The sequence below is a fragment of the Acinetobacter sp. CAU_H_78 genome, from assembly GCF_058599365.1.
Genome location: NZ_CM178652.1, coordinates 2,071,505 through 2,129,175 on the forward strand (window position 1 = coordinate 2,071,505; position 57,671 = coordinate 2,129,175).

General features: G+C 42.6%; 52 protein-coding genes, 5 tRNA genes, 1 other RNA gene and 1 pseudogene (2 of these 59 running past the window's edge). 34 read left to right on the forward strand and 25 right to left on the reverse strand.

Translation table 11 applies throughout. The features are described 5' to 3' along the window. Positions 1-653, reverse strand: partial view of a GGDEF domain-containing protein gene (locus AC4MCD_RS09925; protein ID WP_491876001.1) — the 5' portion only. The gene continues 619 nt to the left of window position 1, outside the view; 653 of the gene's 1,272 nt are visible here — the first part of the coding sequence; its start codon is at positions 651-653; its stop codon lies off the left edge, out of view. A gap of 152 nt (positions 654-805) precedes the next feature. On the opposite strand from AC4MCD_RS09925, the gene pyrC reads away from it, so the two are divergent. The 13 genes from pyrC to AC4MCD_RS09990 all read left to right on the forward strand — a co-directional run bounded on the left by pyrC (position 806) and on the right by AC4MCD_RS09990 (position 10,559). Next, a complete protein-coding gene (pyrC, locus tag AC4MCD_RS09930; RefSeq protein WP_491876002.1) occupies positions 806-1,840 on the forward strand; it encodes a dihydroorotase in 1,035 nt (344 codons plus the stop codon). Next, on the forward strand, positions 1,825-2,484 hold the full coding sequence (gene rnt / locus AC4MCD_RS09935; RefSeq protein ID WP_034704922.1) for a ribonuclease T: 660 nt from the start codon (positions 1,825-1,827) through the stop codon (positions 2,482-2,484). The genes pyrC and rnt overlap by 16 nt, the downstream gene beginning before the upstream one ends. A 20-nt stretch (positions 2,485-2,504) precedes the next feature. Next, positions 2,505-2,580: transfer RNA gene (locus tag AC4MCD_RS09940), tRNA-Glu, on the forward strand. Between the two features lie 161 nt (positions 2,581-2,741). Continuing rightward, on the forward strand, positions 2,742-2,897 hold the full coding sequence (locus tag AC4MCD_RS09945) for a hypothetical protein (protein ID WP_419363387.1): 156 nt from the start codon (positions 2,742-2,744) through the stop codon (positions 2,895-2,897). A 132-nt stretch (positions 2,898-3,029) separates the two neighbouring features. Further along, positions 3,030-4,460, forward strand: coding sequence for an amino acid permease (locus tag AC4MCD_RS09950; RefSeq protein ID WP_491876003.1), 1,431 nt, complete (start codon positions 3,030-3,032; stop codon positions 4,458-4,460). A gap of 210 nt (positions 4,461-4,670) precedes the next feature. Then, positions 4,671-4,746: transfer RNA gene (locus AC4MCD_RS09955), tRNA-Glu, on the forward strand. A gap of 110 nt (positions 4,747-4,856) precedes the next feature. Beyond that, positions 4,857-6,269 (forward strand): amino acid permease, encoded by a 1,413-nt coding sequence (locus tag AC4MCD_RS09960; RefSeq protein ID WP_125278932.1) that lies wholly within the window; start codon positions 4,857-4,859, stop codon positions 6,267-6,269. Positions 6,270-6,353: 84 nt separating this feature from the next. After that, positions 6,354-7,247, forward strand: a complete 894-nt coding sequence (locus AC4MCD_RS09965; RefSeq protein WP_491876004.1) for an alpha/beta fold hydrolase — start codon at positions 6,354-6,356, stop codon at positions 7,245-7,247. 248 nt (positions 7,248-7,495) lie between these two features. Beyond that, complete coding sequence (locus tag AC4MCD_RS09970; protein ID WP_491876005.1) at positions 7,496-8,407, forward strand: alpha/beta hydrolase; 912 nt, start codon at positions 7,496-7,498, stop codon at positions 8,405-8,407. Between the two features lie 131 nt (positions 8,408-8,538). Continuing rightward, positions 8,539-8,614: transfer RNA gene (locus AC4MCD_RS09975), tRNA-Glu, on the forward strand. Between the two features lie 24 nt (positions 8,615-8,638). Continuing rightward, positions 8,639-8,714 (forward strand) — tRNA-Glu (locus AC4MCD_RS09980). A 45-nt stretch (positions 8,715-8,759) separates the two neighbouring features. Then, positions 8,760-8,835: transfer RNA gene (locus tag AC4MCD_RS09985), tRNA-Glu, on the forward strand. Between the two features lie 302 nt (positions 8,836-9,137). Beyond that, positions 9,138-10,559 (forward strand): iron-containing redox enzyme family protein, encoded by a 1,422-nt coding sequence (locus tag AC4MCD_RS09990; protein WP_491876006.1) that lies wholly within the window; start codon positions 9,138-9,140, stop codon positions 10,557-10,559. 65 nt (positions 10,560-10,624) lie between these two features. Here the strand turns inward: AC4MCD_RS09990 and AC4MCD_RS09995 are convergent, their stop codons facing one another. From AC4MCD_RS09995 to AC4MCD_RS10015, 5 genes are all read right to left on the reverse strand, one after another. After that, a complete protein-coding gene (locus AC4MCD_RS09995; RefSeq protein WP_419374404.1) occupies positions 10,625-11,869 on the reverse strand; it encodes an NADH:flavin oxidoreductase/NADH oxidase family protein in 1,245 nt (414 codons plus the stop codon). 127 nt (positions 11,870-11,996) lie between these two features. Further along, entirely contained in the window at positions 11,997-13,007 is a 1,011-nt protein-coding gene (locus tag AC4MCD_RS10000; RefSeq protein WP_491876007.1) for an ABC transporter permease, read from the reverse strand. Then, a complete protein-coding gene (locus tag AC4MCD_RS10005) occupies positions 13,007-14,050 on the reverse strand; it encodes an ABC transporter permease subunit (protein ID WP_491876008.1) in 1,044 nt (347 codons plus the stop codon). The genes AC4MCD_RS10000 and AC4MCD_RS10005 overlap by 1 nt, the downstream gene beginning before the upstream one ends. Before the next feature lie 22 nt (positions 14,051-14,072). Further along, entirely contained in the window at positions 14,073-15,905 is a 1,833-nt protein-coding gene (locus AC4MCD_RS10010) for an extracellular solute-binding protein (protein WP_491876009.1), read from the reverse strand. Between the two features lie 16 nt (positions 15,906-15,921). After that, positions 15,922-19,224, reverse strand: coding sequence for a lytic transglycosylase (locus AC4MCD_RS10015; protein ID WP_491876010.1), 3,303 nt, complete (start codon positions 19,222-19,224; stop codon positions 15,922-15,924). Positions 19,225-19,432: 208 nt separating this feature from the next. On the opposite strand from AC4MCD_RS10015, the gene dnaQ reads away from it, so the two are divergent. The 3 genes from dnaQ (at position 19,433) to nudC (ending at position 23,355) form a co-directional block, all read left to right on the forward strand. Then, positions 19,433-20,806 (forward strand): DNA polymerase III subunit epsilon, encoded by a 1,374-nt coding sequence (gene dnaQ, locus AC4MCD_RS10020; RefSeq protein ID WP_491876011.1) that lies wholly within the window; start codon positions 19,433-19,435, stop codon positions 20,804-20,806. Between the two features lie 126 nt (positions 20,807-20,932). Next, the gene (locus AC4MCD_RS10025) at positions 20,933-22,576 is read left to right on the forward strand and encodes a chemotaxis protein (protein WP_491876012.1); all 1,644 of its coding nucleotides are present in this window, start codon (positions 20,933-20,935) and stop codon (positions 22,574-22,576) included. After that, entirely contained in the window at positions 22,576-23,355 is a 780-nt protein-coding gene (nudC, locus tag AC4MCD_RS10030) for an NAD(+) diphosphatase (protein ID WP_491876013.1), read from the forward strand. Before AC4MCD_RS10025 ends, nudC begins: the two co-directional genes overlap by 1 nt. A 69-nt stretch (positions 23,356-23,424) precedes the next feature. On the opposite strand, the gene AC4MCD_RS10035 is transcribed toward nudC, so the two are convergent. The 4 genes from AC4MCD_RS10035 to AC4MCD_RS10050 all read right to left on the reverse strand — a co-directional run bounded on the left by AC4MCD_RS10035 (position 23,425) and on the right by AC4MCD_RS10050 (position 26,504). Next, a complete protein-coding gene (locus tag AC4MCD_RS10035) occupies positions 23,425-24,303 on the reverse strand; it encodes an alpha/beta hydrolase (RefSeq protein WP_491876014.1) in 879 nt (292 codons plus the stop codon). Beyond that, positions 24,293-24,985 (reverse strand): BON domain-containing protein, encoded by a 693-nt coding sequence (locus tag AC4MCD_RS10040; protein WP_419363359.1) that lies wholly within the window; start codon positions 24,983-24,985, stop codon positions 24,293-24,295. The genes AC4MCD_RS10035 and AC4MCD_RS10040 overlap by 11 nt, the downstream gene beginning before the upstream one ends. Before the next feature lie 136 nt (positions 24,986-25,121). Next, positions 25,122-25,535: a YraN family protein gene (locus AC4MCD_RS10045; protein WP_491876015.1), complete on the reverse strand. Its 414-nt coding sequence runs from the start codon at positions 25,533-25,535 to the stop codon at positions 25,122-25,124. Between the two features lie 9 nt (positions 25,536-25,544). Next, entirely contained in the window at positions 25,545-26,504 is a 960-nt protein-coding gene (locus AC4MCD_RS10050; protein ID WP_491876016.1) for a penicillin-binding protein activator, read from the reverse strand. A gap of 10 nt (positions 26,505-26,514) precedes the next feature. Here AC4MCD_RS10050 and rsmI point away from each other — a divergent pair, with 10 nt between their 5' ends. After that, positions 26,515-27,357, forward strand: coding sequence for a 16S rRNA (cytidine(1402)-2'-O)-methyltransferase (gene rsmI, locus AC4MCD_RS10055; protein WP_125278947.1), 843 nt, complete (start codon positions 26,515-26,517; stop codon positions 27,355-27,357). Positions 27,358-27,425: 68 nt separating this feature from the next. Here rsmI and AC4MCD_RS10060 read toward each other — a convergent pair whose 3' ends face one another. From AC4MCD_RS10060 to AC4MCD_RS10075, 4 genes are all read right to left on the reverse strand, one after another. Beyond that, complete coding sequence (locus AC4MCD_RS10060; RefSeq protein ID WP_004782870.1) at positions 27,426-27,677, reverse strand: hypothetical protein; 252 nt, start codon at positions 27,675-27,677, stop codon at positions 27,426-27,428. Between the two features lie 174 nt (positions 27,678-27,851). Then, positions 27,852-29,099 (reverse strand): FAD-dependent monooxygenase, encoded by a 1,248-nt coding sequence (locus AC4MCD_RS10065; protein ID WP_491876017.1) that lies wholly within the window; start codon positions 29,097-29,099, stop codon positions 27,852-27,854. Further along, a complete protein-coding gene (gene ubiH / locus AC4MCD_RS10070) occupies positions 29,096-30,304 on the reverse strand; it encodes a 2-octaprenyl-6-methoxyphenyl hydroxylase (RefSeq protein ID WP_034703738.1) in 1,209 nt (402 codons plus the stop codon). Before ubiH ends, AC4MCD_RS10065 begins: the two co-directional genes overlap by 4 nt. A gap of 410 nt (positions 30,305-30,714) precedes the next feature. After that, positions 30,715-31,155: a BLUF domain-containing protein gene (locus AC4MCD_RS10075; RefSeq protein WP_004782875.1), complete on the reverse strand. Its 441-nt coding sequence runs from the start codon at positions 31,153-31,155 to the stop codon at positions 30,715-30,717. Positions 31,156-32,395: 1,240 nt separating this feature from the next. Between AC4MCD_RS10075 and AC4MCD_RS10080 the strand changes: the two genes are divergently transcribed. Beyond that, a complete protein-coding gene (locus tag AC4MCD_RS10080; protein WP_491876018.1) occupies positions 32,396-33,397 on the forward strand; it encodes an acyltransferase family protein in 1,002 nt (333 codons plus the stop codon). Between the two features lie 191 nt (positions 33,398-33,588). On the opposite strand, the pseudogene AC4MCD_RS10085 reads toward AC4MCD_RS10080, so the two are convergent. From AC4MCD_RS10085 to AC4MCD_RS10095, 3 genes and pseudogenes are all read right to left on the reverse strand, one after another. Then, positions 33,589-33,832: pseudogene (locus AC4MCD_RS10085) on the reverse strand (DUF378 domain-containing protein). A 393-nt stretch (positions 33,833-34,225) separates the two neighbouring features. Then, on the reverse strand, positions 34,226-35,560 hold the full coding sequence (gene pepP, locus AC4MCD_RS10090) for a Xaa-Pro aminopeptidase (protein WP_491876019.1): 1,335 nt from the start codon (positions 35,558-35,560) through the stop codon (positions 34,226-34,228). A 153-nt stretch (positions 35,561-35,713) separates the two neighbouring features. Beyond that, entirely contained in the window at positions 35,714-36,346 is a 633-nt protein-coding gene (locus AC4MCD_RS10095; RefSeq protein WP_034170482.1) for a UPF0149 family protein, read from the reverse strand. 65 nt (positions 36,347-36,411) lie between these two features. Here AC4MCD_RS10095 and AC4MCD_RS10100 point away from each other — a divergent pair, with 65 nt between their 5' ends. The 5 genes from AC4MCD_RS10100 to lon all read left to right on the forward strand — a co-directional run bounded on the left by AC4MCD_RS10100 (position 36,412) and on the right by lon (position 40,993). Then, positions 36,412-36,969: a hypothetical protein gene (locus AC4MCD_RS10100; RefSeq protein ID WP_004782884.1), complete on the forward strand. Its 558-nt coding sequence runs from the start codon at positions 36,412-36,414 to the stop codon at positions 36,967-36,969. Beyond that, the gene (locus AC4MCD_RS10105; RefSeq protein WP_005234746.1) at positions 36,966-37,253 is read left to right on the forward strand and encodes a cell division protein ZapA; all 288 of its coding nucleotides are present in this window, start codon (positions 36,966-36,968) and stop codon (positions 37,251-37,253) included. The genes AC4MCD_RS10100 and AC4MCD_RS10105 overlap by 4 nt, the downstream gene beginning before the upstream one ends. 97 nt (positions 37,254-37,350) lie before the next feature. Then, positions 37,351-37,535: non-coding RNA, 6S RNA (ssrS, locus tag AC4MCD_RS10110), on the forward strand. Between the two features lie 302 nt (positions 37,536-37,837). Further along, positions 37,838-38,419, forward strand: coding sequence for a 5-formyltetrahydrofolate cyclo-ligase (locus AC4MCD_RS10115; protein ID WP_262737935.1), 582 nt, complete (start codon positions 37,838-37,840; stop codon positions 38,417-38,419). Positions 38,420-38,566: 147 nt separating this feature from the next. Next, complete coding sequence (gene lon / locus AC4MCD_RS10120) at positions 38,567-40,993, forward strand: endopeptidase La (protein ID WP_034703702.1); 2,427 nt, start codon at positions 38,567-38,569, stop codon at positions 40,991-40,993. 63 nt (positions 40,994-41,056) lie between these two features. Here the strand turns inward: lon and AC4MCD_RS10125 are convergent, their stop codons facing one another. Then, entirely contained in the window at positions 41,057-42,016 is a 960-nt protein-coding gene (locus AC4MCD_RS10125) for a M28 family peptidase (RefSeq protein WP_491876020.1), read from the reverse strand. A gap of 155 nt (positions 42,017-42,171) precedes the next feature. Here AC4MCD_RS10125 and rlmH point away from each other — a divergent pair, with 155 nt between their 5' ends. The 3 genes from rlmH to AC4MCD_RS10140 all read left to right on the forward strand — a co-directional run bounded on the left by rlmH (position 42,172) and on the right by AC4MCD_RS10140 (position 44,459). Further along, positions 42,172-42,654 (forward strand): 23S rRNA (pseudouridine(1915)-N(3))-methyltransferase RlmH, encoded by a 483-nt coding sequence (gene rlmH / locus AC4MCD_RS10130; protein WP_004782895.1) that lies wholly within the window; start codon positions 42,172-42,174, stop codon positions 42,652-42,654. A 106-nt stretch (positions 42,655-42,760) separates the two neighbouring features. Beyond that, the gene (locus tag AC4MCD_RS10135; RefSeq protein WP_491876021.1) at positions 42,761-43,537 is read left to right on the forward strand and encodes a dioxygenase family protein; all 777 of its coding nucleotides are present in this window, start codon (positions 42,761-42,763) and stop codon (positions 43,535-43,537) included. A 139-nt stretch (positions 43,538-43,676) separates the two neighbouring features. Continuing rightward, positions 43,677-44,459 (forward strand): DUF4377 domain-containing protein, encoded by a 783-nt coding sequence (locus AC4MCD_RS10140; protein WP_491876022.1) that lies wholly within the window; start codon positions 43,677-43,679, stop codon positions 44,457-44,459. A 70-nt stretch (positions 44,460-44,529) separates the two neighbouring features. Here AC4MCD_RS10140 and gdhA read toward each other — a convergent pair whose 3' ends face one another. Then, on the reverse strand, positions 44,530-45,873 hold the full coding sequence (gene gdhA, locus AC4MCD_RS10145; RefSeq protein WP_419363336.1) for an NADP-specific glutamate dehydrogenase: 1,344 nt from the start codon (positions 45,871-45,873) through the stop codon (positions 44,530-44,532). A 347-nt stretch (positions 45,874-46,220) separates the two neighbouring features. Here gdhA and AC4MCD_RS10150 point away from each other — a divergent pair, with 347 nt between their 5' ends. Beyond that, on the forward strand, positions 46,221-47,012 hold the full coding sequence (locus AC4MCD_RS10150) for an RnfABCDGE type electron transport complex subunit B (protein ID WP_491876023.1): 792 nt from the start codon (positions 46,221-46,223) through the stop codon (positions 47,010-47,012). Between the two features lie 4 nt (positions 47,013-47,016). Next, positions 47,017-47,730, forward strand: a complete 714-nt coding sequence (gene nth / locus AC4MCD_RS10155) for an endonuclease III (protein WP_491876024.1) — start codon at positions 47,017-47,019, stop codon at positions 47,728-47,730. Positions 47,731-47,766: 36 nt separating this feature from the next. Here the strand turns inward: nth and AC4MCD_RS10160 are convergent, their stop codons facing one another. From AC4MCD_RS10160 to AC4MCD_RS10175, 4 genes are all read right to left on the reverse strand, one after another. After that, positions 47,767-47,976, reverse strand: coding sequence for a hypothetical protein (locus AC4MCD_RS10160; RefSeq protein ID WP_491876025.1), 210 nt, complete (start codon positions 47,974-47,976; stop codon positions 47,767-47,769). A gap of 82 nt (positions 47,977-48,058) precedes the next feature. After that, on the reverse strand, positions 48,059-48,718 hold the full coding sequence (adk, locus tag AC4MCD_RS10165) for an adenylate kinase (protein WP_004782907.1): 660 nt from the start codon (positions 48,716-48,718) through the stop codon (positions 48,059-48,061). Positions 48,719-48,800: 82 nt separating this feature from the next. Further along, on the reverse strand, positions 48,801-50,117 hold the full coding sequence (locus AC4MCD_RS10170; protein ID WP_491876026.1) for a hypothetical protein: 1,317 nt from the start codon (positions 50,115-50,117) through the stop codon (positions 48,801-48,803). 65 nt (positions 50,118-50,182) lie between these two features. Beyond that, a complete protein-coding gene (locus AC4MCD_RS10175; RefSeq protein WP_491876027.1) occupies positions 50,183-50,701 on the reverse strand; it encodes a hypothetical protein in 519 nt (172 codons plus the stop codon). A 234-nt stretch (positions 50,702-50,935) separates the two neighbouring features. On the opposite strand from AC4MCD_RS10175, the gene mrdA reads away from it, so the two are divergent. Together mrdA and rsmD are read left to right on the forward strand one after the other, a co-directional pair. Further along, the gene (gene mrdA, locus AC4MCD_RS10180; RefSeq protein WP_491876028.1) at positions 50,936-52,978 is read left to right on the forward strand and encodes a penicillin-binding protein 2; all 2,043 of its coding nucleotides are present in this window, start codon (positions 50,936-50,938) and stop codon (positions 52,976-52,978) included. Positions 52,979-52,981: 3 nt separating this feature from the next. Then, complete coding sequence (gene rsmD, locus AC4MCD_RS10185; RefSeq protein WP_125278716.1) at positions 52,982-53,539, forward strand: 16S rRNA (guanine(966)-N(2))-methyltransferase RsmD; 558 nt, start codon at positions 52,982-52,984, stop codon at positions 53,537-53,539. Positions 53,540-53,614: 75 nt separating this feature from the next. Here the strand turns inward: rsmD and AC4MCD_RS10190 are convergent, their stop codons facing one another. Next, positions 53,615-53,821 (reverse strand): hypothetical protein, encoded by a 207-nt coding sequence (locus AC4MCD_RS10190; protein WP_004782913.1) that lies wholly within the window; start codon positions 53,819-53,821, stop codon positions 53,615-53,617. Positions 53,822-54,066: 245 nt separating this feature from the next. On the opposite strand from AC4MCD_RS10190, the gene AC4MCD_RS10195 reads away from it, so the two are divergent. The 3 genes from AC4MCD_RS10195 (at position 54,067) to AC4MCD_RS10205 (ending at position 56,118) form a co-directional block, all read left to right on the forward strand. After that, on the forward strand, positions 54,067-54,816 hold the full coding sequence (locus tag AC4MCD_RS10195) for a sulfite exporter TauE/SafE family protein (RefSeq protein WP_491876857.1): 750 nt from the start codon (positions 54,067-54,069) through the stop codon (positions 54,814-54,816). An 85-nt stretch (positions 54,817-54,901) separates the two neighbouring features. Then, the gene (locus tag AC4MCD_RS10200; RefSeq protein ID WP_491876029.1) at positions 54,902-55,663 is read left to right on the forward strand and encodes a 3-oxoacyl-ACP reductase; all 762 of its coding nucleotides are present in this window, start codon (positions 54,902-54,904) and stop codon (positions 55,661-55,663) included. A 131-nt stretch (positions 55,664-55,794) separates the two neighbouring features. Then, complete coding sequence (locus AC4MCD_RS10205) at positions 55,795-56,118, forward strand: hypothetical protein (RefSeq protein ID WP_034170495.1); 324 nt, start codon at positions 55,795-55,797, stop codon at positions 56,116-56,118. A 64-nt stretch (positions 56,119-56,182) separates the two neighbouring features. Here the strand turns inward: AC4MCD_RS10205 and AC4MCD_RS10210 are convergent, their stop codons facing one another. Continuing rightward, positions 56,183-56,761, reverse strand: a complete 579-nt coding sequence (locus AC4MCD_RS10210; protein ID WP_419363317.1) for a 1-acyl-sn-glycerol-3-phosphate acyltransferase — start codon at positions 56,759-56,761, stop codon at positions 56,183-56,185. A 309-nt stretch (positions 56,762-57,070) separates the two neighbouring features. Here AC4MCD_RS10210 and AC4MCD_RS10215 point away from each other — a divergent pair, with 309 nt between their 5' ends. Beyond that, positions 57,071-57,671, forward strand: partial view of a putative periplasmic lipoprotein gene (locus AC4MCD_RS10215; RefSeq protein WP_491876030.1) — the 5' portion only. Its footprint extends 584 nt past the window's final position; 601 of the gene's 1,185 nt are visible here — the first part of the coding sequence; its start codon is at positions 57,071-57,073; its stop codon lies off the right edge, out of view.

The following is a 57,671-nucleotide window of genomic DNA, read 5'->3' on the forward strand; positions in this document are numbered from 1 at the left end:
CTAGCAAAAAGCATATAACTAATCACACATCCCAATAGGCTACTGCCGATCAGAATCCGACCCAAGACCAGCGCATTAAAGTCGATCGATAACATGGATAACAGCCAGACTGTACAAAGTGCAGCAAATAACCCCGTGATTAACATCTGTAAAGGTTTTACTCCGGTCAGAATATAACCCAGAATGTAGATAATGGTGATGATCGCCATCGACTGATGTTGCAAGCTTACTGTTTGAATAGACATGGTCAGATAGGAGGTCGAGACTATCATCCAGAACATCAGCAGCATGGAAGCCTGCGGAAAAAAGCGTTTGATTTTAGGCAGACAGGAGAAGAAATAAAAAGCGAGTAAAGCTAGACTACCATTGATCAGCCCCAGCATACAGCGCACAAAATCATGTACGAAATATTGTGAATCGATAATCCAGTAGTCGGTCGGAACCATAACCAGCAGAAAAATAAAATAGGTCAGTACACCTGCCCAGACATATTTTTCGACATGTTTACGTGCTCGCTCCAGGTTTTTGCTCCAGAACTCCTGTTCCAGATTCTGAGGGAAAACCGAGCCTACACGCTGACTTTGCCGTGTGATTAATTCTTCTATTTTTTCTTTTTCATCTTGCAATTTTTCTAGATTGTACTTGTATTCCATTGCCAAGTATATATGTAATTTTTTTATTAATTTTAAAATATCATACTTTTATAAATTAATTTATAGATATCCCTTATTTTGTATATATTTCTCGTTACCATTTTGGGCATAGATGCATTATCATTTGTTTTATTTCTCCGATTGAATTCGCCTTGAATACGATTACCCTTCTCCAGCCAGACGACTGGCATGCCCACCTGCGTGATGGTCTCGCTCTGCAACGCACCGTTCCTGATCTAGCCAAACAGTTTTCCCGCGCCATCTGTATGCCGAACCTTGTTCCACCAGTTAAAACTGTGGACGAAGCATTAAGCTACCGTGATCGTATTATGGCGCATGTTCCTGAAGGTAGCGATTTTGATCCACGCATGGTGCTGTATTTCACAGATAATACCTCTCCAAGTGAAGTCAAAAAGATTAAAGATTCTGAGCATGTCAATGCCATTAAACTTTACCCTGCTGGCGCAACCACCAACTCGGATAGCGGTGTAAGCGACATTCGTAAAGTATATTCAGTCATTGAACAGCTTGAAGAGCATCAGGTGCCTTTATTGCTGCACGGTGAAGTGACGCATAATCATGTCGATATTTTTGACCGTGAAAAACGTTTCCTTGATGAAGTCTTAGCACCATTACTGAAACAATTCCCGAAACTGAAACTGGTTCTGGAACACATTACTACTAGCGAAGCAGCTAATTTCGTACTGGAACAGGATCGTAATGTGGCTGCGACCATTACTCCACAGCATTTACTGTTTAACCGTAATGATATGCTGGTTGGTGGGATCAAGCCGCACTTCTATTGCCTGCCAATTTTAAAACGTCAGACGCATCAGCAAACGCTGCTTGAAGTAGCAACCAGCGGTAATCCTAAATTTTTCTTAGGCACCGACAGTGCACCGCACTCAAAAAATGCCAAAGAAAATGCGTGTGGCTGCGCAGGATGCTATAGTGCTCCGACTGCAATTGAGTTATATGCTCAGGCCTTTGATCAAGTAGGTAAAATCGACCGTCTAGAAGGTTTTGCCAGCCACTTTGGTGCAGATTTCTACGGCCTCCCACGTAATACCACAACCATTACGCTGGTCAAAGAAGATCAAGTTATTCCTGAAAGTCTAGACTACTTGGATGGTGAACAAATCGTTCCGCTATATGCAGGAAAAACCATTCAATGGAGAAAAATGTGACAAATGAAACTCTTCCAGTCATTGGTCAGCGTTTCCGTGGATTTTTGCCTGTTGTTGTCGATGTTGAGACAGCAGGCTTTAATGCACAGACTGATGCCTTGTTAGAAATTGCGGCCATTCCAATTGTTTATAATGAAGATGGCCAGTTTGTGCCCGGTGAAGCTTACCATGCACATATCAATCCTTTCGAAGGTGCCAACCTGGATCGCCGCTCTTTGGAATTTATCGGTATCGACCCGTCAAATCCAATGCGGATCGCGATGGCTGAAGATGAAAAAACCGCGTTAAAACGTATTTTTAAATCGGTCAATGAAGTGCGTCGTCAGCAAAACTGTACGCATGCCGTTTTGGTTGGTCACAATGCGCATTTTGATTTGGGCTTTGTACAGGCCGCAATTGCCCGTACCGGAACCAAAAACCAGAATCCGTTTCACAGTTTTTCTGTGTTTGATACCGTGACTTTAAGTGCGGTGATGTTCGGTCAAACGGTACTGGCTAAATCTTGTATTCAGGCCGGGATTGAGTTTGATGGCAAAGAAGCACACTCTGCGTTATACGATACGCAAAAGACTGCGGAACTGTTTTGCTATATTTTAAACAAACTCGCACCTCACCTGCTTGACACTTTGGTGGCGGATCAATAAGATACCGCCATCTTCTAAACGTCCCTATCGTCTAGAGGCCTAGGACATCGCCCTTTCACGGCGGTAACCGGGGTTCGAATCCCCGTAGGGACGCCATCTTATTTATCCCCCTCTTCTTTCATTTTTTCCAAGAAAACTCTTTTTCTTATTATTGCTTTCAATACTATTGTTATAAATTCCGTATGGCTGAGTTTGGTGCCCTTTCTCATCTGCTTAGGCTATAATCAAGTTGATGTTAGGTTTTGATTAATTTTCCCATGCTAAAGAAAATCCTGCTTATTTTACTTATTCTGGCACCTTCAGCGCTTTATATTTATGTGATCAGTCGCGATGATAAAACTGCTGAGAACCAAGCAGAAACTACGCCTGCTGAAAAAACACCGACTGAGCAATACCAGACTCCAGATCACTAGTTTCTAAGGGAATTCTCAAATATTTATTTTTTAAATTAAAAGAAGAACTTTATGAGGAAATTCCAATTTATGTGATATTTCACATAATTAAAACTAAAATACTTTTTTTAAATCTCTCCTTTTAATTGAGCTATGCAATCTCCCTCTCCACCTTCACAGCATTCGTCTGTTGAGGGTCAAACTCCGTCGTTAAAACGTGCCATGGGCACACGTCATCTGATCATGCTCTCCCTTGGTGGTGCGATCGGTACTGGTCTGTTTATGGGTTCAGGTGAAGTTATTTCACAAGCTGGGCCTTTAGGCGCGGTACTGGCCTATATTATTGGCGGCTTGATCGCCTATATGGTCATGCTCTGTCTCGGTGAACTGGCCGTACATTTACCTGTGTCTGGTTCTTTTGGTGCCTTTGCAACCCATTATATTGGGCCGGGTACAGGCTATATGGTGTCCTGGATGTACTGGCTGGGCTGGTCAGCCACCTTGGGTACCGAATTTACTGCCGCTGCGATTCTGATGCAGGAATGGTTCCCGCAAACTTCGATCTGGTTATGGACATTGATCTTTGCTGCAGGTGTACTGCTCTCCAATCTAAGCTCAACCCGAACCTTTGCCGAATCAGAATTCTGGCTATCGCTGGTGAAAGTCGCGACTGTACTGATTTTTATTATTCTGGGCTTTGCCTGTATCTTTGGCTTTATTCCATTCCAAGGTTATGAATCTGCGCCACTGTTCAGCAATCTGACTGAACATGGCTGGCTGCCAAATGGTTTAATTCCGTTATTCACTACATTACTAATCGTGAACTTTGCCTTTAATGGCACCGAGATGATCGGGATCGCTGCCGGTGAAACCGAAAATCCTGAGAAAAATGTGCCGAAAGCAATTCATGCAGCGGTATGGCGTCTAATAATTTTCTTTGTCGGTACCATCATCGTCATCAGCTCCTTGCTAACTTATACTGATGCCGGTTTACAGGTCGGTGGTCATGGGGGCTTAAGCAGCAGTCCGTTTGTATCTGTGTTTACCCAGATGGGTATTCCATATGCGGAAGACTTTATCCGTTTTGTGATTATTACGGCGCTGCTCTCTACTGCAAATTCTGGCCTTTATGCCGCTTCACGTATGATGTGGGCATTGTCTTCACAAAACCAGTTACCGCGACTGTTTGCCAAAGTCAGCAAATCCGGCGTGCCTTATGTAGCAGTTTGGGTCACCATGATTGGCGGCTTGCCTGGTCTGCTCTCTGAACAATTTGGTGCAGATGTTATTTTCAAGAACCTGATGGGTGTTGCCGCTTTTACCATGGTGATTGTCTGGATGAGTATCTGCTGGAGCCAGTTTAATTTCCGTCGCCAATGGCTGAAATCTGGTCATAGCGTCTCTGAACTAAAATTCCGTACCCCATGGTTCCCATTAGTTCCCATTCTAGGCTTTGTAACCTGTACTGCGACCGGCCTGAGTATGGCAGCTGACCCTGAAATGCTCTCTGGTTTTATTGGCTGTTTATTGTTTATGGCAGCATGTTATGCAAGTTATTACTGGCTTTATCATCAAAAAGCTTAAGTTCTAAACTTTTGAACTGAAATAATCTCTTTAATAAGCCCAATTCCGATTGGGTTTATTTTTTCATATCAGGTAAATCCGTTCAGAAAATAACATCTTAATAAAATAAAGTTTTTGTTTTGCCTAATGTTTAAACTGTTAAATACATTTTAGTAAAAACTCTTTTGACAAAGTCCGGCTTAGTCCTTAATATAGCCATCACCTCGCAACGTCCCTATCGTCTAGAGGCCTAGGACATCGCCCTTTCACGGCGGTAACCGGGGTTCGAATCCCCGTAGGGACGCCATTATCTGATCGCACACGATCAAGTCTTATACATTATCCATATTAATACGTTGCAGATTTGTAGTTTTTCACTACAATAACCCGCTTCATTCTCTTATTTTTTTGACTCCTATGCACTCATCTCCGAATGATGCTACGCATCAGGGCAATTCTGCGCCTTTAAAACGCGCTATGAGTACTCGACATCTGGTCATGATTTCGCTTGGTGGCGCAATCGGAACAGGCTTATTTTTAGGGTCGGGTGAAGTCATTGCACAAACGGGGCCTGTAGGTGCCATTCTTGCTTATCTCCTTGGCGGGATCATCGCTTACATGGTTATGCTATGTCTGGGTGAACTTGCCGTTCATATGCCCGAATCGGGTTCATTTGGCGCCTATGCCAAACGCTATATTGGACCAGGGACTGGCTACACCATTACCTGGCTATACTGGCTGACCTGGTCAGTGACCTTGGGAACTGAATTTACCGCTGCAGCTTTATTAATGCAGGAATGGTTCCCTAATAGCTCTATGTGGATGTGGACACTGATTTTTGGTGCTTTCGTATTCGCACTGAATATGATTTCCACTCGCTGGTTTGCTGAATCCGAATTCTGGCTGGCACTGGTGAAAGTCGTTACTGTCGTAACCTTTATCCTGCTTGGCCTACTCGCTATCTTTGGTGTAGTAAGTTACCAAGGACAGGAAACTGCGCCTCTATTCAGCAACCTGACAGCTCAAGGCTGGTTCCCTGAAGGTTTATTTCCAATCTTCACAACCATGCTGATTGTGAACTTTGCTTTCTCTGGCACAGAACTGATTGGTGTGGCTGCAGGTGAAACTAAAGATCCAGCCAAAAATGTACCGAAAGCGATTAATACTGCAATTTTCCGCTTACTGATTTTCTTTGTAGGTACGATTATTGTGGTAACTTCCCTTCTTCCGCATCAGGAAGCAGGTCTGGCAGCTGAAGGTGTCAGTAGCAGTCCATTCGTGACAGTATTCCAGCATATCGGTATTCCTTATGCTGAAGATATTATCCGCTTTGTGATTATCACAGCATTGCTATCTGCTGCTAACTCAGGTCTATTCGCTGCATCCCGTATGATGTGGTCACTGTCTTACAGCAAACAGTTACCAGCGGTATTTTCCCGCTTAAATGCGCGTGGTGTACCTTATATTGCAGTCATTGTCACCATGATTGGCGGTATGCCTGGTTTGCTGTCTGAACAGTTCGCACCGGAAACCATCTTCACTAACTTGCTAGGTATCGCAGCATTTACCATGGTAGTGGTCTGGATGAGCATCTGTCTCAGCATGTTCAACTTCCGCCGTGAATGGTACAAACAGGGTAAAACAGCGAAGGATCTTGATTTTGCTGCGCCATTATTCCCGATCGTACCGATTCTGGGTTTTCTGTTCTGTCTGATTACCTGTATCAGTATGGTGTTTGATCCGAGCATGCGTATCAGTTTCTTTGGCTGTTTGCTATTTATTGCACTGTGCTATGCCAGCTACTACAAGTTCTATCACAAAAATGCTTAAACATTAAAATGACTAAAAGAGCAGCTTCGGCTGCTCTTTTTTATTTATACTGAAAATGTTCTAGGCATCCAGCGTGGTGTGTCGATGATAATTATTTATATTCATGGCATGAACAAGCAGAAATTCAGCTCTGCTTCCCTGCGTCAACGCTGGCTCAGTCTGCTAAAACGCGGTCTGGAACAGTCACATCAACAAGCACGTTTTGCCTACCTCAAACGGCATATCCGTATCCCTTTTTATGGCGACTTGCTGTCCCGTCATCATTTACATAATGTGCTAAATGCCAGCACCTTGATGCCGCAAGTCTGGCCTCGCTTTCCTTTCCAGTCTCCAGTTAACTCTCAGCCACCACCGCCTCATTTCAGTCAATATTCACCTGAAATATGTGAAATTCCCGAGTTAAAGGTTGAGGATGCCATGACCTTTAACCAGAAGCTGAAGTTTATTAGCACATTAAGCCGGAATACTCTGTTACGGGATTTTGTGATCTTACTGAATCATTTCCCTCGCCTGCATGATACGCTGATCAAAAAATTTCTGATTGAAACCTATTCTTATCTGGCCAATTCCACATTTATGCAGCAGGTACATCAGCGAATTGGCCAGCAACTGCATGGCGATAAACCCTGTATCCTGATGGCTCATTCTTTAGGAAGTGTGATTGCCTATCATTATCTGCTTCTGCACCCGGAACTGAATGTACAGCGTTTTATCAGCATGGGATCACCAATGGCTTTCCGGGTCATTCAGGAACATTTGCCACAGCCTGTTCATCGACCAGAAGCTATTAAAGGTGACTGGATCAATTTTTATTGCAGCGATGATTTTTTAACTGCTTTTCCATTATCAGAACCACCTTTTCAGTTTCAGCCGGCAATTATCAATCGGGAGATTCGTACTTCAATTTATCATCCGCATGATATTGATGGCTATGTCCAGCATCCAGAAGTCATCGAAGCCCTGCTAGAATTACTCTAAAAAGCATCTTAATTTACAGATTTAATTTTAATATTTCCTTTGTACTATTTTTCTACTGAGTCAAATTCTTTATCCATACCTACTCATTTTCTGGATTATTTATGACTCTTTTATAAATATACATATGTCTGTTAATTATTGTTTTATCAAAGATAATTTACACATTAACACCACAAAAAGCGCTGCTTTTGCTACGTTAATTTTTTCTATACTGTAAATATAATTCTATCGAACTCAGTGGGGTGTCGATGAAAGTTATTTTTATTCATGGAATGAATCAGCAACATCATAGCGCTGCCTCCATCCGCCAGCGCTGGCTACATATACTTCAAAAAGGGATGCGCAAACATCAACAAGATGCCAGATTTAGTTATTTAAAACGTCACATTCGTATTCCATTCTATGGCGATCTGCTTTCACGTTATAACGTCCGCAATATTCTAGAAGCCGGCACCCTGATGCCACAGGAATGGCCTAGCTTTCCTTTTCGCAAGCCTGCTCAACCTCAGCTTCCAGCCCCTGTTCCGCGTCCTGGTTGGCGTAGGCCCACAATTACCGATTTCGCCCAACCCAGCCCAAGTGATACCATGGATTTCAGACAGAAATTCAATTATTTTACCGCCCTCGGCAAGAATGTGGCGCTTCGGGATTTTGCCTTATTACTCAATTATTTTCCCACTCTGCATCGCACTCTATTGCAGAGATTTCTGATTGAAACTTATCTTTATCTCGATAACCCTGATTTCATGAGGGAAGTACATGAACGGATTGCCCGACAACTGAGTGGTCGCAAACCCTGCATTGTCATTGCTCATTCTTTAGGAAGTGTGATTGCCTATAATCATCTTATCCAGCACCCTGAACTGAATGTACAGCGTTTTATTACTTTAGGTTCACCATTAGCCTTCCAGGTGATTCAATCCAGCTTGGCACAGCCGGTGGTACGACCTGCGGCAATTAAAGGCGACTGGATCAATTTCTATTCAACAGATGATTATCTTACCGCCATTCCGCTTGCTCAACCGCCATTCAAGTTTGAACCTGAAATCATCAATCACGGCATTCGTACCCATATTCACCGGCCACATGACATTACTGGCTATTTACTGCATCCGCAGGTTGTTGAAGCTATTCTGGAATTGCTTAAAAATCCGGCCTAAATTCTGCATTTTTCAAGTATTCTGCCAATATTGTTTTAAATTTATGCACTCAAAAGAAAAATCCCAAAAAACTCTGGAAAAGCGTTTGACACCCCCCTGTTTTCACCCTAATATACGCCCACCTCTGAAACGTCCCTATCGTCTAGAGGCCTAGGACATCGCCCTTTCACGGCGGTAACCGGGGTTCGAATCCCCGTAGGGACGCCAATTTCAGAAGTAATATTTTATTAAGTCCCTATCGTCTAGAGGCCTAGGACATCGCCCTTTCACGGCGGTAACCGGGGTTCGAATCCCCGTAGGGACGCCATTACTTCAAATCAAAAGTTCTGGTTTAAAATATCACTTCTACACTGTCCCTATCGTCTAGAGGCCTAGGACATCGCCCTTTCACGGCGGTAACCGGGGTTCGAATCCCCGTAGGGACGCCATATTCGAGATAGTTAATTTAATTAACTTCTCATAAAAAAGCCCAAGCATAATGACTTGGGCTTTTTTATTGCTTGTTCTTTCATTCGTATTTTTAACATTTGATCAAATTGTCTCGATTGCAATTTTATTTGTTTATAAATAATTCATTTAAAAATCTTATTCTTTTACATTTTTCTTCAACTCGTTATCTATTCATTTTCATTTACAGCAATCGCACTATAAATCCGAACAAAAAATCAACACCGGTAGTATAAGCATGCCGTTAAGGTAGGAAACATAATATATCTGCAAGGATCAGATTATGTTCGTCAGTACAAAGTTAAGTTCGCCTGAATCATCTATTAAAAATCATAATCATCAATTTAATAACTTTAAAGATTGGGTCAACTTCTTTCAAGATCAACAGATTTCGACGGCAGTAAAGACCGAACAGGCTGAGAACTATTTAAGAGATTTAATCCAGCAAGTTGATGTGGCTGGGCTGGAATGGTTAGATCAACCCAGACATGTAGAGCAATATTTTCTGGAACAGCACCACCAAACCTGCGCAATTTTCCAGTCTTATGTAGAGCGGCGTAAGCAGCAGCAAGGACGTGAATACTTCCCGACTGTGTCACATGCATTTGAGTTCCTGGCCAAAGTCGCACCTGTAAAACTGGTAGACGGCTCATGGCTGTATTCAACTGTACAAAACTGGAATCGTCCGGAAACCAAAGACCTGATTTATATCTATCTGGAAGAACTGGGCATGGGTCATACTCGTGCCAATCATGTCACCATGTATCAGGACTTGCTGAATCATTATGAGCTGAACAGCTATGCCGAGCAGCTGGATGCAAGCTACTATGAACAGGCAGCCGTTCAACTGGCATTGGCCTATGCGCCGCCAGAATATCTGCCATTAGTAATTGGTTTCAATCTGGGTTATGAGCAGCTGCCATTACATCTGTTAATTACCAATTATGAGCTGTCTGAACTCGGTATTGATCCACATTATTTCAATGTACACATTACCATTGATAATGCTCACAACGGTCATGCACAAAAATCTCTGCAAGCGTATTTAGATCAGTATGCACTCGCTGAAGATCCTGCCCAGTATCTTGACCTGATTAAAAAAGGTTATGTGCTGAATGACATTGGCAAAAGTTCTACCCAGATCATCAAGCAACTGGATACTGAAAAACTGGCCTTGAAAGTGTTCCAGAACAAAGCGCTGATTGGACAATATATCCATAACCAGAAATGCCAGTTTAGTGGCAAGACTATTAATGAGTGGTTATCCGATCCGGCACAGATTGCGGGCTTCCTGAAAGTCATGATTGAAAAAGGCTGGATTGTAAAAGATGCACCTGTAGAACAAAGCCGTTTCTGGAAAATGATTGATGATCCAGATGGTAAAATGTTTGGTGTATTTAATGCCACTGAAAAACAGATTATTAAAGACTGGATTCAAGGTGAGACTTTTGCCGCTCGTCTGTCATCACGTAGCAGATCTCAAGTACATAACCAGATGGAACCAGTGCTGAACCGTATTGACCAGCAACAGATCCATCAGCTGAAAAGCCGTCTGAATCGCTGTGCTGCTGCCGAACAGAAGATTGATCTGCTGATTCCTTATGTAGCACCGCATATGCATCATCAGGAAGTAGGCTTGTGGGCAACACGTCAGCTTTCTCAGTTACTCTTCCCTTTTCAGACTCAAGCCATGACTTATTCTTAGAAAGATCATTCATAAAAAACAGGGCATTAAATATGCCCTGTTTTTGCTTCAATGCATTATGCAAATTAAGCCGATTTACGTGAATTGATCTGACCTTTAATCACAGCCTTCACATTGCCTTTTACGTAATTTAAAAATACCTTTAAAGGTGACAGTTTTGGATTTGGTCGATTACCTTTGGCAATTTCTTTAAATTGCGCGGCATACCAGATGATTTCCATAATCGCCATCTTATCGATCATTGGAATACCAGTTTTAATTTTCTCAACTGCATAACGTACATCCTGTCCTGCAACCAGACGGTTACCCAGATCAGGCTCGACCGCAAATGGACGTGCAATACCGACAAAATCACATGCGCCGCTATCTAGAGCTGCATTCATACCCACTGCGGTACGGAAGCCACCCGTCACCATCAAATGACAATTAACTTCCTGACGGATCTTTTCGGCAAAGTCGAGGAAATAGGCTTCGCGGGCAACTGTTGATGCTTTACGTTTCTCTGCTTTTACCCCAGCCATTGCGGGTGCTTCATAGGTTCCGCCAGAAACTTCAATAATATCGATCCCGGCTGCATCCATCGCCTTAAAGACATAAATAACGTCTTCTTCACTAATGCCACCGCGCTGAAAGTCTGCCGAATTTAATTTCACTGAAATAACAAAATTTTCAGAAGTTGCTGCACGTACCGCTTTATAGGCTTCTAGCAAGAATCGGCTGCGGTTTTCAATACTACCACCCCACTGGTCTTGACGTTTATTGGTCAGCGGCGATAAAAACTGGCTAATCAGATAACCATGTGCACCATGTAGCTGCACGCCTTCAAATCCCGCCTTTTCACAAATGGCAGCTGAAGTCGCAAAGCGCTGGATAATATCTAAAATTTCATCTTCACGCAGTTCACGTGGCGTACCGAAACTCATCGCCAGTGCCGGACTAAAAGGCACAGCTGAAGGCGCTACGGTTTCTTTATTCAAGCCTTTCGGGCACTGACGTCCAGGATGAGACAACTGTACCAGTTGCACCATGCCATGACGTTTGCCGACATTCGCCCAAGCTTTTAACTTTTCCAGATCACGTTCAGTTTCTACTACCACTACACCAGGTTCATTCTTGGCACGAAAATCCACCATGACATTACCCGTAATCGCACAGCCTAAACCGCCTTTGGCCCACGCCTCATACAACTTTAAATGGGCCTGATTGGGTTGGCCTGCATCATTAGCCAATGCCTCACTCATGGCACCTTTGATGATACGGTTTTTAAACTGGGTATTACGGATCTGGATAGAATCGGCCAATTGTGTCATGTACTTTCCTGAAATGTTTATCTTATTTTATATGTGTTATAACCCAACTTGCCATAATTGACAATTCATATTGTCAAATGGATACAAATTTTATTTGTGGATATTAAGGCAGTCTTAAAAAATCATTTTAAATTTTAGGATCGAAAGCATCCCGGATGGCTTCACCGATATAGATGAGCAAAGACAAGACAATGGCCAAGGTTAGAAAACCGGATAAGGCCAACCACGGCGCATTGAGATTATTTTTACCCTGTAGCAATAATTCACCTAGAGAAGCGGTTTCAGGCGGCAAACCATAACCTAAAAAGTCCAGTGCAGTTAGTGCGCTGATGTTGGCAGTCAGCATAAAAGGCAGCTGGGATAGGCTGGAACTCATTACATTGGGTAAAATATGCCTGAACATGATTCGACCGTGCCCTGCTCCAATGCTTCTCGCTGCCCAGACATATTCCAGATTTCTGGCCCGTAAAAATTCGGCGCGCACCATCGACACCAGTGTGGTCCAGCCAAAAAATAGCATGATTACAAATAGCCAGTAAATATTTGGACTAAATACGCTGACCAGAATCATCACCATAAACAGCATCGGCAGGCTGCTCCAGACCTCAAGTGCACGTTGTCCGATCAGGTCAATCCAGCCACCATAATAGCCTTGAACTGCACCGACCAGCACACCTAATCCTGCCGACAGCAAAGTCAGTGCAAAGCCAAACAGCAAGGAAATACGCAGACCATATAAAATCCGTGCTAGCACATCACGTCCTTGATCATCGGTCCCCAGCCAATTTTGTTGGCTTGGTGCTGAAGGCACTGGAATATCGAGTGTCAAATTGGGTGTGTCATATGCAAAACGGATCACTGGCCAGATTGCCCAGCCTTTGGCATTAATCAGCTGCTGTACCGCAGGATCCTGATACTCGGCTTCAGTTTCAAAGACACCCCCAAAAGTCGTTTCAGGATATGACTTTATTACTGGCAGATAATAGGAATCCTCATACTTGATCAGTAAAGGCTTATCGTTAGCGATCAGCTCAGCACCAAGTGACAAGATAAAAATAATGATAAAGGCAATGCAGCAGGCAAATCCGGTTTTATTATTTTTAAAACGTTGCAAACTGGCGCGTAGCATTGGTGACATTATTTTGACCCTCGCGAATCAAAATGAATCCGGGGATCAATCACCCGATACAGCACATCACTGATCAAACGCAAAACTAAACCCAATAAAGTAAAAATAAACAAGGTTCCAAAAATGACCGGATAATCCCGCTGCAGAATCGCTTCAAATCCCAGCATGCCCAAACCATCCAGATTAAAGATGATTTCAATAAACAGGTTCCCGACAAACAAAATACCGAGCAAAGCTTCTGGCAATCCAGCGATCAACACCAGCACAGCATTGCGCAGTACATGCCGGTAGAGCACTGCCCTGTCCTGTAGTCCCTTCGCTCTTGCTGCCAGCACATATTGTTTACTGAGTTCTTCCATAAAGGAAAATTTCACCAGATAAGTCAGCCGTGCAAAACCACCGAGCACCATGGCCAGCAATGGCAAAGCCATATGCCAGAAATAATCTCGAATTTTTCCAAAGATAGATAATTCAGCAAAATTTTCCGAGCTTAATCCTTGTAAAGGAAACCATTGCAGATAGGAACCACCTGCAAAAAATACAATCAGCAAAATCGCAAAGATAAAGGCTGGAATGGCATAGCCCACAGCCAGCAGCAAAGACGTCGTTTGATCAAACAGGCTGCCATGCTTTTTGGCTTTCTGGATGCCAAGAGGAATAGAGACCAGATAAATGAGCAAGGTACTCCAGAAACCTAGAGACAGTGAAACTGGCAATTTCTCCCAGATCAGTTCAGTCACAGCTTGACCTTTAAAAAAGCTCTGGCCTAAATCAAACTGGGCATAGCTTTTCAACATTTCCCAGAACCGTAAATGAACCGGCTGATCAAATCCATACTGAATCTTGATCTGCTCCAGCATTTCGGGTGTCAGGCCTTGCTGCCCCTGATACTGCAAACCACCGATCGCCAAATTATTCGCATGCTGTGCCTGATAGATGGCCTGTTCCACAGGGCCACCCGGTGCAAGCTGAATCACCACAAAATTGATCAGTAAAACCATCAATAATGTCGGAATCATAAGAAGCAAACGTTTGACGATATAAGTGCTCATGGCACTCCCCGAAGCTGAAAACCTAACGATATTTTAAGTACGGTGCCACTTTTCTGGCTTTAGCGGTATCCACCCACCAGTAATCAATACCCACAGAAAGCTTGGGCTTGATTTTAGGCTGTTGATACATATTCCAGTAAGCATACCAGTATTCACCCGTACCATAGGTCGGAATATGATAATAACCGGCCCGCAATAAACGGTCTAAAGCTCGGGTACTATAAATCAGCTGCTCACGACTTTGTGCCTGAACTACCTGATCAATCACCCGATCAATCACCGGATTTTGAATACCCGCATAATTATAATTGCCTGGCTGACGTGCCGCCTGACTGCCCCAAAACTGTTTCTGTTCCTGCCCCGGTGTCAGTGATTGCGGCATGGTATCCACAATCATATCAAACTGATAATTTCTTAGTCGCTCATAGTACTGAGCCGTTTCCACCATCCGAATATGCGCCTGAATTCCTAAACGTTTCAAATGGCGTAGATAAGACATTAGATGACGCTGCTGTTCAGCTTGGTGCAGTAGAAATTCGATCTGTACAGGTTTACCTTGAGCAGTCACCAGGTTTCCCTGCTGATAACGGTAACCGGCATTCAATAAAATTTGTCGTGCCTGTAATAAATTTTTGCGGTTAAACCCTGAGGCATCTGATTGCGGATAATGCCAATCCTGTAATACCGCCTGACGTTGCACCGGATGCAATTTGGATAAATTTGGCTGTAATATTTTCAGCTCCTGAGCACTCGGCTTGCCTGTAGATGCCAGTTCACTATTACTAAAAAAGCTGTTCAGACGCTGATATTCCCCATGAAACAAGGCTTTATTTAGCCATTCAAAATCATAGGCCAGAGTTAAAGCTTGCCGGAAGCGGATATCGGCAAAGGGCTGACGCCGGGTATTAAAAATCAGGCTTTGGGTTGGAACCGGATTGTGATGGTGAAAACGATAGGTTTTGATCTGGCCTTGCTCTACCGCAGGAAAGCGATAATCACTTACCCAGCGGTTAACCTGTTTTTCCTCATGCAGTGTGAACTGGCCCGACTTAAAAGCTTCAAACTTGATTTCTGGACTACGGTAATAGCGATACTGTATGCGATCAAAATTATAACGTCCACGATTGACCAGCAGGTCTTTACCCCAATAATGTGGATTACGTTTATAGGAAATACTACGTCCTGCATCAATGCGATCAATCACATAAGGCCCAGAACCCAAGATTGGTTTCAGGTTAATGTCCTTGAAGTTACGCTTTTGCCATTCCTGCTGAGAATAGATCGGCATTTGCGTCACAATCATCGCCATTTCCGGATTATGGCGAGACCTAAAACTGATCTTAACTTTTAATGGTGACAGGACTTCGGTTTTTTTAATATCTGCCAGATACATCTGCAAGCCGAAATTGGACTGGGTCTGATACAGATCAAAACTGTATTTCACATCCTTGGCTGTCACTGGCTGGCCATTACTGAATCTGGCTTTAGAATTTAAATGGAAAATAATATAAGCAGTCTGCTTGGGATCGAAACTGACTTTCTCAGCCAGCAAAGGATAATAAACGCCAGGCTCATCCAGGGATTTTGACATAAGACTGTCAAAAATATAATTAACCCCTTCTGTGACATTGCCCTTACCATTCATGCTGTTCAGATTATCAAAACTGCCATCGGCTGCCTGAATAAGAATGCCGCCTTTGGGCGCTTGCGGATTGGCATAAGGCAGAGATTTAGCCTGTGCATATTTGGGTACACTATGCAGTGCAATATAAGGCGTCGTAATGACTGCTGCCCCGCTGGAACTGATGATCCAGGGGGCAGCAAGAATCCATAAGACATGGATGGGATTAAACAATTTCACGATCCAGAAATTAGTTTGGAACCTTAATCACATCACCAATACGCAATTGAGTATTGGGTTTCAGTTCATTCATTTCTGCCAACTCATTGGTTGCCATACCATAACGGGATGCCAGACCGATCAAGGTATCGCCACGCTTCACCTTGTATTCAGTGACCAGCTTTGGAAGCTGAAGCGTTTGGCCTACACGTAAACCGGCACGTGGACTAAGATTATTCAGGCTCGCCAGATCAGTAACGGGTACTCCTACACGATTGGCAATCGCAATCAAAGACTCCCCAGATTTCACCGTATAGGATTCTGTCGCCTTGGAAGATGCAGATTTTGTTGCGACTTTCACTACCGGCTCTTTTTTAGCGATCTGAATATCTTCATTAATTTTTAAATGCTGTCCAATCCGTACATTGCTATTGGTGCTTAGGCCGTTCAGGTCTGCCAGATAACGTAATTGTAGATGATATTGGCGGGCAATCGAGCTTAAGGTTTCACCAGATTTCACAATGTGAGTATCTGATTTGACATTCTTTTCCTGAGTCTCGGTGACCACTTCCTGCACAGGTTCAGGACTGCCAGATAATTTCAGATGCTGACCCACACGCAGATTGGCACTACGGGAAATATTGTTCAGGTTGGCAATCTGATCCATCGACAGATTATATTTTGCTGCAATCCCAGTCAGCGTATCACCCGATTGAACCGTATAACTGTCAGGAACCTGACTACCGGCCGGAATTTTGATGGTTTGACCAATGCGTAAGCCGCTGTTTGCAGACAGGCCATTTAATGCTGCCAGTTCAGATACCGTCAATTTACTTTGATTGGCAATGCTGTACAGGGTTTCACCACGTTTGACCTGATAGCTTTCTGTTGGAGTATGATCAACCTTAACATTCTCAAACTTCTGCTCTACTTTTTCGGTTTTCTTACTGCTCGCAGTCAGTTCTTCAACTTCATTAAGAGGAACATTAATTTTCTGTCCGACCATCAAACTGCTACCAGCAGTTAAACCCGGAGTTAGTGCTGCAAGCTCGGCGTTCGACAATGCATAACGGTCCGCGATCAGTTTCAGATATTCACCACGTTTAACAGTATAGGACTTGGTCTGAACTTTGGCAGTTTCGGCTTTTTTACTGTCTTCAGCTTTCGCTTTGCTGGCACTTTCTTTCAGGGAAAGCTTTTGCCCCACAAATAAACCACTGGTCGCACTCAGATCATTATAATCGGCCAACTGTTTGACGCTCAGGCCGAACTGACTGGCAACACTGGTCAATGAATCATTGGCTTGAACCACATAGCTTTCTGGTTTCTCTTTGGCTTTCGGTGCTTCCTGTACCGGCTTGGCATCATAGAGATAAATTGTGGTGCCTACATATAAGGTAGAGTTTGGATCAATCTGGTTCCATTTCGCGACATCACGCCAGTTCACGCCATTTTTGGCAGCAATCAATGCTAGATTATCACCCGGTAAGACCTTATAGGTACTGCGCTTACCTTTCGGTGCCACAACCACGACTTCTGAATCAGTTTTTACATAGTTTTTGCCTTGATTAAGTCGGGCTTCAACTGAATCTGCACTGGTGTTTACAGCGACTTCTTTCGGATATGAGAATCCTTTGGTCAGTTCCTTGCCCTGCTGCTCGGCAATAGACTGACTGGTCTGAATTGCAGTCAGTTTAATCTTGCCATCATAAGGGTCAACAATTTCTGTACCTGCAGGTGCCAGTGCTTTCAGCTCTTCAATGACCTGTGCCTGTTCAGCCGCAGTCGCTACAGGTTGTAAAAGCTCATCCACGGTTTTATTAATTTCTTCTGCTGACACCACTTTCTGGATTTGCTGACGTTCAGCTGCGGTAATTGGTGGCTCGACCTGGATAGGCTTCACTGAAGCAACTGGCGTCACAGCAACCGGAATACGTGGCGCGCTTGGAATAGGCAATTCACTTTTTGCCGCAAATTCAGCAAGTGCTTCGGAACCACGTGGTGTGCTGACCCGTTTGGTGGTTTGTGCAGTTAGATTAGGTGTCGTCGTGGTTGACACTGCTGCTGGTGCAGTCGTAGCTGGCTTTGGTGATGTGGTCGCAGTTGGAGCTTTAGTTGCTGTTGCAGTCTTAGCAGTCGTAGTGGCAAGCACCGGCGGAGTCTGCTTGGCAGGTACGATGGTGGTACTGGTTGATGCTGGTGCTACAGTTGGCTTTGGAGTTACTGTAGTGGTCGTTTTAGGCGAGTTACTGACAGTACCTGCCCATAAGCCGCTTGAACTAGACTGCAGTTTTTTCAGTTTTTCATCAATCGATGGACTTAAGTCAGCCGGAATCAAAATACGGCGCGGACTTTCCGGATCAATACGATCACCACGATGCCCCGGGTTAAGCTGATACAGTTCAGCACGACTTAAACCCGTAATCGCTGCAATCTCATTTAAGTTGGCAGCACCGACAGGCACTTCACGAAAGTGAGGACGGTTGGCAATTGGCGGCAAACTCACGCCATAAGTACCTGGATTTTTCACGATCTGCGCAACTGCCAGGAAGCGCGGCACATAGTTCATGGTTTCCTGAGGCAGTTTCAAGGACCAGTAATCGGTAGGCAAACCTGCGGCCTTATTACGGTTAATCGCCTGCTGGATACGTCCCGGACCGGCATTATAAGAGGCCAAAGCCAATTCCCATGAACCAAACTGGTTATATAAGCTGCCCAAGAATTCATAAGCCGCACGGGTCGATTCCACCACATCACGACGGCCATCGTAAAGTGAGGTCTGTTTCAGACCATAAATACGGCCGGTACTCGGAATGAACTGCCATAAACCTGCCGCTGCTGCACTACTGGTCGCCGCCGGGTCATAAGAACTTTCAATAATCGGTAATAAAGCCAGTTCCGTAGGCATGCCACGGCGCTCAGCTTCTTTCACCGTGTAATATAAATAGCGCGATGCACGGGCACTCAGGCGGTCCAGATAAGGCTGACGGGAAATAAACCAGCCACGCTGCGCATCAATACGCGGATTCCAGGTATTCAGATCCATCTTGAAACCCACGGTCATCCGTTTCCAGATATCACCATGCTTCAAAATCAGTAAGCGGTCACCTTCAACCGCACGCATATCCGTTGCAGAAAGTAAATCTTCCAGCCCATCCAAACTGCTTGCATCTAGATATTGTGAGCCAACCTGCTTGCTTGACGCTTTCTGGGTCGCACTTTGTGTAGAAGAACAGCCCGTCAGTCCCAAGGAAGCGAGAGCCGTTCCAAGTACAGAAAATTTTAAAAATGCTGGTAATGCGGGCTGCCACAAAATTGCGGTTGGTTTATACATAAAGAAATCCAAACAATTCGTATATAAATTTATTTTTTAGATATGCCATTGTAGTGAAGCATGTCGTGGACACAAGGCATTAATTTACCCCGATTTCACGTTAAATGTTACAAGAAATTAAAAAAACTGGTGCATCTAGACGCATCAAGCGTATTTGCGTTATACAATATCCGCTTCAGCAAGTTCTTTTTTGATCGGATTTTAATTTATGTCTCACACTATCACGCTATATGTTGATGGCGCCTGTCGCGGCAACCCGGGTTTAGGCGGTTGGGGTGCGTACATAATTACCGAACAGCAGGAACACAAAATTTGCGGTGGCGAAGATCATACCACCAATAATCGCATGGAGCTGACCGCAGCGATCGAAGGCATTCAGTACTGTCCAAAAGATGCCAAGCTGGTCATTTATACCGATTCCAATTATGTCAAACAAGGCATTACCGAATGGATTCATGGCTGGAAAAAGAAAAACTGGAAAGATGTTAAAAATCCGGATCTATGGCAAAAGCTGGATGCCACCTGCCAAGGCCGCGATATTGAATGGCACTGGGTAAAAGGCCATGCCGGACATCCTGGCAATGAAATGGCCGATCAACTGGCCAATCAGGGTGCAGATGAAACCTTAAAAAAATCCAAATCAGTTACTGCAATCACTGAAAATAAAAAAAAATCTGAACCTGACTGGCTTCTAGACGACCCTTTTGGGCTGGACCTTGTCGATAGTGAAGAAGAACTCGAAGAGAGCATGGAAATGGCTGTAGAAGAAATGGAACAGACTGAAAATTTAGAAACAGCTGAAAATACCGATAAGTCCGCTTCAGTCACTTCAGATTCAACCGAACTACATCCGCAAATTGTGATTACACCGCCGACCTTAGAGCTGCATGGCCCTCGTCAATTGATTCTGGATACTGAAACTACCGGTTTCTATTATCAGGATGGTGACCGGATCATTGAGGTCGGTGCGATTGAGATGATTAACCGGAAACTCACCGGCAGCTCAATCCATATTTATATCAATCCGAAAAAACCGGTTGGCGATTCGGTGAATGTCCACGGTATCACCGACGAGTTCCTGCAAGACAAGCCGCTGTTTGAAGAAATCTCACAGGTACTGTTTGACTATCTGCAAGGCGCCGAAATTATTGCGCATAACGCGACCTTTGATATGAACTTCCTGGATATGGAGTTCAAGCGTGCAGGCTTTGTCGCGCTTTCTGAAGTTTGTGAAGTGACCGATACCCTGGCAATGGCCAAGTCCAAGCATCCGGGACAGAAAAACTCTCTGGACGCCCTCGTCCGTCGTTATGAAATTCCACAACGTGACCGTACCTTCCACGGTGCCTTGCTCGATGCGGAAATTCTATCCGATGTTTATCTGGCCATGACTGGTGGACAAGTCTCTTTTGATATGGATGCCCTGTCACATACCGAAGAACAAGGCGGCAGTTCAGGCACTGTGAAAATCGAAATTGAATTGCCTGTGATTCTTCCATCAGATGAAGAACTTGCCGAACATGAGAAATGGGTCAAACAATTTGAAGAAAAGCATGGAACGCCTTGCCTTTTTGCCAAATAAAATCTAAATTTCAAGCAGTAATTTCGCTTTTAAAATACAGTTCTTCAGTTATAGTAATTCCAAAGAGGCCCCGTCCGATAAAGCGGGGCTCATATATAGATAATACTCAAGGAAAGGTGCAGATCCATGTCTTACCAAACCTCTATACATTTTGATCCAACAGCTTTACTGATAATAAAAAATGAGGTTGATAACTCGATCAAGTTAGTCGAATCAGCAGTAAGCACCTTGGTAGAAGATCAAACTTTACCTTTTGGCATTGACGATGCATTAAATCAGTTCGAACAATGTGCACAGGTACTGGCACTGATTGATATGCCGAATCTGGCACAAATTGCACAATATTCAGCAGAACTGATGCGCAAGATTATGGGGAATCCGGCGCAGGTCAACACTCAGGATGTGATCGCATTGAGTGAAGGCACCACCATGCTGAAGCGCTATATCGAATTTATCTGCTTACGTGAAGTGAAAATTCCACAGTTCCTGCTCGATACCCTGAACCGTCTGGAACTTGCGCTTGGTAAACCATTAACCACTGAAGGTCAGCATATTGAACCTTTGCTTGACCTGATTACTCCAGACTTCCAGTTACCCCAAGTACCAGGTCTGGAAAAATCCAAATATGTGCAACGCCTGTATAAGCTGTCTCTTAACAAACTGCTGAAACAGGAAGAAAGCGAGATGGACCTGCAAGCGATCAAACTGGTCGGTACTTATCTGGCAGGTCTTTCAGCAAATCATCCAAGCAAGCAATACTGGCATCTGGTGCATGTTGCTTTTGATAATATTGATCACCTGCTCATCAATGAACCACGTTTACGTACTTTAATCAGTATTGAACGCAACATGGCACAGTACTTTAGTTCAGCCGACAGCTTCAAAGCCTCTCTGTCTGATCTGGCAAATGTATTAAGCTTATGTATCAGTCAGGAAGATGCAACTGCACAGCAAATCCGTAGCCAGCTGAATATTGGTGATGATCTACTGACAGATATGCAACTTCAGGTATTTAGCCGTCACCTATATGGTCCGGACTTTGAAACCATGCATACCATTAGCGAACTGGTAACTGCTGAAATGACCCAGATCCGCAATGATATCGAATACAACTATCAGCACATGACACCTGAAAAAACTCAGGAACTTCAAACTCAGCTGAATAGCTTGGCCAATATCTTCAAGGTTCTGAATCTGAACGAAGCCTATCATGACTTAAACCGTCAGGCAGCTTCACTCAGTCAGGCAGATATTCTGAAAGATGAGTCTTTTGCCCAGCAGTTGATGAATGTGATTTTATCTGCAATGAACTCGATTGGTGTATTGGAACGTCACCATACTTCGAGCCGTCTGCAGCTACGTGTGAATAACATGAATATCTCGCTGGATCGTCTGGACGAAGCACACAACGCTTTGTTAAATGAAACCAAGGCGTTGATTGAATTGTCTAGCCAGATTCTGACTGATTATCTGCAGGATCAAGATCTGACCAAACTTGAACCTGTACCCACCCAGTTCTGTGAAATTGGCGGTGCCATGCTGTTCCTGAATGCTGAACATGTGAAAGCTGCATTCAATACAACTGCCCTGTTTATCAAAAACCGTATTGAACAGTCGGTTGCATTAACACCAGCAGAAATTCATCATGCGCTGGATGCATTGGCTAGTGCCGACATGATGATCGACAACTTAAAGAACAAACAGCCTGTATTACAGTCCATGTTTAAGGTAGCATTAGACAGTAGTGAGAAACTGAAAATCGTTGCCTAATGTCTAAAAAATTATCACTTGCTTATATTTTCCAGCAGCAACAGTTACTGGTCGATCAACACTTTCAACTGCCTCAAGTTGAAGCTTTGGCAAGTGATTTGCTGCTGAATCCGGGTGATCAGGTGATTGCCCGTGATCTTCTTCCAGATGAGCCGATTCCTGAAAGCTTGCAGCTGGTTCCAATCCGTCAATTATTACAGTTTTGGAATGTTCAGCAATTTGAACAGGCCAGTCGTGCTGTGCAACTATTGGAATGGCGCCGGAATCACAAGTTCTGTAGCCACTGTGGTACCCCGACTGAAGCCCATGCTGTTGAATATGCCATGGTTTGTCCAGCTTGCCATTATCGTCAGTATCCACGAGTGCAACCTTGTGTGATTACCGTGATTACCCGTGGTGAAGATGAAATTTTGCTGGCTAAAAATGCACGTAATACCAAAAGCCAGATGTATGGCCTGATTGCCGGATTTGTCGAAGTTGGGGAAACACTTGAAGAAGCGGTACGTCGCGAGACGCTGGAAGAAGTCGGCTTGAAATTGAAAAATATCCAGTATCTGGCCAGTCAGCCGTGGCCCTTCCCAAGTAACCTGATGATTGCCTTCAAAGCAGAATATGCTGGCGGTGAGCTGCAATTGCAGGAAGAAGAAATTAGCGATGCGAAATTCTTCAAGTTTGATCAGCTGCCTGAAATTCCGTTTAAAGGCAGTATTGCCCATGCCATGATCATGCATGTGACCCAAGGCACGCCAGTCGCAGATGATACCTGTGAATGGCTCTAAGGTTTTTAATTAAAAAAGCCCGGTTTTTATACCGGGCTTTTTTGTGGGAATTACCACGATCACAGATCTTCACTTAAAAGCATCTTCTAGCGCCCACATCACACGCGGCTTGGTTTCAAAGAACCGGCTAAACAAACTGGACAATGAACCAATCATTGTAATATGGCCCAGTTTCGGAATCGTAATCAGCTCACTATGATTGCCATGGTCTTTTAATACTCGATCCAGATCTTGACTGTTAAAATGACCGACAATATTGTCCCGCTCTGCCATGAACAGATAATGTTTGGTGGAGGTATTTTCCACAAAATAATATGGCATCACCTGCTGATACGGAATCGACTGGTCAAAAGCATCTGCACAGATTGGATCATCTTTATAGTTAAAATGATAAGGTCCTGCCAGACCAATAATGGCGCGGATTTGTTCCCGCTCAATCATGGCCTTTTGTGGATGGTATAGCGCTGACATGACATTAAATGCTCCGGCTGAATGTCCCATCAAGACCAGATTTTCCGTAGAAACATTTAACTGGCCTGCATGCTGCTGCAAATGATTTAGCAACAGATGCAGGTCATTAATATAGATTGGGAAAATGTATTCAGGCGCTAGGTGATAATTCATCACCACCACATCATAGCCTTCTTTGGCAAAGGCTTCACCAATGAAGTGGTAATCCTTTTTATCACCATGCAGCCAGGCACCACCATGGACAAAGACAATCAGGGGGCGATGCGCTAAAGGCTGATGACTTAAAAACAGATCAAAACGTTGACGGGCTTTTAAGCCATAGGCTAACTGGGTTTCAACACTATAACCCTGTTTTGGGGTTAAACGGTTCAGCGCATAACTGCCAAAATCATAGATCCGGAAATCTTTATAACGTTGTTGGACTTCAAGGATCCGATCTGACAGCTGCGTTTTAAATTGACCTACCTTATGGAACATCAGTCGGTTCAACTGTATCAGGATCAATGGCGACTGGAGTCTGTTCAACACCCGACTGTGCATAAGATGCAGGCGCTGCAAAATTCTGGTTAGTATGATAACCAGAGCGCTGATCCACGTTGTCGATGAGCGTGACAATTTTCGTGATATTCCCCACTTGTTGCAGCACCTGATTCAGGTCATCGATTTCTGCACTGTTCAGACGTCCCATCACATACAGTACACCATCTTCAGTATGCACATGCACTTTGCTGTCAGACACCACCGGTGCTTTCATAATCAGGCCACGCGTATTCGCCGTCACGGCGGTATCCTGCATGATCGTAGTATAGCTGCTCTGGTTACCCACAGTGATAAAGTTATGCACCGCTTTGACATCACTCATGGATTTGACATTATCTTCTGCCAATTGCTTGAGATGCGCATCCGGCACCTGCCCGGTCAACAGGACATTGCCATGGAAGCTTTCAATATTGACCCTTGACTGTTTAAAACGTGAATCCAGTTTATAAAGATTAATTTTTGCAGTACGTACAATAGAAGAATCGATAAATACCTGTCCTAGCGTCCGAGCTCCATTTTCGGTACCTACAGGAGCCGTACCAGTACCGCTAGAAATAAAGCTGGCACAACCCGATAAACTTGCGACACACAGCATTGTTATTGCAATACGCTTAACCACTCAGCAAGACTCCTTAATTTTAATCAGTCTTATTTCAATATAATAATCTGTTTTTTCAAGGCCAGATGTTGTTCATCATACTTGAACTTTCCCATGATGCTGCAAATTTTATCTGCCGCATCAGATCTTATTTTATTCAAAGATTAATAAACTCTTGATCAAAAGTAAAAGCATTTTCAAACCAGTGCAGATCATAAGGGTATTGAGAAAAATCATGCTGTATGGTTTTTGCAAAATACCGATTAAAATCAAAACAAATCACATCAAAACGATAGTAATAATGTGCAAACTGTGGATTTTTTTGAATAAAACATACAGCCGTTTGTAGGACTTTTCGTTGCTTGGCAGAGGAAACAGATTCATAAGCCAATGCATAACCCGTTTTAGCCCGTGCTTTTACTTCGACAAAGACCAGTTCCTGCTCACGCTGCATGACCAGATCAAGTTCACCATAGCGGCTATGCCAGTTTCTGGCAATGAGCTGAAAGTCTTGTTGCTGCATCAGTTGGGCAGCTTGCTGTTCTGCCCATGCACCTAATCGTTTCTGCATCGCTGACCCTTATAGTGCCTTGAGACCTTTGGCACTCTGCTGAAAACAGGATGGCGTACGTTGTATGCCCTGATCCGATACCCGAATCATTCCAGTACGACCTTGGAATTCAATATTGCGTATTCTTTTATTGTTCAAATAAAACTGGGTGATTTGCCAGGCATCGCCACCAAAAGCAATCAAGCGCTGATAGGACATATTTACCGGTGCTTGATGATAAGCCTGCATCACATCAGGCCAGTTAGCAAAATAAAGTACCGGTACATCGCAGAACTTGATGCCTCGTGGCGGAACATGCTGTTCATTAATTGCATTTGCGACTGTATAAATCCGTTTATGTCCTAAACCATGTAAGGATTCCAGCCAGTCTGCATTGCCAAGCAATAGTATCCCCTGCTTGCTCTTCAGAAAAAATGTCGGCTTCTCGATCATTTCCAGTTGCAGCTCACTCTGGCTAAGTAGTGACATTAGCAATAGTTCATGTTCTGACTCACTGCCCGGTTGACGCAGCACAAACAGTTGCTGAATCCCATCTAGCGCAATCTGCTTCTGTAATGCAGCTGCATCTTCTTTTTTCGACAGGCTAAATTGCCAGATATTTGGGGCCGTGAGGCTAGTTTCATTCAAACTCAGTGTACGAATCTTGGGTTTAGACTGCACCAGCTGCTCTACATCCTGACGTGCCAAAGGACCAATCACCATTTGTGTCTTTTTACTGACATGCTGTTTGAGTAGCTGAGAGATTTTTTTCTGGTCTGAATTAACCCATTTCAATGGTACTTTCTGTCCGGACGCCATATACGCACTGAGAAATCCTTGCTTGATACTCGAAGCGGCTCGCGCCAAGGGGCCGGTTTCAGGTAGAATAATCAGCACTTCCGCTTGTACGCTGCTGACGCAGGCCAGTAACCCCAAGCTCAAAATTTTATTTTGAATCTTCCATTTTTTATTATTCGATTTATTCCACATGGAGAAACCTATGAGTGCTCAGTTATTTGTTGTTGCGACTCCAATCGGGCACTTAGATGATATTAGTTATCGTGCAATTAATGTATTGAAATCGGTGAGTCTTATTGCAGCTGAGGATACACGAACTTCTGCACAATTACTTAAACACTTTAATATTCAAACACCTTTGACAGCCTGTCATGAACATAATGAAAGCAACAAGATTGATCAGCTGATTCAACGCCTGCTCAATGGTGAAGATATGGCATTGATCAGTGATGCAGGCACACCACTGATTAGCGATCCAGGATTCAAGTTTGTCCGTGCTGCGCAAGAACATAATATTCGTGTGGTTCCTGTGCCGGGCGCATGTGCTGCAATTGCCGCTTTAAGCGCAGTAGGTTTACCGAGTGACCGTTTCAGCTTTGAAGGTTTTTTGCCGTCTAAACAAAGCCAGCGGCTCTTGACTCTGGAAAAACTGAAAGATGAAACCCAGACCTTAATTTTCTATGAAGCGCCACACCGCATTCTAGAATGTGTCAAAGATCTGGCAGCAGTATTCGGTGCAGAGCGTCCTGTCGGTTTTGCCCGTGAAATTACCAAGACCTTTGAAACCATCAAGAAAATGACACTGGGTGAACTGGTTGAATTTGTTGCCAATGACCATAACCAGCAAAAAGGTGAAATCGTACTGGTGATTGGCGGTTCTATCGAAGAGAAAGATCTGGATCAGGAAAAACTGGACAAGCTGTTACTGCGTTTATTGCAGGACCTGTCTGTCAAAGCAGCTTCACAACTCGCTGCAGATTTGACCGGGATCAAGAAAAAAATTGCCTATCAACGTGCTCTGGAACTGACTTCAGCCAACGACTAATTTTTCTTTATCCATAAAAAACACCACAATCAATGTGGTGTTTTTTTATTTACTAATATTGAGTGCAATTATTCTCTTGCAACGGATTCATCAGCTGGAACTTCAGTAATACGGCCACCGCTTGCCAGAAAAGCCGCAATTTCATCTTCAAGTGCCTGACGTTTTTTCTGCTTAGCAGTTACAGTCAAAGTTTCAGCTTCTAATACGTCTGTATCATTCACAACTTCTTCGCTACTTGCAGCGCCTTTTTCTGCTGCTTTTGCTTCATCGTCGTCGATTACAGGATCTTCTACATCATCATAATCATTTACATCTGTCATTTTGCTCTCCCCACAAACGGCTTCGCTTTTATCTATTGAACCAAGCTTTAAATTAACTGAAATTTAGCAATCTCTTTGGTCTTCGCCTAGCCCTAATTTTCAAAAAATCGTATCTTTTTTAAACAAAATGGTTACTCTTTATAGATGTTTGTTTAAAAAATTTACATTCGGCCGCTAGGCTGAATAACGTGTATCTTTGAGTAAACTTAAACCATTCGCCTGAGCCATAAATGCATCTTTCAGGACTGCCTGTTGCTCGACCTGTTTCAGCCCGAAATTACGTGCCCACACCACTGGGAAAAGCTCTGTAGTTTCCATCCAGCCAATCGCCGACATGCTATGCATCATCGCATCATTCTGGCCTTTACGGCGATGCTCATAACGTTTCAAGGTCTGTTCATGCGCCCATACCCCACGCGCTTTGTCATGCAGCAACACATCACAGAGTACAGCAGCATCCAGACAGCCGATATTAACCCCTTGTCCAGCGAGCGGATGAATCACATGCGCAGCGTCACCAATTAGTGCCAAGCCATCTCGTACATACTGCTGTGCAGCACGAGCTTTGAGTGGGAATTTAGCCCGCGGTGTCGCTTCCAGCACTTCACCCAGCATATGATAGCTTTCACGGGTCAATAGCTGAGTGAATTCAGCATCTGATAATGCTGCATATTCATCGGCATAATCATCAGGTAATGTCCAGACTATGGATTGCCAGTGGCCTTGCTCTTCTTCTTTAAGACTTGCCATTGGCAGATAAGCCAAAGGACCGGTTTCCAGAAAAATCTGACGGGCCACATGCTGATGTGGCTGGGCTGTTTTAATCGCACAGCTGATCCCAGCCTGTTTATAGTCCAGTACATCAATATCAATAAAGGCTTGCTCGCGCACAAAGGAGTTCGCGCCATCTGCACCAATAACCAGCTTGGTTTTGAGCTGGGTGCCATCTGCCAGATGAATGATCCAGACATCTACTCCACGTTCAACCCGGCTAACTTTGACCTGTGTACGGTAATCTTGCACCTCTTCAAGCATCTTTTGCTGAATGGCCAGATTCAGGATACTAGGTTCCACCATTGAGCCTAGCGCCTGCTCTACAGAAGGTGTTCTTTCTGAAGAATGACCAAAGTTAATTTCACCGTAGCCATTTTTATTCCAGACCTGCATTCCAGTATATGGCTGCTGGCGTGCAAGTTTGTCCCACACACCCACAGTTTTTAATAAATGAATAGTCGCCTGACTTAGAGCCAAAACCCGCGGATTGGCTACGCTTAAAGTTTTGTCTGCATCCAGAATAGGCGCAGCATCCAGCACAGTTGCTTGCACACCACCTTGAGCGAGTAATAAAGCCGTTAGACCGCCTACCAGACCGCCACCAACAATCACGACATCTAATACATCAGAACTTGGATTCAGACTCATGCTTTTAACCCCATGGCATAGTTAGCGACCAGTGGCTTGATACCAGGAATAGTATCAAAAGCAATCAGTCCGGTATTGCGGATCAGTTTCAAGAATGGATTCTGGTTACTAAAACCACGTACGACTGAATCACAGAACTTGATCACTCTTTGCTGGTCATTCAAACGGGATTTCTCATAGTCCTGTAATACCGCTGCATCACCTAAGTCTGCGCCTTGTGACTGCTGCTCTTTCAGGTAGCGCACCAATACATGCGCATCTCGCATACACAGGTTAAAACCCTGACCCGCTACTGGATGAATCGTATGTGCAGCATTACCCATCAAGACCACACGGCCCACAGCCTGTTTCTCTGCTAATACTTGGGACAATGGAAAACTGAAGCGCTTACCTGTTTTCTGGAATTTACCGGCACGATCGCCATAGGTTTCTTGTAAGGCATTCAGGAAATGCTGGTCATTTTCTTCACCCAGCCATTCTCCTTCCGTTCCTTTCTTCACAGGCCAGACCACAGAACGACGATATTCACCTGGAAGTGGTAATAAGGCTAAAGGTCCTAGGTGGCTAAAGCGTTCAAAGCCAACATGATTATGTGGTTTAGAAGTTTGAACGGTAGTGACAATGGCGACCTGATCATAGTCATGCTCTGAAGCCCCAATACCGAGCGCTTTACGACAGAAAGAATCACGCCCATCAGCAGCAATCACCACTTTAGATTGAAGTTTCAATAAAGCATCGCCACGTTGTGCTTCAAGATAAGCAAACTCAGCATCTTGAGTCAGAGAACTTACCTGAACCCCATCAATCAGTTCAATTAAAGGTTCTTTTTTGACTTGAGTTAGCAGTACACGACCTAGCCAGGCATTTTCAATGACCTGACCAAAACTTTCGACTTTTTCCTGTTCTGCAATTAAGCGCGCCTTACCAAAACTGCCCTGCTCAGTGATATTCACTTCAAGAATCGGCGTTGCATGTTCCTGTAAGGCATCCCAAAGCCCAAGTTCCTGATAAATCTGTACACTACGGCGTGACAAGGCACTATTACGCGCATCAAAACTGGAATGATAGGGTGCAAGATTTACATCATCATAATCTGGATATTTGATTGCTTCCAAAAGCTTGACTGCAATATTGGTTTTCGCCAACATCAGCGCGAGACTCAGGCCGACCATACCACCACCGACAATGATGACTTCTTGTTGCATGCTGTAATCCTTTCAATGGCGTACCTATATACATAGATACTTATAATCATGATGAATTTTATATTAGCCTAAAAAATTTCTTTTTTATAATAAATTAGGTAGCGGTTTCGAAGCGAAGTCTGCTTGTGGTTAATTTATAGCTCAACTGAACGTCCTACTTAAATTTTCAAAATACCGAAGTGTCGGCTACCTGATGAAAAGTAGAAGAATTTTGCACTGATTATTAGGTTTAAAAGCTTGGCTTGGTATGAAATGATAAGGATGAGATCTGGATATATTTTTTTGAATTAACAATATTTATATTTTTGAATTTATAAAATATTTTTTATTTAACTTATTTAAAGTAAATACTCATTTTAAAAAATCATGCGATACAGGACTAAAGCTTATATCGCATGATGATGTAAGGATTAACTTGCTTTCAATGTATAGGCATGGTCATTCAAACTTGCCAATATCTGAATAAATTGAGGAATGGTCTCGGCATTCAAGGTATAAGGATTGAATTCATCCAAATTATGTTCGGCAAAGAATCCAAGAATATCCTGATGGATATTGGCATATTTCATATGCCAGTCTGAGAAGAGTCGATCATTTACATCTTCAAAATACAGAACTTCACAATTTTTATGTCGAGGATCTTTCAAGATTTTTTTATAGAACAGATCTTCAATCTTGTTCCTATCTCCTTCCAGACATTGAACAAAGTAACCATTTCCATAATACAGAGCCCCAAAAATCGCATTACGTGAATTGAAATTCAACGCTTCTGTAAGAATATTGAATAGATCATTCATTGGATCTTCGCAGTCGTACAACTTACTAACATATAAAAGTCTTGCGTCGCTCATTGTCTACCTCAATATTTTAGATTATGTACATTACTCAATATTTTTCTGTTTAATATATATAACTGATTTTATAAAAATTTCTATGATCAGATACAAAATAATTTATCAAATAGTAAAATAACTTGAAAAATAAAATGAATTTTTATATAAATTCAGTCACTTGCTTTTAATATGCATTTTCCAAATATTTCTATATTAAAAATCTTCAAAATTTTGCTATTTGAGATCTGCTATCAAGTATCAGTTTTTTACTTTCTAAATGCTCATGTAATTTGAGTACCAGTTATCTTTGCCAGAACATCAGCAAGCCAGCAAAAATGTAAATCAGTGATTTGTTCTCGATCAATAGTGCAAGTGCTACGAATGCGATAGCAAAGATGAAGGAACGGATTAAAGTCGCGCTGTTCAATTTAGAAACGACAGTCTAAGTCGAGCTCAAGCAACTTATTAAGTATGTACATTCTTCTTCTCTTTTCTCAAAATATTTTTAAAGGGTAATTGTTTTTAATTTCTAAATGATACAAAAAACATGCCTATTTAATAATCAATTGTGTACTCTTTGACTTACAGCTATTCAAGTTCTTAACCCCTATTTTAGTTAAATGAATTTTCATATGATGATTTCATCAGGAACAGGGAGTTCCACATAAGAATAACAATAGATAAGCACAAGGACGGTAAGGTACGACAGGAGTTATACCAAGCTAACCAATACGAAGAACCCCGGTAGGATGCCGGGGTTTTTTATTATCTAATGATTAAAATTTGAACATAATACTGAGGTTTCCAAACAGAAATCTTAGCAATTACTGCTAAATATATCTTTCATTTATGTATAGAAAATTCCCAAATTTTGGTGTGAAGAAGATAATATATAGGTGATCTTTGAATTGATTCATCAATGGTTTCTGGAATTTCTTTTATTAGGTTGAGCACTTTTACTTTTTATTAAAATTTTGAAACATATTTTAAGCCGACTAATAAATAATAATAATTAATAAAAAATTCAATTTTCATTTATTTAAAATACTCTAGCAAACAATTGGATTCCTATAAAATAGGCTACTTTTATATAAAAATAACCATAATAATTTTAGATTAAATAATCGGTAATATTCACGGTCTTTCACTAGGTATATTTGTTAGACAAACATTGAGTATGGTAGTTTAAATTAAATACTTTAATAAAATAATAACTATGCTTTATTCAGTGCAATTTCTTAGGGGGATTGCTGCCTTAATGGTAGTTATAAGCCATACCTCCTTTAAAGGACAACAATACAATGTTGATACGCTCCAGTGGTATCACATAGGCGGTTCTGGCGTTGATTTATTTTTCATCATCTCTGGCTTTATTATGTGTTATACAACATATAATAAAAAAGTTAATTTTCTAAATTTCATGAGAAACCGATTCATCCGAATCATTCCTCTTTATTGGGTTCTCAGTTTTTTTGCTTTAATTGTATTTCTCATTTCTCCAAATCTTATAAATTCATCCGGTGGTGAAACAGGAATTTTCGAATCCTTCTTTTTAATTCCGAATGGCAGTAAATTTTTAATTAATAATGGATGGACTTTAAGCTACGAATTTTATTATTATTTTATATTTTCTTTTTTCCTGATTTTTTTATTAAAAGACTTATATAAATATCTTTTTATCATTCTATATTTTTCAGTTGTTGTGGCTATAGGTTTAATACTCCAACCAAAATCTGAATTTCTGATGTTTTTAACCCATAATCTTTTGCTTGAATTCGCTTTAGGCGTTCTGGCATTTATCATTATAAAAAATACTAGTCTTTCCCGATTAATGTCTACATTTATGATTCTTGTCGGTGCTTCCCTATTAGCCTATCAAAACTTTTATAAACTACCTGATTTCATCACCTTGAGATCATTAAAAATCGGGATCCCAATGTTTTTCATTTTTGTTGGATGCGTAGCTTTAGAAGACTTAATCACAGAAACTAAATCACTAATTTTAAGATTCTTTAATCATCTTGGAGATTCATCTTACTCTTTATATTTGATTCACCCTTTTACTTTAAGCCCAGTCGCTATGGTTTTAAATAAGCTCAATATATTAAATCCTTACCTATTTAGTTCTATACTTATTACCTCTTCGATCTTAGCAGGTTCTATTACTTATCTGGTTTTAGAAAAAAGGTTAATTAAATTAGGCAAAGAACCATTTAATTTCTTTAGGTATTTTTATCCGGTAGATAGAAAAAACTTATAGATATTTTTTGATCACTTTATACGGTTTTTATCGATTTAAAATTTTATCTAGGTTGACTAATTTAGAAATGGAAAACGGAGCTTAAGCTCCGTTTCTGTTAAATGTCCTTTATATCTTTTAGATTAACTAATCTGTTATAGAAATCAGTTAATTAAAAAAAATATCAATGACTTCAATTAACTTTTAGTCAGTTAACGTACTACTCGAGCTTGAGACTCATGATGTACATCACGTCGACCCAATTTTGTACCAGTATAGATCAGATACAAGGCAGACAAACCAACCAATACATAGATAATTCGAGATAGTGCACTCATTTCACCAAAGATGGCAGCGACTAAATCAAAGTTAAACGCACCAACCAGACCTCAGTTGATGCCACCAATAATCGCTAAAGAAAGCATAAGCAATCCAGTCAAGCGTATTTAGTCTCATCATTTTTCTCCTGCTCTTCTTTGAGTTTATTTAAGGAACAGGTCAAGTATGAGAACGAAATCGGAATTAAGATGTTGCTTTGATGCTAAAAACTCAATTGCTGTGTTGAATTCCTGTCATCTTATAATTCTCAATTTTAACAAAGTTAATTTTATTTGAATAAGTCGCGATTAACGTAAGTAAAAGTCTTGCATGTTTCTCGATAGTATCTTTGTTCTATCTAGCTATTGGATAACTTATTGCCTAAGAAATTAATCCATTTTTTCTTAAAATTTTATAAATATTCATTTTAATATCAATAAATTAAAAAATTACTATCATTCACGATTACATTTTTAACTTTCTACTATATAAAAAAGCCGGTGAGATCACCGGCTTTTTTATATCTTTCATTTAAGCAGCATGGGCTTTGGCCATTAAGGCTTCAATATCTTCCACGGTTTTCACAACTTTTGCAGTTAGCACTAGTGGGCCATTTTTGGTAGCAATCACATCATCTTCAATCCGGATTCCGATACCACGCCATTTAACATCTACAGTTTCATCATCTGGCGCAATATAAAGACCTGGCTCAACGGTCACGACCATACCTTCTTCATATGCACGCCATTCACCGTTAGCTTTATATGTACCTACATCATGTACATCCATACCGAGCCAATGCCCAGTACCGTGCATATAGAACTGGCGGAAACTTTCAGTCTGGATAATTTCGTCAATCTTCCCCTGCATAATCCCAAGATCAAGTAAACCTTGAACCAGAATGCGAACTGCCACATTATGCGGCTCTTTATAAGAATTCCCGATTTGAACTGCATTGATCGCAGCAATCTGTGCATCCAATACGACATTATATAAAGCTTTTTGTTCCGGGCTGAATTTACCATTCACCGGGAACGTACGGGTAATGTCCGAAGCATAAAACTGATATTCACAGGCAGCATCAATCAGAACCAGATCACCATCTTTCAGTTCTTTGTCATTTTCCACATAATGCAGAATACAGGCATTTTCACCGCCACCAACAATACTGTTGTAGGATGGTACACAGCCATTTTTACCAAAGACATAATTCAGTTCAGCTTCTAAAGCATATTCCATCATGCCTGGACGAACTTTCTGCATAGCCAATGTATGCGCTTCTGCAGAAATATCTGATGCAAGCTGCATCAGTTCAATTTCATTTTCATCTTTATGAAGACGCATTTCATCAACGATACGATCCAGCTGCATGATCTGTGCCGGTGCAGAATTACCACGGCGGCTTTCACCACTGGCTGTTGCAATCCATTTAGCTACACGTGCATCAAATTCGGCATTTTGACCAATCCTGTAGAAAAGTTTATCTTTGTTCTGAAGTTTGGTGAGAATTTCCTCATCCAGTAGATCAATCGCATAAGCTTCGTCCGCTTCATAATCGTCAACGGCGCCATCCACTCCAGCACGGTAACCGTTCCAGATTTCCATTTCGCGATCACGTTCACGGCAGAACAGACTATAGGTATAACCTTCTTCTTCAGTATCAAAAGTTTCAATTACTGCAACTGCTTCAGGCTCAGCAAATCCGGTCAGGTAAAAGAAACTGCTGTCCGCCCGGTATTTATAATCTGCATCGCGGTTACGCAGGGCGACCGGGCTGGTGGCAATAATCGCGATACTACGTAATCCCATTTCCCCTGCGAGGATGTCACGACGTTCCTGAAAATCGGCTTGAGTCAGTTTCTTCATTACACCTTACTTCTTATCAATTGCTACTGTTATTTAAAATTTGGTCCTGAAAATAGGTTAGATTAATTTACTATCATCTTCATGAGAAGAATCAGCAAAAAATATGCCGGTTTTCAGAACCGTTTTTTAATTTGTGTTTAGAACCGCTTGAACTTAACTCGGACGTTTCGGCGAGAAAATTTCAACTACAGATTGCGCTTCAGTCGCAGAAGCTGGAGCTGGTGCTTTTTGCGTGAATTTCTGCAATAAAGGTGTTTCTTCAACCTCTACTTTTTTACGACCGACGGACAGACTTACCGGAATCAGACGAACAAACTCATACAGCTCCTGATAGCTTTCTTCGCCTTCGGCATCGTCATCAGAATCTTCAAACTCGACTGCTGCAACATCTTGTAAATGTTCAATCAGTTCCATTTCATCATTACGGATATGACCTGAGGCCAGACCGAAACCAAGCACTACACCTGCACACCAGTCAGCCAGTGCCTGAACGCGTTCAGCCAAGCTATGCTCATCATCTGGTAGTAATGGCAGATAATCCAGTTCATCTTCAGACAGCGCATGAAATATGTCTTCTGCCTCACCCGTTAACAATTCTAATGCTTCAGGATTCAGTTCAGGAACATCTAGCGTTTCTAAAATCTGTACCCATTCATCACTTGAAGGTGCCTGAGTGACACAGACAATTCCAGTAAGCAAACCATGCAGTTCGCTTGGGCTAGAAATTTCTTCAATTGAAGAAAAATTGCGGTACCATTCTGACCAACCTGAAATATCGTCTTGCATTCGTTTATCCAATCTCTATACTGCTTTATATATTACCTTTGTTTGCAACACTGTGCGACCTCGATATGTTAGAAGAATTACAGCGTCTACAAGTGCATATTGGCGTTTTAAAAACGCGACTTGCACAACTTGAAAGTGAGAATACCAGTTTACGGGAGAAGCAAGAGGCTTCAAGCGTGCAACATGAAACTCAAATTGAACAAAAAAATAGCTTTATTGCGCAAAAACAACAAGAAATCCAGAACCTCAATCAGCAACTGACAGAATCACGTAACCAGTTTCAGCATTTAAACCAGGATGCTACAGCACTGGCAGATCGTTATAGCCGTCTGGAAAAAAGTTGTACTGATCTAAAGAACCGTTTTCAGGAAATTCTGGCTGAACGCAATGAATTACGTGTGCTGAAAGAAAAGTTATTGCTGGAACAGCGTCATGCCCAGCAGGAAATTCAGCGCCTGAATCAGGAATCTGAACGCCTTACCCAGAAAAATGAAAATGCCAAGGCTAAAGTTGAAGCCATTATTCAACGTCTGGCGATTTTGGGAACGGCCCAAGACCAAAATGCACAGGAAATTCAGCAATTGGCCCATCCTACTGAAGTGACTGAGGAAGCTTCATCATGAGTGAACAAATCGCAATCGACTTAAAGGTATTGGGTCACAGTTTCCGTCTGGCCTCCACTGCGGATCAGCAGGATGAACTACAGCGTGCAGCGCAATTACTCAATGAAAAATACGATGAATTTCGCCGTAAAGCACCTCGTATGGAACCAAGTAAACTGATCATTATGGTGGCACTGGAACTGATGCAGGAAGTATTGACGATGAATAAATCCCTGCAACAATATGCGCACTGCGAACGTTTGTTACAAACTATTTTGGAAGAAGTTGAAGAACTAACTGAATAATCGAGTTTTTTGTTTAAACTTCGGTCGTTTGACTAAACTGTTTACAGTTCACGAACAGCATAGAGTTGCCACATCAGCATTATCGTTTATACTTAGTCTAACTCTGAGATGTTCGCCAGCGGGTCAGATTCCCCTGAGCCGATATTTAAATCTTAGGATTGAGTTCTGCATATTTAGAGTGTATGCCCATCCGGTATGGGAAACCCAGCAAGTATGCGTCTCGTCCACCTTGAACTTTAGGGTTCAAGGGTAATGACATGCAGCGGCATCCTCGGAGTGCTTCTATTTTTCTCAAAATATTTCATTATTTTTCTTCTTTTCTAAATCTCAAATTTATTGCATTTTTCCTGGTTTAGCGTCCTATACCCGTACCCTTTTCGTCTTTTAAAAAGTTGACTAAATCTAATTACAAATCAAGCAATTCACCATTAATGTTTTATTATTTTTAAAATTTAATCAAAAATTCATACAGATGCCTATAATACTCGCTATGTTGCTACCCTCTATTTAAGTTATGGCATTTTATTAATCTAATTTATTAATTCTAATACCCTATAATCCTGAAGACCATATTTATGACGACGATGAATCTTTCCGAACTTCGCAAACAGCTGCGTAAACAGCGCCGTCAACTCTCTCGATTTACTCAGAAACAAACTCAACAACGTATCCTGAATATGATTCGGACTTTGCCAGAATTTCATGCAAGCAAATCTGTGGGGGTTTATCTGGATGCTTTCGGTGAGGTTCGGACTCAGGCGCTGATTGAATACTGCTTTAAGCATCATAAACGGGTTTATCTCCCCAATATTTGCAATATGAACCAGCAGCTCACATGGGTAGAAATTAGTCAGAATCAATATCGTTCCCAACGTTTTGCTCATCATCGGTTGGGAATGCGTGAACCCATGGCAACTCGTGGCTTGCATGTCTCAAAACTGGATCTATTGGTAATGCCATTATTAGCCTGTGATCAATATGGTACCCGGATTGGTATGGGCGGTGGCTACTATGATCGTACGCTGGCAACAGCAGCGCGTCGTCCTTTTCGCCTTGGACTGGCGCATGACTTTCAGCGTGTGCCACAGCCTTTAGTCCGAGAAACATGGGATCAGCCTTTAGACGCTCTGCTTACGCCTACACTTTTACAACGCTTTAAGCGTTAAATGATGTATTTCCAAATACATAAGTACTTTAAAATCACATAATTAGTCATTTTTTATACAATTTAGTCGCTATAGCCCTTGTAATTTTTAAATTACCCATCACTATTAAAAACATGGCAACACCGTTGTCACTCATTAGGAGTGCCCATGTCTGAAATTATTATGAATCAAGAAACCTTAGAGCCTCAGGTTCCAAGTGTATTACCACTTTTGGCGCTACGTGATGTGGTGGTGTACCCACACATGCAAATTGCGCTATTTGTCGGTCGTGAAAAATCGATCAATGCAGTTGATGTGGCTCGTAACAGTGACAATCTAGTATTTGTAGTTGCGCAAAAAGATTCGCTTACAGAAGAAATTGATCACGACAACTTATATCAATACGGTACTGTCGCGAAGATTGTGCAAGTTGTGAATCACGAAAATGATGAAAACTGTATTAAAGTCCTGATTGAAGGACTGTATCGTGCCAAGCTCAAAACCATCATTGATGAAAATGAGTATTTGACTGCTGAGCATGAACTTAGCCCAATGACTGTATCAGTCGATGAAACAACTCAAGCTACGCGCTTGCAGGAGCTGCGTGCCCTGTTCGCTCAGTATGCTGAAGCAAAACTTCGTAATGCTCGTGAGCTGATTGCAGCTGCGAATAAAATCGAAGACTTGCTGCAACTGTTATTCTTCGTAGCGACCCGTGTTCCTTTGAATATCGAAGTGAAACAGAAATTCCTGGAATACGACGAGTTCGATGCACATTTAACTGAGTTGATGACGTATTTATTGCAACAGTCTGAAGAACAGCAGATTGAACAGACTTTGCATGATTCTGTTAAACGCCAGATGGAAAAGAATCAGCGCGAATACTTCCTGAATGAAAAAATGAAAGTCATTCAGCGCGAGCTTTCCGATATGAATGGCGGTGCGGAAGATGACGTTGCGGAAATCGAAAAACGTCTGGCTGAAGCTGATCTGCCTGAGCATGTGCGTAAGAAAGCGGAATCTGAGTTCCGTAAGCTCAAAGCAATGCAACCGGCATCTAGCGAAGCTGCAGTAGTTCGTAACTATCTGGAAGTGATTCTGGATACCCCTTGGAACAAAGCCAGCAAAGTTAGCATTAACCTGAACAAAGCTCAGGAAATACTGGATGCCGATCACTATGGTCTGGACGACGTCAAAGACCGTATTGTGGAATACCTAGCGGTTCAGTCTCGCGTGAAAAAATTACGCGGTCCAATCCTGTGTCTGGTCGGTCCTCCTGGTGTAGGTAAAACTTCACTAGGTGAATCGATTGCCAAAGCGACTGGTCGTGAGTTTGTCCGTATGGCCCTCGGTGGTGTACGTGATGAAGCTGAAATCCGTGGTCACCGTCGTACCTACATTGGTGCGATGCCAGGTAAGATCGTGCAGTCATTGACCAAAGTTGGCGTGAAAAACCCGCTGTTCTTGCTCGATGAGATCGACAAGATGGCTCAAGACTACCGTGGTGATCCAGCTTCTGCGATGCTTGAAGTACTTGATCCATCACAGAACAACAAGTTCAACGATCACTATCTTGATCTGGACCTTGACCTGTCAGAAGTGATGTTCATCTGTACTGCCAACAGCATGAATATTCCTGAGGCCCTGCTGGACCGTATGGAAGTGATTCGTCTGCCTGGTTATACCGAAGAAGAGAAAGTTAACATTGCTGACCGTTACCTTGTTCCTAAAGCAATTAAGAACAATGGTTTACGTGCTAAAGAGTTGACTGTGCATGAAGAAGCGATTCGTGACATCGTGCGTCGTTATACTCGTGAAGCCGGTGTTCGTAACCTTGAACGTGAAGTGTCTAAAATTGCACGTAAGGTAGTGAAAGAAGCGGTTAGCAAGAAAGCTAAGAATCTTCAGGTTGAAGTGAATGCGGGTAATCTTCCAGATTACTTGGGTCCACATAAATTTGACTACGGTATGGCGGAAGAAGAAGCTCAAATCGGCCGTGTGAATGGCTTGGCTTGGACTTCAGTGGGTGGTGAGTTACTGACTATTGAAGTTGCGGCAGTACCCGGTAAAGGGAAATTCATTACCACCGGTTCACTTGGTGATGTAATGAAAGAATCGATTACCGCTGCCATGACTGTCGTTCGTACCCGTGCGGCTGAGTTAGGCATCGAAGCTTCCCGCTTTGAAGAAACTGATGTGCACGTGCATTTACCAGAAGGTGCGACTCCGAAAGATGGTCCATCTGCAGGTTTGGCCCTGACCACTGCCCTAGTGTCTGCATTCACCGGTATTGCGATTCGTCCAGATATTGCGATGACAGGTGAAACCAGCTTAAGTGGCCGTGCAATGCGTATCGGTGGTCTGAAAGAGAAACTGCTTGCTGCGCACCGTGGTGGCATTAAACTGGTGTTCATTCCACAGGAAAACGTTCGCGACCTTGCGGAAATTCCTGAGAATGTAAAAGAAGGCCTAGAAATCAAAGCTGTGAAATCGATTGATGAGATTTTACCTCTGGCTTTGATTGATATGCCGAAAGCACTGGTCAAACCACCGATTGTAAAAGCGAGCGAAGAAGCTAAAGCTGCACGTCATTAAGACCTAAAGGCTTCGAAAAACACCCTGCTCTGGCAGGGTGTTTTTGTATCTGAGCGAAGATAATCAAAGGCGAACCACCATATCAACCAAACCATTCACGACCTGAGTCATCTTGGTCAGATCCAGTTTATCGAAGGTATCCTGCTCGGTATTGTAGTAAGGATTACGATAATGCGCTGTGTCTGTAATCAGCATAGTTGAATAGTTAAACTTGGCATAATTCAGATAACCAGAGAAATTCATGTCCTGAGCGAATGTCGGACTGACAAAACGCTGACAGTCCAGCCGCTTGAAACGTTGCATGGACGTACAGTAATCTCCTGTCAAACCGGCTGATGCCAAATGTCCAATCACAGCAATAAAGTTTCCATGCCGTGGATAGATCCATTTCAGACCTGTCGGATAGGTCTGCACTAGATTTTCATCATAATAGCCAATAGAATCCAGAATAATGACACCTTTCACTTTCTTTTTCTGGGTCTTTAATGCTTTGGCATGTAGATAGCTTCCCATATGTTCAGTCTTGAAATATGGTGGCTCCTCCAGTGTATAGAAAGCGAACTCGATATTATGTTTGATTTTTGACTTTTGTAAGGCCAGCAATCGGGCTGTTTCCAGTACCCCTGCCACACCGGAAGCATTGTTATCTGCTCCATACAGATCACTAAAGACATCATAATGCGCGCCAATGACCAGTTTGGTTTTGGCTTTGGTATTCAACTGACACACCACATTTCTATAGCTTAGGCTATTTACAATATAGTTTTGGAACTGACATGGAATACCCAGTAGACGCATCTGTTCTTTGAGCCAGGCTGAAACCCGGTTTAATTCACTGGTATTTTTAAAATTCCGGTATTCGTCCACACTGATAATCTGTTTGATAAATAGTTCCAGATGTTCCGGCTGAGCCTGCTTGGAGGAAAAATTTGCAGGCGCAGCAAAGCTCATGACTGAACTGGTTAAACCGAGAATAATTAGTAGAAAAGTGCAATATCTTTTAATAATGAGACTGGTCCGCATTTCTTATTATCCATTCCTTTATTATCAAGCGGATACTTGAATCATGGATATTAAAGCAACATTAAATTCATGATTTCAATTTCAATTTGTTTCCCTAGCTCAACTTCGTGTTGTTTGATCGTTATAATGAAGTATCTAATTATTGATCCAGTTCTATGAAAATCCGTATCTTAACCATTGGCCAGAAAATGCCGGCTTGGGTGCTGACAGGCTTTGAAGACTATTTCAAGCGTATTCAGCCTTTTGTACAGACTCAGGTGGTTGAATTACCAATGGCGAAACGGGGCAAAAACGATTCTGAAGCCGATATTCTGAAATACCGGAATATTGAAGGTGACAGTATTTTAAATGCCTTAAAACAGAATGAAGTCCTGATTGCACTGGAAGTCGGTGGCCGTGAGTTTAGTACAGAAAAACTGGCTGAAACCATGAAAGGCTGGATGCTGGAAGGTCATGATATTGCCTTGGCGATTGGTGGGCCAGATGGCCATTCTGAAGCAGTCCGAAAAGCAGCAGCCTGGCATTGGTCCTTGTCTAAACTCACCTTGCCACATCCGCTAGTCCGTGTAATGCTGATTGAACAACTGTATCGCGCTATGAGCATCAACCATAATCATCCTTATCACCGTGCAGGCTGATCTGTTGATGCGTTCTGATTATGCAACGTTTTGTTGAATAATCACCCCTGCCTTTGCTTCCCTTTTTATTGCATGATTAAAACATTGAACTAATGTGGTTTGACTTATGAACTTACAGACTTTGCCCGGCTTATTTATTTCTCATGGTTCTCCCATGCTCGCACTCAATCCTGAGCAGGTTGGCCCGGCATTGCACCGTTTAAGCCTGAATCTGCCACGACCAACTGCCATTATTGTTATGTCGGCACATTGGGAAAGTGAAGCTCTGGAAGTCAATACAGGTATCCGTCCTGAAACCTGGCATGACTTCCGTGGCTTTCCACCTAAGTTGTATGAGTTACGCTACCCAGCTCCCGGCAATCCAGAGCTGGCTGAGCAAGTCTTGGGCTTATTGGCCAATGCCGGTTTCTCTGCACATGCCAACAGCACCCGTCCGCGTGACCATGGCGTCTGGATGCCGCTCTTACATATGTATCCGGAAGCAGATATTCCTGTGGTTGAAATTTCTTTACCGATGTCGATGAGTGCAGAAGAGATTTACAAGATTGGCCAGACGTTGGCGTCACTTCGTGAGCAGCAGGTTTTCCTGATCGGGTCAGGGAGCATTACCCATAATTTGCGTGAATTGTCCTGGCAGGGAAATAGCGATGAAGTTCCGGAATGGGCATCGACCTTCCGTAACTATGTAGCCAATAAATTAACCCATAGCGATTTTGATGCCGTTCTGGACTGGCAGTCTATTCCTCAGTTAAAACGTAATCACCCAACGCTGGAACACTTTGCTCCACTGTTCTTTGCTATGGGTACCGGCAACCGTTTCAGTATTGTGCATAGCAGTTTTACGATGGGCGCTTTGGGAATGGATATCTACCGTTTTGACTGACAGTTAACTTCAATCATTTAATATCTGACTTTTTAATTTGGATACATTTTGTTAGCAAAAGCTACGATTTGTATCCATATTTTTTGTTAATCTCTTGATTATAATCACGTTGAAACTTTAGCACATAGAATATAAACCAATGAAATTCAGTATTTTTGCGCTTGCCCTGCTCCCTTTGGCTTTAACTGCATGTCAATCTTCTCATCTTCCTGCCACTTCAGGAGATCCGATTATTTCTACTCTATCCACTACATTAAAAACGCCTACACAAATTTTGCCCGCTTATACTTGGGAACTTGATCGTGGGCTGCAACGCCCGATTGTTCTTAGCTTTGACCAACAAGGCAGACTGAGTGTAGCTTCTGGCTGTAATGGCCTTGGCACGAGCTGGACTGTTAAAGATAATACCCTGAGTACGGGTGACATGATGGGTACCATGATAGCGTGTGATGCACCATTAATGGAACAGGAACGTTTTATCAGCCAGCTTCTGCAAAAGCGTGATATTCCGTTTAGTCTGGATCTAAGTGATGCCAATCAGCCGAACCTGAGTATTACTGCAGCTGATGGTCAAAAATATGTCTTTACCGGAAAAATGACACCGGAAACCAAATACCAAGGTCAGGCAGAAACTATTTTCCTAGAAGTTTCACCACAGACTAAAGCCTGTACGGGTGTAGCTCAACAAACCTGCTTGCAAGTAAAAGAAATCAAATATGATGAAAAAGGCTTAAAGACTCAAGTCGATAAAGACTGGACTTTATTTTACGATCAGATTGAAGGTTTTCAGCATACACCGAATGAGCGTCAGATTATTCGGGTCAAACGTTATGAAATTAAAAATCCGGCAGCTGACCAGTCTAAATATGCCTATGTATTCGACATGGCTGTAGAGCGTGAAACAGTCAAAGGCACTCTTTAAAGATAAATACTGTACATAAAAAAACCGAGGCATTCACCTCGGTTTTTTTCAAGCTTAAACTAAGTCAGACTTAGAATACGCCTTGAGAAAGCATTGCATCAGCAACTTTTACGAAGCCAGCGATGTTTGCGCCGTCTACATAGTTTACAGTACCGTCTTCTTTAGTACCGTATTTCACACAGTTGCGGTGAATTTCTTTCATGATCGCATGCAGACGTTCGTCAACTTCTTCGAAAGTCCAGCCTAAACGCAATGCGTTTTGAGACATTTCAAGACCAGAAGTTGCTACACCACCGGCGTTAGATGCTTTACCTGGAGCATAAAGGATTTTCGCTTCAACGAATTTCTCAACTGCATCCAGTGTAGAAGGCATGTTCGCGCCTTCAGCAACACAAATTACGCCGTTTGCAAGAAGCGCTGCTGCATCATTCGCATCAAGTTCGTTTTGAGTCGCACATGGAAGCGCGATATCACATTTGATACCCCAAGGACGTTGACCTTCAAGGTATTCAAAACCGTGTTTAGATGCAAATTCAGAGATACGGCCACGTTTAATGTTTTTCAGTTCCATCACTTCAGCAAGAAGCTCTTCAGTGAAACCGTCTTTAACGTGAACAGTACCCGCAGAGTCAGATAGAGAAACAACTTTAGCACCCAAGAACATTGCTTTTTCAGCAGCGTACTGCGCAACGTTACCAGAACCAGAGATTGTTACCACTTTATCTTTGAAGCTTTCGCCACGAGTTTTCAGCATCTCTTCAGCGAAATACACTGTACCGTAACCAGTTGCTTCTGGACGAGCCAGAGAACCACCGAAAGTCAGGCCTTTACCAGTGAATACACATGAAGTGTCATTGCTGAGTTTTTTCATCATACCAGCCATGTAACCAACTTCACGGCCACCCACACCGATATCACCCGCTGGGATATCTGTATTAGAACCAAGATGACGATAAAGCTCGATGATTAACGCTTGGCAGAAACGCATGATTTCGCCTTCTGATTTGCCTTTAGGATCAAAATCAGAACCGCCTTTACCACCGCCCATAGGCAATGTAGTCAGGGCATTTTTGAAAGTTTGCTCGAAACCGAGGAATTTCAAAATAGAAAGGTTCACTGACGGGTGGAAACGCATACCACCTTTGAATGGACCAATCGCTGAGTTGTACTGTACGCGGAACGCACGGTTAACCTGTGTTTGACCTTGGTCATCTACCCAAGCAACACGGAACTGGATCGCACGCTCAGGTTCAACTAGACGTTCTAGTAAACCATGTGCTGCGTATTGTGGATTCTTTTCAATGAATGGCCACAAACTGGTCATCACTTCTTCTACAGCTTGAAGAAATTCGGGTTGATGTGCATCACGTGATTTTACGTAATCTAGGAACTCATTAAGTGTGTTGTATTTCAACGCTTAATCCTCAGCAGAAAATTGATCAAAATTGGTCAAATTTACAATCAATGTTAAATTTTGGCGCAAAATATTAAATATCTTTTGTAACTAATCTACAATACTTTTTTGAAAAATAGTTTAAATTTAATTTGATAACAATTATTTATATTGATTATGAATATTTTTTCTGTGTACTTAAATGCCAATTGAATCAATGCTTAATTGTTAATTTATGCCTAATAATAATGCACAAAGTGACCCTTAATCGTGCATAACTTAGTTCCTTAAAAACATGTTAAAATCATTAAATTGACATATTTTGTTTCATTCACTCTAAGGCTCAGCCCGAGCAGCCTAGGTTATTCATGAATTCGCAAATCTCTCTAGTCCAGTCTATTGATGCTTTATTGCCCCAAACCCAGTGCGGTTTATGTGGTCATCGTGATGGCTGCTTGCCCTATGCTCAGTCCATTGCTGAGGGCGAAGATGCCAATAAATGTGTACCGGGTGGACAGCCCGTCGCTGATGCTCTGGCAGCATTGTTAAATCGTTCTAAACTGCCCGCTGAAGAAAGTGTTTGGTCAATTCAGGCGGATGGTCGTCCTCAGCGCATGAAAGCCATCATCCGTGAAGATGAATGCATTGGCTGTACCAAATGCATTAGTGCTTGCCCGGTCGATGCGATCATTGGCTCAGGCAAATTGATGCATACCGTGCTCACTGACTTGTGTACCGGCTGTGAACTCTGCATTCCACCTTGCCCGGTAGACTGTATTGATCTGGTCGAAGATCTTCAGCCTTTACCAACTGAAGCTCAGCGTATTGCTGAACAGGATGATTTGCGTAAACGTTACTATGCGCATATTCAACGCGAAGAAAAACGTCGCATCGACCGTAAGGGACCTGTCGTTCGTGCCGAGATTAATACTGCCCTATTTGCCCAGTTCTCTGCTCAGGTCGATCAGGTTCCTGTCATTGAAATCGTGCAAAAACCAGCCGATGAAGTGGTTACACTTGATGCCAAAACCACGATTGAGCTTGCCAAATTACGCACACAAATCAAAAAGTTAGAAAAACAGCTTTCGGTCCGTGAGGATGTACGCAAACGTCTTCAACTTGAAGAACTGACCCAGCAATTACAGGCTTTACAGGGATAAGATCATGACAACAGCAACAGCCAAGCCTGTAAAAAACATGACTAAAAAACAGATTCAGACTTTCTTTGAGCGCCTGCGCGAGCAGCGTCCGAATCCAAAAACTGAATTGAATTATTCAAGTCCATTTGAATTATTGGTTGCAGTGACCCTGTCTGCCCAAGCTACGGATGTGAGCGTGAATAAAGCCACCGATAAACTGTTTCCGGTCGCCAATACACCGGAAGCAATTTATGCACTTGGTGTGGATGGGCTGAAGGAATATATTAAAACGATTGGCCTGTATAATTCCAAAGCTGTGAACGTCATTAAAGCCTGTGAAATGTTAATCAAGAAGCATAACAGCGTGGTACCGGACAATCGTGCAGATCTGGAAGCCTTACCCGGTGTAGGACGCAAAACAGCGAATGTGGTGCTGAATACCGCCTTTGGCCAGCCAACCATGGCTGTGGATACGCATATTTTCCGTGTCGGTAATCGTACCGGTTTGGCAGTAGGTAAAAACGTGCTTGAGGTCGAGCATCGTCTGGTCAAAGTGATTCCAAAAGAATTTATTATTGATTCACATCACTGGCTGATTTTACATGGCCGCTATTGCTGCATCGCACGTAAACCGAAGTGTCATGAATGTGTGGTCGCCGATGTCTGCAATTGGCCCGACCGTTTTGAATTTGGCGCAGGTCGCGCAATTCCGGTGAAAAATATTGAAGCTGGACGCTAGGTTCAGCTTTTTTAATTTAAGTACTCGAAAAGTTTTTTATTTTTTATTTTGCTCAGTTTGTTCTTGCTTACGCTTTTGTTCAAGCTCGGCCTGTAATTTAGGATGCAACTGACGCTCAGGCACCTTACCGACATTTTCGGCACGTTCTTCCTGACGTACTTTTTTCAGCATCTTGAAGCTGAGATAGAACAGCGCAAACAGTACTGCCAGAAATACAATCATCAATCCCAATACAGCAAATTTCACAGCAGATCCTTTTGAACAACGCAATAAAAAGAGCCCTAATATGACTTAGGGCTCTTTGAAAGTCAAAATGATCAGAAACCGATTATTTTGCTTGATCCAGAATCGCGAAAAGATCTTTTTGAACTTCTTCGATTGGACGTAGACCGTTTAACTTGTCATAAGTCGGTGCATTTTCGCCTGAAGCTGCACGGCCTTGATAGAAGCCAACCAGCTGTTCAGTTTCAGTGTGGTATGAACCTAAACGGCGACGAATAGTTTCTTCCTGGTCATCTGGACGTTGTACCAGATCTTCACCAGTTTCATCATCTTTACCTTCCACTTTTGGCGGGTTGTAAACGATGTGATAAACGCGACCAGACGCCGGGTGTTGACGACGACCAGATAGACGTTGAACGATTTCTTCATCCGGCACATCAATTTCAATTACATGATCAATTGCAATGCCTTCTTTTTCCAGCGCTTCAGCTTGAGGAATCGTACGTGGGAAACCATCAAAGATGCAGCCATTTGCACAGTCAGGTTGTGCAATACGCTCTTTGACCAGACCAATGATCAATTCATCAGAAACCAAACCGCCATTGTCCATGACGCTTTTAGCTTGTAGACCTAATTCAGTTCCTTCACGAATTGCAGCACGGAGCATATCACCGGTTGAAATTTGTGGGATATTGTAGCGCTTACAGATCAACTGAGCTTGTGTACCTTTACCTGCTCCAGGTGGTCCGAGTAAGATAATGCGCATATATAAACATCCTCATTTTTTAACTATGTATAAGATACCCAGCTTCACACGACCAAAACGTGTGCTGCTCTTTGGCATCTAATTATAAGAAAGCCACAAACAAATGGATTAAACCCGCAACAAAACCGGTAACTCCCCCCAGGATAATCAAGATCCATTCATCTTCCTGAAAAGCAGGACGTAATAGATTCTGAAACTCGTTAGGCGTCAAATCACGTATGCGGTCTCTAAACATTTGGTAGATCTTCTGTGCACGGCTCGCATTAAACGCAGGGTCGCTTACAGGCACCATCGTAATTTCAATCGAGCGATCGATCAAGTCTGTCTTGAGTTTTGCATACTCTTTTGGTCCTAAAGACAACTGTAAAGAGGTCCGAACCAGCGGTGTTTCCATAATTTCGTTAATATGACGTTTGACAATACGGCGGGTTTTATCTTTTTTACCACCATACATCATTTCTGTCATGATCGATTTTAGCGTAATCAGATCTTCTGTGACCACACTTGCAAATACGTCAGAGACTTCCTCCTGACGTTTCATAAATGCGCCTTGTATGTTATAGGTGCCAATTCGAGGAATCACCGGCTTGATCCAAGGGAATCTATGATCGGCTGTACGCTTAAAGAATTGCGGGTATTTGATATAGTGCGGTTCTACCGGATTAAATACCATCCAGATCGCAATCCAGTTGGTCAGGAAGCCCCAAATAGCAGCCCAGAACGGTACGGTCCAGTGCCATGGCACCACAAACCAGACCACCATTTGGAACAGGCCAAAGAACATCCCGATCAGGGCACTGATATGCCAGATAAAGTTGATTTCTTTCTGCCCGACTTTCAGGAACATGCGCACCATTAAACGGCGATCACCTTCCATTTGGCTGACCACCATGTCGCGCATATCCACTAGTGACTCGACGTTCATGGTCAGTTCAGTCACTAATTCTTTTAATACCTGTGGCAGCTGTTTATGGGCTTGGGCATAAATACGGCGCTTGATTGAATAAGGCAAGTTTTCCCATAGCACCGTATTACGGTCCATCATGACTTCATCAATCAGATGTTCCAGTTCAAAACCGACCTGTTCCCCGATAATACGTGCCATATCATCCGGGTCCATTGCCTGCAAGAACTCTTGGATAGAACCCAATTTAGATAAGGTATTATCCGTGATAATTCCTGAGATTCTTCCAGCTTTACGCGGCACAATACCTTGCCAGCCAACAGGAACAGGCCCGACATGAAAACCCCAAAAATTAATTGGATAAAACACCATTTTTAGCGCCATCCACACGTGAGCCCATGTTACGAATGCGGTCACCGGGATAATGCTGAGCACTGCCCAAAAATCTGGGCGATTCAAGAAGGCTTGCCACAATTCATTGACGTACTCAAGCATGCATAAATTCCATATTTAATTTTTTGTTCACAGAATACAGGTATTAATAAAGTTGAATATTTTGTCTATAAACCGATACTTAAAGTATAGGAGAATTGTAGTCTAGGTTCAGTTTCGGCTACAACGCGACCATTACTGTCCTGTAATTTCTCCCCCGCCCCAATACCGATACTAAAACTGCTGATCCGTTCTGAACTAAGCAAAACATACGCCAGATCAATACCTCCACCTAAACGGCTTTCGTATTTGCCATCCACCTGTTTGCTATCGATATGACCGGCATAAGCCCCTACATAATAACCATTTTTGTCCTTGCCGGTGAGGTGTGCAGGATAACGAAAGCCGACTTGTGCTCCAACTGTACGATCATCGTTGAGAAAAGCGCCACCTTTCACATAAGCAATCCCATAAGGATTCACCCATTCAGTGTTTAGATGGATAAGTTTCTGGGTAAAACCGACCCCAACATTAAATTCTTTAGGCTCACGATCCTCAGTTCTGTTTGTCGTATTATTCACTTGATCATGTGCATATACCCCATTTGCAAAGAATGCAAATGCCAACAAAGGGTAAACTTTGTTCATTCCTTCACCATCTTCCTTAATTATAGTTTTTGGTAGAGTCCTATTTTTATTTAATTTTGACTTTATCAGAATTATTAAAACTCTTGTATACAGCACTTTACAATTTTCATGTCTGCAAAGTCAAAGTTTAAACACAGGAATTGCTACAGCCAGTTTTTCATTATCAAATCCCGTACAGTTGCGCTAGAATACTCCACTTTGATTCCTTTCCCTCTGGTCTTAAGTCGATCGCGTATGAAGCAGCACTTTCCTTTAAAAAATGCACAACAAGAAAAGCGCATCTATAGCAGTCGGGTCTGGATCTCTGTAGGTATTGTGATTTTCTTTATGCTGCTGCTGGTCAGCCGCTATGCCTATTTGCAAATTTTTAATTTTGAAACCTTCTCTACGGCTTCTGACCAGAACCGTATTCGCCTGCAGCCCTTAGCGCCCGCACGCGGCTATATTTATGATCGTAACGGTATTTTACTTGCCGATAATTACCCGGTTTTTACAGCTACCTTAAGCCGCGCCGATGTTCAAGATATTGATGATACGCTGAAGCGTCTTACGCCGATTTTAGAATTAACCGAAGAAGATATTGAACGTTTTCAGGCCCGAATCAAGACAGCACGTAAAACTGAACGGGTATCGATCAAGCTGAATCTGAATGAAAATGATATTGCCCGTTTTAGTGAAGTAAAATATCTATTTCCGGGCGTCAATATTGAAACTCAGATGACGCGTTACTATCCGCATGGTGAACTCTTCGCACATGTGATTGGTTATGTCGGCCGTATTAATGACAAAGAACTCAAAGAAATTGATAAGGATCTCTATGCCGGGTCTAACCTGATCGGGAAAATCGGGGTAGAAAAATACTATGAAGATCTCTTACATGGTGTGCCGGGTAATGAGTCGGTAGAAGCTGATGCTTTCGGTAATGTCCTGCGCCACTTAGGCCGTAAAGAGCCGGTACGTGGTAATGATCTGTATTTGTCATTGGATTATGGTCTACAAACCATTGCCACAGAGCAACTGGCGGGTCGCCGTGGCGCCATTGTCGCGATTGACCCACGTACAGGTGAAATTTTGGCACTGGTTTCCAGTCCAAGTTTTAACCCTAATTTATTTGTCACCGGGATTAGCAGTAAAGACTATTCAGGCCTTCGTGACAGTTTAGATCAACCACTTTATAACCGTGCTGTTCAAGGGGCTTATCCTCCAGGTTCAACGATCAAACCGATGTTTGGTATGGGCGGTCTGCATTATGGACTAGTCGACTGGAGTACAGCGATTTCTGACCCGGGCTACTTTACCTTACCGGGCGATAGTCACCGCTTCCGTGACCATAAAAAAACCGGTCATGGTGCTGTGAATCTACATAAAGCTCAAGTGGTGTCCTGCGACACCTATTTCTATGTCATGTCCTATCGGATGGGCATTGAAAAAATGAATAGCTGGATGCGCCAGTTCGGCTTTGGCGAAAAAACCGGTGTGGATTTACCAAGTGAAAGCTCAGGACTCTATCCAAGTCCGGAATGGAAAATGCGTACCCGTAAATCCAAATGGTCACGTGGTGAAACCATTTCAGTGAGTATTGGTCAGGGTGCATTTACCGCCACACCATTACAGCTCGCTATGGCAACTGCTATTACGGCGAATCAAGGCTCACATGTTACGCCTCACGTACTGCGTGAAAGTAAAGGGGCAAAACCTTTTACCGTACATAATGCTACCAATGGTAAAATCGACTTTAACGGTCAACCAGACGACTGGATCAAAATGCGTGATGCGATGATCGATGTGGTTCAGTCAGGTACAGGTCGCGGAATCCGCACACCGATGTATCAAATCGCAGGTAAAACCGGTACGGCACAGGTGAAAAGTATTGCGCAAGGTAAGCGCTATAATGAAGCCCTGCTGACTGAACGCCAACTGGATCATGGTCTATTTGTGGGTTTTGCACCTGCTGAAGCCCCTGAAATTGCAGTAGTCGTTGTCTGGGAAAATGGTCGACATGGTGGTTCTGCTGCACAACTGGCTAAACCGTTATTTGATTACTGGTTACTGTCTCGCGATAAAAATCCAATTCACCCTGCCGGCCATCAAATTAGTGGCGGTCTCATGACAGCAGGTATTAAACCGGGTGAATTGCCAAGTGGACCGAATCTGTTAAGTGCTGATCCGAATGCGACCCCAACGCAAGAAGGCAGTCAGGCGACCCACGCACAGCCAAACAATCCGCAACCTGCAACTTCTCGCTCTGCTCCTGCAGCCAATGACGATCAGGAATAATTCATGAAAAACCAACTTAGAATTATTGGCGGTGACTGGAAACGCCGTCAATTGGCTTTTGCCAGTATCGAAGGATTACGCCCCACACCTGACCGTGTGCGTGAAACTTTATTTAACTGGCTGATGTGGGATGTCCAGAATGCCTGTGTCTTGGATCTTTGTACAGGTTCAGGCGCTTTATCTTTTGAAGCATTATCACGTGGTGCAGCTTCAGTGGTGATGATTGAACCTGATCGTACTCAGGCGCAATTCCTCACCCAAAATCTGGAATTACTCAAAGTCACCAAAGCACGTGCGCAACTTAAAATTGCGACAGCACAACAAGCATTAACCAGCCTGAAACAGCAGTTTGATCTGGTCTTTCTAGACCCGCCTTATAGTCTGGATCTATGGGAAACTCTGGCTGCTCAAGCTGATCCACTGATCAAAGAAGATGGTTTTATCTATGTAGAAGCCGATCGTGAACTCAGCACATTGAAGCTGCCAAGTTCATGGCGTTTAGTTAAAAATACCAAAGCCGGTACAGTACGCGCAGGGCTGTATCAGAAAAAAGCGGCTTAAAACCTACTTATATTAAACACTCAAATAAAAAAGGATTCCTTAAAGAAATCCTTTTTTATAAATGGAAGGTAATAGTTAACGATTACGACGCCAGTCCCGATCACCTCTGTCACGTTTCCAGTCACGATGATCTTTATGTTTTTTCCAATCCTTATCACCACGATCCCGATCATAATGTCCATTACGATCATGATGACCGCGATAACCTTCATCCCAAGGATCAACCACACAGCCTGTTAGCGCTACTGCCAATACAGATGACAGTAATATCATTTTTTTCATGTTCATCACCTCTATACCGCACTCAATTAGTATCAAGTGATTTCATGAAGAGTACGCGGAGCCATTGTTACACTCTTGTATGATTTTGTTCATTTTCCATACTTAATTAAAGGATTTGTCTCGGATTTAATAAAAAACCATTTATGCATATTTACACTTAGATTCGCATAAATACAGCTAAGGATTTACTTGGTTTTTCTGGCCATATTTTGAATACTACAAACTTTTCCAATGCCCTGATTTTTATGACCTGGCTACTCTTTATTCTTGGTGCAATTATCGCAGGATTTGTACAGGGACTTACCGGTTTTGCTTTTGCATTAATTGCCATGTCATTCTGGGTATGGGGATTGAGTCCTCAACTTGCTGCGCCCTTAGTGGTTTTTGCCTCGGTGTGGAGTCACCTCATTTCATTATCCAATGAACCTAGACTTCCTCATCTGCACCGAACCTTATATCTACCTTATTTAATTGCTGGTCTGATCGGTGTCCCACTCGGCACCTGGTTACTGAATATCGTTGAAGCGGGTACTTTTCGTATTTTGCTGGGTATATTTCTCGTGATCTGGTGTCCACTGATGTTGCTTAATCCACAGATTAAATTGATTCAGCATTCAGGTAAAACTGCGGATGCAGGGATTGGTTTGGCTGGTGGCATTTTAGGAGGTTTAGGGGGATTCTGTGGTTCTGTCCCCTCTGCCTGGTTAATGCTGAAACAGCTGCCGAAAGAACAGCAACGCTATATATTGCGTCATTTTAATTTTGCCATACAGGTGTTTACCTTAGCCGCCTATTTACTGCAAGGCACCTTAAATCAGACTCACCTCCCCTATATAGCGGTACTCATTCTGGCTGTAAGTATTCCCGCTATTTTAGGCGCACGTCTGTTTCATCAAATTTCAGAATTACGTTTTAAACAGATTGTCTTAGGCTTGCTCTTCAGCTCGGGCTGCTTTCTCCTGATCAAAGAAGGCATTGACTCATTTGCGCGATAGAGCAGCTCTAGAGCCTTACATCACTTTGCTTTCAGCCCTATTGCTGTTATGTTAGCCCGGATGATTCTCTAGGCGGATATAAGCGATGCAAATTCGTGATCAAATTGTACTTGTGACTGGTGGTGCCCGTGGATTGGGACTAGCCATTACCCAGCTTCTGATTCAGGAAGGTGCACGTGTAGTGGTGAATTACCATAGCAGCAAAACCCAAGCTGAAGCTTTGCAAAATCAGTATCCTGATCAGGTCTTTGCCTATCAGGCAGATGTAACACAAGCTGATCAGGTACAAGCTTTATTCGCTGCCAGCAAGGCCCATTTTGGAGAAGCCATCCATTCCGTTATTAATAATGCGCTGGTGCAATTTGAGTTTAATGGTGATGAGCGACCTAAAGTTGAAGATCTGACCTGGGAAAGCATATCCCGTCAGTTTAGTGGAGCAGTTCAGGCCTGTTTAAATACAACACAAGCTGCATTAGAAGATATGAAACAGGCACATTTTGGTCGTATCGTGAATATTGGGACTAACCTGGTTCAAAACCCCGTCGTTCCTTATCATGATTATACGACTGCGAAAGCGGCTCTATTGGCCTTTACCCGAACTACTGCGCAAGACCTGGGTCAGTATGGGATTAATGTGAACATGCTTTCAGGCGGATTACTGCAAACCACAGATGCAAGTAAAGCAACACCTGACTTTGTCTTTGACCTGATTGCTCAATCCACTCCTCTGCGCCGCGTGATTACGCCTGAAGAATTTGCATCCGCTATTTTAATGTTCCTGTCACCTTATTCACGTGCAGTGACAGGTCAAAACCTGATTGTCGATGGCGGACTGGTTAAAGGTTAAAGATCGCAAAGGAAGAATGAGATTCTAAATTTCATTCTTCTATTTTTTGACCAGTTGTTGAATAAAACTACTTTTGCATAGCGCATTTACTTCTACAATAGTGCGCTCCCCATCAAAGTTCATCTTTTTCTATGAAACTCCTAACGGCATTGCTCAGTAGCATGTTACTGGCAGGTTGTATGTCCAATGATCTTAAAAAGTCAGAACAGCTTCTGCAAAACTTCAATTGTGCCAAGATTGATACAGCGCAAATGCCACACAGTAGTATGACGGATTATTATCAACACATGCTGTACAGCAGCAAAACCAAGGTCGAGTCTTATATTGAGCAATATCATCAAGGTGAAGAGCTTTTTGACCTGCCTTTATATGAAGTGGTAGAACAGCAATACAATCTTTATAAAGATGCCTGCCAGAATCTGGGGGGAATTTTATCTGAAGAGAATCAAAATTAAATTCGGTATTTATATATCGTACAGAAAAGCAGAGTCCATCCCTCTGCTTTTATTTTTCCTGAAATTAAAAATAGCGTTGATCAATACTGAATTTTTCAGGAAATTTAGGTTCAATATTGGCATAGAACGCCATGATCTCAGCCATATCCTGTTCATAATTTCCTGTTGGATAAATGATTTTACCTACACCCGCTTCTTTTTTCGCATAATCCATATAAGCCAGCGCAATCGGCACACCCGCATTGATCGCCACATGATAAAAACCGGTTTTCCATTGTTCCTGACGGGCGCGTGTACCTTCTGGTGTAACCAGCATCACCAGTTTAGGATGCTCTTTAAATAAATCTGTCATAACCTGAACCATGCTTAGACGAGGCTCACCCGGTTGTTTGGGACGACGGTCAATACCAATTCCACCCATTGCACGTACAAAAGGCCCAAATGGAAACTTCATATAGCTGTCTTTAATGGTCAGACGTACATTCACTTTTAATGCTTTTAAGGCCAAACGTGCATATAGCGCGTCCCAGTTACTGGTATGTGGTGCTGCAATCATCACACATTGATCAAGGTCTTCAGGCCATTGGTCATCGGTTTTCCAGCCCATTAAATTTAAAGTTTTCTCAGCTAAATTTTCAAACACAGCTACATCACAATCATTGTCAAAATTTCGCCACAGTCTAACAATGCAGCAGAATATAGATAGTGCATCCTGATCAATAAATCACCAATTAATATATATTTGTATTTTTAAACTTTGGGAAGAATTTTCAATTTATTGTTATTTGAATATTTCTTCTTTCACTTCCTATTGCAAGCTCACTCTTTTAAACAAATAGTGAGTTCAATTTATTTTACTGATTTATATATTTTTCTATCCTAATTTTAGGATATGTCGATTTTAGCTTTCTTTCTATACTTCGCTGACATAATAAATTCCAGGAAGATTTTCATGAAAAAGACTTTAATTTGTCTTGCCTTAGCGGGGTTACTTACAGCATGTGGCGGTTCAGATAATGATCGTACAGAGGGTTCATCACCTGTTCCACCTACAGCTCCGGTCGGGACCGAAACTGGTGTACTGACAGATGGAATTATCTCAGGGGTAACATATATCACCAGCAGTGGTGCTGAAGGGGTTACTAATGAAAAAGGCGAATTTAAATTTAATGACGGAGAAAAGGTTAAATTCCTGATTGGTGACGTACAATTAGGCCAAGAAATTGAAGCTAAAGAACGTGTTACGCCTTTAGATTTAGCACAAACTGAATATGCACGTACCAACCTGATGGTGCTTTTACAGTCTTTAGATACAGATAGTAATCATGACAATGGGATTAGCATCAGTACCGAAACTGCTAATGCCCTTCTTAATAAGAGTTTAGATTTTTCTAAGGCCCCTACAGCTTTTGCTACAGACATAGTATCAACAGGCGTAGTTACCACAGAAAAATTGATTACACCTGAAAAAGCTGCAGAAAACTTCCAGTCAACTTTCTATAAAGACATCGCCGGTACTTGGGAAATTGGCCGTAATGCAAACAGCGCTGTAC

Bases quoted from the DNA above. Each gene is read 5' to 3' on its own strand.
- rnt (WP_034704922.1), top strand. From the start codon at position 1,825: ATGGAGAAAAATGTGACAAATGAAACTCTTCCAGTCATTGGTCAGCGT.
- AC4MCD_RS09945 (WP_419363387.1), top strand. From the start codon at position 2,742: ATGCTAAAGAAAATCCTGCTTATTTTACTTATTCTGGCACCTTCAGCG.
- AC4MCD_RS09950 (WP_491876003.1), top strand. From the start codon at position 3,030: ATGCAATCTCCCTCTCCACCTTCACAGCATTCGTCTGTTGAGGGTCAA.
- AC4MCD_RS09960 (WP_125278932.1), top strand. From the start codon at position 4,857: ATGCACTCATCTCCGAATGATGCTACGCATCAGGGCAATTCTGCGCCT.
- AC4MCD_RS09965 (WP_491876004.1), top strand. From the start codon at position 6,354: ATGATAATTATTTATATTCATGGCATGAACAAGCAGAAATTCAGCTCT.
- AC4MCD_RS09970 (WP_491876005.1), top strand. From the start codon at position 7,496: ATGAAAGTTATTTTTATTCATGGAATGAATCAGCAACATCATAGCGCT.
- AC4MCD_RS09990 (WP_491876006.1), top strand. From the start codon at position 9,138: ATGTTCGTCAGTACAAAGTTAAGTTCGCCTGAATCATCTATTAAAAAT.
- AC4MCD_RS09995 (WP_419374404.1), bottom strand. From the start codon at position 11,869: ATGACACAATTGGCCGATTCTATCCAGATCCGTAATACCCAGTTTAAA.
- AC4MCD_RS10000 (WP_491876007.1), bottom strand. From the start codon at position 13,007: ATGTCACCAATGCTACGCGCCAGTTTGCAACGTTTTAAAAATAATAAA.
- AC4MCD_RS10005 (WP_491876008.1), bottom strand. From the start codon at position 14,050: ATGAGCACTTATATCGTCAAACGTTTGCTTCTTATGATTCCGACATTA.
- AC4MCD_RS10015 (WP_491876010.1), bottom strand. From the start codon at position 19,224: ATGTATAAACCAACCGCAATTTTGTGGCAGCCCGCATTACCAGCATTT.
- dnaQ (WP_491876011.1), top strand. From the start codon at position 19,433: ATGTCTCACACTATCACGCTATATGTTGATGGCGCCTGTCGCGGCAAC.
- AC4MCD_RS10025 (WP_491876012.1), top strand. From the start codon at position 20,933: ATGTCTTACCAAACCTCTATACATTTTGATCCAACAGCTTTACTGATA.
- nudC (WP_491876013.1), top strand. From the start codon at position 22,576: ATGTCTAAAAAATTATCACTTGCTTATATTTTCCAGCAGCAACAGTTA.
- AC4MCD_RS10035 (WP_491876014.1), bottom strand. From the start codon at position 24,303: ATGTTCCATAAGGTAGGTCAATTTAAAACGCAGCTGTCAGATCGGATC.
- AC4MCD_RS10045 (WP_491876015.1), bottom strand. From the start codon at position 25,535: ATGCAGAAACGATTAGGTGCATGGGCAGAACAGCAAGCTGCCCAACTG.
- AC4MCD_RS10050 (WP_491876016.1), bottom strand. From the start codon at position 26,504: ATGTGGAATAAATCGAATAATAAAAAATGGAAGATTCAAAATAAAATT.
- rsmI (WP_125278947.1), top strand. From the start codon at position 26,515: ATGAGTGCTCAGTTATTTGTTGTTGCGACTCCAATCGGGCACTTAGAT.
- AC4MCD_RS10060 (WP_004782870.1), bottom strand. From the start codon at position 27,677: ATGACAGATGTAAATGATTATGATGATGTAGAAGATCCTGTAATCGAC.
- AC4MCD_RS10065 (WP_491876017.1), bottom strand. From the start codon at position 29,099: ATGAGTCTGAATCCAAGTTCTGATGTATTAGATGTCGTGATTGTTGGT.
- ubiH (WP_034703738.1), bottom strand. From the start codon at position 30,304: ATGCAACAAGAAGTCATCATTGTCGGTGGTGGTATGGTCGGCCTGAGT.
- AC4MCD_RS10075 (WP_004782875.1), bottom strand. From the start codon at position 31,155: ATGAGCGACGCAAGACTTTTATATGTTAGTAAGTTGTACGACTGCGAA.
- AC4MCD_RS10080 (WP_491876018.1), top strand. From the start codon at position 32,396: ATGGTAGTTATAAGCCATACCTCCTTTAAAGGACAACAATACAATGTT.
- pepP (WP_491876019.1), bottom strand. From the start codon at position 35,560: ATGAAGAAACTGACTCAAGCCGATTTTCAGGAACGTCGTGACATCCTC.
- AC4MCD_RS10095 (WP_034170482.1), bottom strand. From the start codon at position 36,346: ATGCAAGACGATATTTCAGGTTGGTCAGAATGGTACCGCAATTTTTCT.
- AC4MCD_RS10100 (WP_004782884.1), top strand. From the start codon at position 36,412: ATGTTAGAAGAATTACAGCGTCTACAAGTGCATATTGGCGTTTTAAAA.
- AC4MCD_RS10105 (WP_005234746.1), top strand. From the start codon at position 36,966: ATGAGTGAACAAATCGCAATCGACTTAAAGGTATTGGGTCACAGTTTC.
- AC4MCD_RS10115 (WP_262737935.1), top strand. From the start codon at position 37,838: ATGAATCTTTCCGAACTTCGCAAACAGCTGCGTAAACAGCGCCGTCAA.
- lon (WP_034703702.1), top strand. From the start codon at position 38,567: ATGTCTGAAATTATTATGAATCAAGAAACCTTAGAGCCTCAGGTTCCA.
- AC4MCD_RS10125 (WP_491876020.1), bottom strand. From the start codon at position 42,016: ATGCGGACCAGTCTCATTATTAAAAGATATTGCACTTTTCTACTAATT.
- rlmH (WP_004782895.1), top strand. From the start codon at position 42,172: ATGAAAATCCGTATCTTAACCATTGGCCAGAAAATGCCGGCTTGGGTG.
- AC4MCD_RS10135 (WP_491876021.1), top strand. From the start codon at position 42,761: ATGAACTTACAGACTTTGCCCGGCTTATTTATTTCTCATGGTTCTCCC.
- AC4MCD_RS10140 (WP_491876022.1), top strand. From the start codon at position 43,677: ATGAAATTCAGTATTTTTGCGCTTGCCCTGCTCCCTTTGGCTTTAACT.
- AC4MCD_RS10150 (WP_491876023.1), top strand. From the start codon at position 46,221: ATGAATTCGCAAATCTCTCTAGTCCAGTCTATTGATGCTTTATTGCCC.
- nth (WP_491876024.1), top strand. From the start codon at position 47,017: ATGACAACAGCAACAGCCAAGCCTGTAAAAAACATGACTAAAAAACAG.
- adk (WP_004782907.1), bottom strand. From the start codon at position 48,718: ATGCGCATTATCTTACTCGGACCACCTGGAGCAGGTAAAGGTACACAA.
- AC4MCD_RS10170 (WP_491876026.1), bottom strand. From the start codon at position 50,117: ATGCTTGAGTACGTCAATGAATTGTGGCAAGCCTTCTTGAATCGCCCA.
- AC4MCD_RS10175 (WP_491876027.1), bottom strand. From the start codon at position 50,701: ATGAACAAAGTTTACCCTTTGTTGGCATTTGCATTCTTTGCAAATGGG.
- mrdA (WP_491876028.1), top strand. From the start codon at position 50,936: ATGAAGCAGCACTTTCCTTTAAAAAATGCACAACAAGAAAAGCGCATC.
- rsmD (WP_125278716.1), top strand. From the start codon at position 52,982: ATGAAAAACCAACTTAGAATTATTGGCGGTGACTGGAAACGCCGTCAA.
- AC4MCD_RS10190 (WP_004782913.1), bottom strand. From the start codon at position 53,821: ATGAAAAAAATGATATTACTGTCATCTGTATTGGCAGTAGCGCTAACA.
- AC4MCD_RS10195 (WP_491876857.1), top strand. From the start codon at position 54,067: ATGACCTGGCTACTCTTTATTCTTGGTGCAATTATCGCAGGATTTGTA.
- AC4MCD_RS10200 (WP_491876029.1), top strand. From the start codon at position 54,902: ATGCAAATTCGTGATCAAATTGTACTTGTGACTGGTGGTGCCCGTGGA.
- AC4MCD_RS10205 (WP_034170495.1), top strand. From the start codon at position 55,795: ATGAAACTCCTAACGGCATTGCTCAGTAGCATGTTACTGGCAGGTTGT.